Here is a 55,724-nt window from a genome sequence, read left to right as displayed (position 1 = left end):
GCCGCGACCTGAAAGCCGAGGTGACGAAGAAGGCCGAGGCCCAGCTGGCCCCCGGCGCCGTGTTCGGCTCCAACACCTCGACCCTGCCCATCACGGGTCTGGCCGAGGCCAGCGTCCGTCCCGAGGACTTCATCGGCATCCACTTCTTCTCGCCGGTCGACAAGATGATGCTGGTGGAGATCATTCTGGGCGAGAAAACGGGCAAGGCGGCCATCGCCAAGGCCCTCGACTATGTGATGAAGATCAAGAAGACCCCGATCGTCGTCAACGACGGGCGCGGCTTCTACACCTCGCGCTGCTTCGGCACCTATGTGGCCGAAGGTCTGGCTATGCTGGAGGAAGGCTATGCGCCGGCCATGATCGACAACATCGGTCGGGCCACCGGCATGCCGCGCGGCCCGCTGGAGATGCACGACGACGTGGCCCTGGACCTGTCGGTCAAGATCACCAAACAGACCAAGGCCGATCTGGGCGACAAGTTCACGCCGCAGCCCGGCATGGAGATCGTCGAGAAGATGGTCGAGGAGCTGGGACGCTACGGCCGCAAGAACGGCAAGGGCTTCTACGACTATGACAGCAAGCCCAAGACGCTGTGGAAGGGCCTGTCGGAACTGGCGCCGGTGACGATCGCCGAGTCCACGCCCGAGCTGGTCGAGGACCAGAAGCGTCGTCTGCTCTACCGCCAGGCGGTGGAGGTGGCGCGATGCTGGGAAGAGGGCGTCATCGACGACCCGCGCGAGGCCGACGTGGGCGCCATCCTGGCCTGGGGCTTCGCGCCCTGGACCGGCGGCCCGATCACCATGATCGACCAGATCGGTCTGAAGGCCTTTGTGGAACAGGCGGACAAATACGCCGAGAAGTACGGCGAACGCTTCGCCCCGCCGCAGTTGCTGCGCGACATGGCGGCGAAGGGTGAGACCTTCTACGGCAAGTTCGCGGGCAAGAAGGCGGCCTGACCGTCCCCTGACGACCGAATCGGCTGCACGGGCGCGTCGGGAGAACCCCGGCGCGCCCGATGCGTTAGGGGGCCATGGGGAAACAGCCACGCTCTCGCGCAACCACCACCACCAAGGCCGAGACGGCTGAACAACGGGCCGACGACGGTCGTCTGCTGCGTCAGACCCTGCTGATCGCCGCCGTCATCGTGGCGGCGCTGCTGATCTGGCAGCTCAGCCACATCCTGCTGCTGGTGTTCGGGGCCATTCTGGTGGCCATCGTCCTGCGCACGGTGGCCGAGCCCTTCGAGCGGTTCGCCCGCCTTCCGCCCCGGCTGGCGGTGCTGGCGGCCCTGGTCTCCCTGCTCATTCTGATGGCGCTGGGGGGCTGGGCGTTCGGGCGTGAAATCTCAAGCCAGACGTCGGACCTGACTGACCGCCTGCCCGATGCGTGGCAGGCGGCCCGGGGCCAGTTGGCGTCCCTGCCTTTCGGCGCCGAGGTCGTCGAACGGATCGACAGCCTGATCGATCAGGTCGGCCAGGAGGACGAGGCCGGGACGGCCCCGCCCCCCGCTGAAGACGGGGAGGGTTCGCCCGGCGTGGCGCCCGCGCCGCCCGCCGCCGAGGGCGGTCTTCTTTCCGGCGGCGTCTTCGCCAATGTGGGCGCCTTCGCCGGGCTGGTGGCCAGCGTCATCGCCGAGCTGATGCTGGTGATCTTCGCGGGTCTGTTCCTCGCCCTCAATCCGCAGAGCTACAAGGCGGGCTTCGTGCGCCTGTTCCAGAAGCGCAGCGCCAGCACCGCCGACACCGTGGGCAAGGCGTTCGATGTCTCGGGCACAGGTCTGCGCCGCTGGCTGCTGGGCCAGCTGGCGGCCATGGTCGCGGTGGGGGTGGTCACGGGCCTGGGGGCCTGGGCCATCGGCCTGCCCTCGCCGCTGGCCCTGGGCATGATCGCCGGGGTGCTGGAGTTCGTGCCCATCATCGGACCGATCGTGGCGACCATCCCGGCCCTGCTGCTGGCGGCCACCATGGGGCCGGAGATGATCCTGTGGACCCTGCTGCTGTATCTGGTGATCCAGCAGATCGAGGGCAATCTGATCATGCCGCTGGTGCAGAAGCGCATGGTGTCCCTGCCGCCGGTGATCGCCCTGTTCTCCATCCTCATCTTCGCCGCCCTGTTCGGGCCGCTGGGCGTGCTGCTGGCGACGCCGCTGGCGGTGGTGGTTTTCGTGCTGATCAAGGGGGTCTATCTGGACGAACCGATCAGCGAGAAGGATGCTGCATCCTCCAAATGACGAGGAGCGCCCCATGGACCGCCGCCTGATCGCCACCGACGGCCTGACCCAGTCCGTGCTGGAGGCGGGCGAGGGGCCGCTGGTTCTGCTGATCCACGGCTTTCCCGAGCTGGCCGTCAGCTGGCGCGCGCAGATCGAGGCCCTGGCCGAGGCGGGGTATCGTGTGGTGGCCCCGGACATGCGCGGCTACGGCGCAACCGACCGCCCCGGGAAGACCGAAGACCACACCATCCTGCATCTGGTGGGCGACATGGTCGATCTGGTCCGGGCGCTGGGCGAGCGATCGTGCGTGGCGATCGGCCATGACTGGGGGGCGTCCGTGGCCTGGCACTGCGCCTTGATGCGCCCCGATCTGTTCACCGCTGTGGCCGGCCTGTCGGTGCCGTTCCAGCCTCGCAGAGCCAAAGGTCCGCCCATCGCCGCCATGCGCGCCATCGCCGCGCGAGCCGGGACTGACGATCTCTACATCACGCGCTTTCAGGATGAGGAGGCCCACCTCTCCTTCGACGCCGATCCCGAAACGGCGCTGCAGAAGATGTTCTGGGCCTATGACGGCGCCACCCCGGCTGATCAGCGCCACACAGGCTTTCTGAAGCCGGGGCAGTCCATGGTTGACGGTGTCAGCGATGAAGCCGTCCGGCCACCGTGGATGAACGCGGACCATTTCGCCGAGTATGTGGGCGCGTTCCGCGCGAGCGGGTTCAAGGGGCCTCTGGACTGGTATCGCTGCATGGACCTGAACTGGTCCCTGACCGGCTGGCTTCAGGGCCGGACCGTAGACGTCCCGGCCCTGTTCATGATCGGGGAGCATGACCCCGTGCGCCACTACGCCGGGCGGCATGAGAAGGCGCAAGTCGAATGGCTCACCGATCTGCGCGGCATGATCGAGGTTCCCGGGGCCGGCCACTGGCTGCAGCAGGAGCGGCCGGAGGCGGTCAACGCAGCGCTGCTGGAGTTCCTGGGCGGCCGCCCGGGCGTGAACGCCGGGCAGGCTGAAGCGCCCGTCGGTGCGGGTTAGCGGGAAGGGAACGGGGCGCCGGGCCGACGCCCGGTGTAAGGATAGACAAATACCGTTTCGACGAAGGCTGACGCCCCGCGTGACCGTTCTGCCAGAGCCCCCGGTAGGCACGCGTCTTAGGCGCTAGCCGGTGTTTAGGCCCTGAACGGGCGGGCATGGACAGCGCTCCATGTCCCGGACCCGGCGAGTAATCCGCCCCGCCGCTATATCCCGCTCGATCACAGCCCGTCGCCGCAAGGTCGCCGGCCGAGCGCCCTTCCCGTGCGACGGGATGGGAAAAGCATACGGGCCGGGGGAACGCGGTCGGAAAACTGGACGAAGAATTTTCGCGACCCCTTGTCCGCCAATCCATTGGCTCGAAAAAATGCGGGTGCCGCGGCCGAGTTCGTCCCGCTTTTTCCTTCTCCCCTTGAAGGAGAAGGTGGCCCGCGAAGCGGGTCGGAGGAGGGGTGAAGCGCCATCCTTTCCTGATTGGCGCCCCTCGGAATGCGCGATCAACACGAGCGAATGCCGCCGACGTGCAGCGCGAGACCATCCGACCCCGGGATTCCACCCCTCATCCGTCATGCTCCGCATGACACCTTCTCCATCAAGGGAGAAGGGACGCGGTGTACTTGTGCGCGCCGGGCGGGACGCTTAACCGGGCCCGACCGTTCAGGGAGTCGCATCCATGTCTCATAATCCAGCACCTGATCCGCTGGGCGTTCAGCGCGCCGGGCGGCTGCGCCAGCTGGCATGGGTCGTCGGCGGGGTGATCGTGCTGGCCGTGTCGTCCCGCATCGCCATTCCCATGGTTCCCGTGCCCATCACGCTCCAGACCCTCGCCGTGACCCTGATCGGGGCGCTCTACGGCTGGCGGCTGGGCGGGCTGACCGTGGGGGTCTGGCTGGTCGCGGCGGCGGCAGGCCTGCACTTGTTGTCGGACGGCGCGAGCGGACTGGCGCCGTTCGCGGGGGCCACCGCCGGCTATCTATTCGCCTTCCCGCTGGCCGCCGCCCTTGTGGGCGTCCTGACGGCGCGGGGCTGGAACGGACGGCGGCCCGGACTCCTCCTGGCCGCCATGCTGATGGGCAACGGGCTGTGTCTGGCGCTGGGAGCGGCCTGGCTGGCGGCCCGGATCGGGGCGGCACCCGCGCTGGAGGCGGGGGTGCTGCCGTTCCTCCCGGGCGCGGTGGTCAAGTCCGCCGTGGGCGCAGGGGTGGTCGTCGCCCTGCACAGGATGACCATGCGCCGGGACTGACTGTCGACTATTCCCGGGCTTCGGTCTCGGCCACGCGAATGGCGTCTGCCGGCTCTGGCAGGGTGACCACCACCGTCTCCGGCGCCGCCGCCAGACGGGTCAGGTCGCCGCCAGCGCGCAGCACGTCCAGGGCCCGCTGGAGCTGATAATCCTCCTCCTCCGGGTGGTCCTCGCCCGGCGCCTCGCGGGGAATGTGGGCCCCGCGCCGCTCGGCGCCGATGGAGGAGTCCAGGGCGTTGGAATAGGCCGCCTCGCTGTAGATGAAGGACGAACGCGACACGATGCGCGCCTCGGCGGCGGTGCGGGCCACCTCAAGATCCGGCTCGATGCCGATCTTCTGGATCGACTGGCCCGAAGGCGTGTAGTAGCGCGCCGTGGTGATGGACAGGGCGCCGTCCCGGCCTTCCCGCAGGGGCAGAACGGTCTGGACCGAGCCCTTGCCGAAGCTGGTCAGGCCCACCAGCGTGGCCCGCTCGTGATCCTGCAGGGCGCCCGCTACGATCTCCGAGGCCGAGGCGGAGCCGTAGTTGATCAATACGGCGATGGGCAGGCCGTCGGCCAGGTCGCCGGGGCGGGCGGCATAGCGTTCGATCTGCTCGGGCGTGCGACCACGCTGGCTGACGATCTCGCCCCGCTCCAGGAAGGCGTCGGACACGGCGATGGCGGCAGTCAGCAGGCCCCCGCCATTGTTGCGCAGGTCCAGAACATAGCCGCGGATGTTCGGGTTCTCGGCCTTGAGGCTGGCCATGACAGTATTCAGTTCGCGGCCGGTGTTCTCGTTGAAGGTGGCCACGCGGATATAGGCGAACTCGCCTTCCATGCGGCCGGTGACGGAATCCACGCGGATCACCTCGCGGGTCAGCACCACCTCGCGCGGCTCCTCGCCGTCGCGCAGGAAGGTGACGGTGACATCGGTGCCGGCGGCGCCGCGCAGGCGCTCCGAGACCTGGCTGACCGTCAGGCCCGCTGCGCTCTGTCCCTCAATGGCCGAGATGACGTCGCCGGGGTTGACGCCGGCGCGGGCCGCCGGGCCGCCGTCCATAGGCGAGATGACCTTGACCATGCCGTTTTCAGACGTGATCTCGAGCCCGACGCCGGAATACGAGCCCTCGGTGCGCTCACGAAGGCTGTCGAAATCCTCCGGCGCCATATAGCTGGAATGGGGGTCCAGCGCCGTCATCATGCCCCGCAAGGCGGCCTGGATCAGGTCGGTGTTGTCCACCTCGACCACATAGGCCCGCTCCACGATGGCCAGGACGTCGCCGAACAACTCCAGCATGCGAAAGGTCTCGCTGCGGGGTGTCTGGCTGGCCACGGCCACGGCGCTGCCCCCCAGGGCGATGGCGGCGGCGCCGATCAGGAGCATTTTACGCATTCGGTCTCTCGGTATCGGGAAGGATAGCAGGGTCATATCAGTCACCCCCACAGCGACGAAATCATGGCGCGCCGCCATTCGCCTATAAAATCAGGCGGGAAGGCCGGCGTCGAGCACGGATCACTCAAGCCATGCGGACGGGTCGACCGGGCGGTTGTCCCGGCGGATTTCGAAATAGAGGTCTGCGTCAACGCCATCAGGCAGACGACCGATGATCTCGCCGTTCGCCACGCGGTCGCCTGTTCCCACCTGCAACGGGCCCAGCCCCGCGATGACGGCGCGCCAGCCCGGCGACAGGTCCAGGATCACCACCTCGCCCCAGCCGTCCAGCGGCCCGGCATGGGCCACCACGGCGTTCATGGGCGCGCGCACTTCGCCGCCTCCGTCCGCGCGCCAGGTCCAGCCCCGCGAGGCGCGGCTGTAGCGCGATGAAGGCGAGCCCTCGACCGGGGCGGTCAGGCGCCCCACGCCCGGCGATGCGGCCGTCGCGGTCCGCGCGGGACCGGAATCAAGGGGGGCGACGGCGCCGCCCAGCGCCTCGATCCTGGCCTGCAGGGCGCGGGCGGCCCGCTCGGCGCGCTGGGCGTCGGCGCGCAGGATGACGGCCAGATCCTGTCGACGCCGGCGCATGGACTCCATCTCGGCGCGGCGGTCCATCTGTTCGCTCTCCACCGTGAACAGGGCCTCGCTGGCGAGAGCTGCGCGGCGGCGCACGGCGGCCACTTCGGCCTGTCTGCCGACCAGGGCCTGGGCGCGGGCCTGCAGTTCGGGCGATATGGCCTGCATCAGGATCGCCGCGCGCACGGTGTCCACCGCCTGGTCGGCGGGAATCAGAAGAGGCGGGGGGGGCTTTCGGCTCATCATCTGCAGGGCGGACAGCAGGCGGCCCTGACGCGCGCGTTCGCCGGCCAGGGCGCTGACCAGCACGCCTTCCCGCTCGCCCAGCTCGGCCAGGCGGGCGCGCTGGGCGTTGATGGCCACGGTGTCTCCCGCATCCCGCATTTCCAGCCGTCGCAGATCCTGATCCAGCCGCGCGATCTCTTCGGCCGCTTCTTCAGCGTCCGCGCGCAGCCTGCGGGCGCGCAGCGCCTCTTCCCTGTGTTCGACCCGCAGACGCGCCAGTTCCTCGGCCGGCGCGTCCGCGCGCTGGCCGACGGCCGGGGGCGCGGACGCCAGAACGGCCAGAATCACGAGCAGGGGGCGGAGGAGCGACATCAGTCGCGATGATAGGGTGATCCGGCCATGATGGTCACGGCCCGGTAAACCTGTTCCGCCAGCATCGCCCGGGCCAGGGCGTGGGGCCAGGTCTGGGGCCCGAAGGCGAGGGTGGATCGCGCCGCGTCCAGCACCGAGCGGTCCAGCCCGTCGGCCCCGCCGATGGCGAACACCAGTCGCCGCTCGCCCTGATCCCGCAGGCCCGCGATGTGATCGGAGAAGGCGCGAGATCCGTATGTGCGCCCCCGCTCGTCGCAGGCGATCAGATGGGCGCCCTCGGCGGCGGCGAGGATCAGCTCGGCCTCGGGCCCCTTGCCGGGCTTTTTGGGGTCGAGGTCGATCAGTTCGACGGGGCCGAGGCCCAGGGCGCGGCCGGCCGCGGTGGCCCGGCGCACATAGTCGTCGGCCAGTTGGGCCTCCGGGCCGCGGCCCGCCTTTCCGATGGCGATGACGCCGATGCGCACCGGGTGCGGCGCGTCAGGCCGACTGGGTGCGGTGGGCCGAGTCCACCGACCAGATCTTCTCGATGTTGTAGAAGGTGCGCACTTCGGGGCGGAACAGGTGGACGATCACGTCGCCCGCATCAATCAGCACCCAGTCGCAGTGCGGCAGCCCCTCGACCTTGGCCTTGCCGAGGCCATGCTCCTTGAGCAGGCGCAGCAGGTGGTCGGCCAGGGCGCCCACGTGACGCTGGGACCGGCCAGAGGCCACGATCATGGTGTCGGCCATGGGGCTCTTGCCCTTCAGGTCGATGAGGACGATCTCCTGGGCCTTGTCGTCATCCAGGCGTGCGAGGATGGCCGCTTCCAAGGCGGCGGCGTCGATTTCGGGCGTCTGGGGGTCTTCGGCGCGGACGGGCGCGATCGGCTCCATTTCACGCGCGGTGTTCGAAACGGCCGGGGCTTGCGTCTTGGACGCGGGCGAGGGGGACAGCGAAGTGCTCCACATTGACTGACTTGAACCGCACCCTAGCACGGATCCGCGCAATGGTCACCCGGCGGCCCGGATCGCCGTGGAAGAGGCCCGGTTCAGCGGCGCGGTGAGATAGGTCCAGGCCGGGGCGGACATGTCGGGCAGCAAGCGGGCCTGCTCCTGGGGTACGCGGAAGGCGGCGTAGCGGCGGGCCGCCGGGGCGGTGCGGCTTTGCAGCTGCGAGCCCGGCCGGGCGATCACGGCCATGGGCATGGCGGCGGCGATGTCCGTCCAGCCGCGCCAGCGATGGAAGGTGGCCAGATTGTCCGATCCCATCAGCCAGACGAACTTCACCCCCGGATGCCGCGCGGTGATCGCGCGCAGGGTGTCCACGGTCCACCGGCAACCCACCCGGCTCTCGAAGTCGGACACCACCATGGCCGGCCCGCGCGCGAACGCCCGCGCCGAGGCCATGCGCTCGGCCAGCGGGGCGGTTTGACTGGCGTCCTTCAGGGGGTTCTGCGGTGAGACCAGCCAGATGACCCGGTTCAGACCCAGCCGCTGCATGGCGGTCTCGGCCACATGGGCGTGGCCCTCGTGCGCGGGATTGAACGAGCCGCCCAGAAGCCCGACCCTCAGACCGGGCTCCAGCCGCAGGCCGTCGCGCAGCAGCCCCGGTCGGGGACCGGCGGAGCGGGGCGCGGGGCCGGCGTGGAAAAAAGCCAAGGGCGGGGGCTCGGGAAGGCGCTGGAGCGACTTATGCTCACCCGCGCCCTAACACGACGAAATCCCGCTGTCCCGCCAAACCGGACGGCTGCGCGTGCTCAGCCGTCGTAATGGGCGCAGAAGCCACTCATGTGGGTGCGATATTCGGTGAGCGACCCAATGTCGACTTGTTCCCGCAGGGTCTCCACCTCTGCTTCGTCTTCAATAGGCCGGGGCGTCCAGACATTCCTTGAGGTGCATCGTCCCTGTGTTCCATAACGTTGGGGCCTGCCCCTGTTCACCGCCACCCGGTCGTGCAGATAGGCGTAGCTGGACGGTCGCGTTTCGCCCAGAGCGACCAGCGGCTCCAGCAAGGCGAGGACCTCGGTCTGGAAAGCAGGATCTCTATCGGCGTGCTGGACGATCAACCAGGCTGCACGGTCGGCATCCTCCCCATGCTCGGATATCCGGAACCAGCCATGCGCGTCTAACTCTCCTTTCAGCCAGACGGCGTTTTCCATGTCCTGGCGACAGCCCTCGGCCGCTATGGTGCGATTGATGCGCTGCATCACACCGGGCGACACGTCGCCAGCCCAGCCATCGGGCCCGTCCAGATATCCCCCACGCCAAGCCTGATCCCACGCCGACCGCCTGAACAGTTCGGCCAGCCGGGGCGTCCGGGCGTCCCGCGCCGCCTCGACCCAGTCCCGGGCGTTAGCCAGATCGTCCGCCTGCACCTCTTCACCGGAAAGGACCGTTCCGACCAGAGCACGCCAGCGTGCCAGGTGGTGTTCCGCCGCCGCACGGTCGGCGCGCCATGTGTCATGGGACTCCGCGGCGCTGGCGGTGGAGAGCCCGGCCAGGACCGCTTGTTCGGCGGGTGTGACGCAACGAGCCCCGGCCGTCCGCCGCTCCACCTCCTGCTGAACCGCGATATCGAGTTCTGAAAGGCGCTCGACGTCTCCCAACGACGAGTAATCAAAGGCGGCTGCCGCTTCGGCGTCTTCCAGCAGGTCGAGAAGAGGGCGCGGCGGCGTTGAGTCGAGCCCGACGAACAGGACAAGGGCGAGGATGCTTCCAATCATCGCCGCAGAGGATCACGACCTTTCGCGGCTGTCCATGAGGACGAGTTAAGGCCGAATCTGGCCCTTGCCGCGGATGACGTATTTGAAGCTGGTGAGTTGCTCGGCGCCTACGGGGCCGCGGGCGTGAAGGCGGTCGGTGGAGATGCCGATCTCGCCGCCGAAGCCGAACTCGCCGCCGTCGGCGAACTGGGTCGAGGCGTTGGCCAGCACGATGCCCGCGTCCACCTGGGCGAGGAAGCGTTCGACGGCCGCGTCGTCCGAGGCGACGATGCATTCGGTGTGGCCCGACCCGTAGGCGTCGATGTGCGCGATGGCCTCGTCGATGCCGTCCACCACCTTCACGGCGATGACGGCCTTGAGATATTCGGTGGCCCAGTCCTCGTCGGTGGCCGCCGTGGCGGCCGGGACCAGCGCTTGCGTGGCGGCGTCGCCGCGCAGCTCACAGCCCTTGTCGGCCAGGTCGGCGGCGATCCTGGGCAGCAGGTCAGTGGCCACGCTGCGATCGATGATCAGGGTCTCGGCGGCGCCGCAGACCGAGACGCGGCGCATCTTGGCGTTCACCGTCACGGCGCGGGCCGTGTCCGGATCGGCGCTTTCGTGGACATAGACGTGATTGACGCCTTCCAGATGGCCCAGCACGGCCACCCGGGCCTCGGTCTTGACCCGCTCCACCAGCGAACGGCCGCCGCGCGGGATCAGCAGATCGATGGAGCCGTCCAGCCCGCTCAGGATGTGGCCGACCGCCGCGCGGTCGCGGGTGGTGACCATCTGCACCGCGTCGGCCGGAAGCCCGGCGGCGGTCAGGCCCTCGATCAGGGCGCCGTGGATGGCGAGGTTGGAGCGCAGGCACTCGGAGCCCCCCCGCAGGATCACCGCATTGCCCGCACGCACAGCCAGGGCGGCGGCGTCGGCGGTCACATTGGGGCGGCTCTCATAGATGATGGCCAGCACGCCGATGGGGGTGCGGACCCGGGCGATGTCCAGGCCGTTCTCCGGCGTCCAGCGGGCGGTCTCGGCGCCGACGGGGTCGGGGATGGCGGCGATGGAGTCCAGCGCCCTGGCCACGCCTTCCAGCCGGTCTGCGTCCAGACCCAGGCGGTCCAGCATGGCGGCCTCCATGCCCTTGTCACGGGCGGCGTCCTGATCGGCGGCGTTGGCTTTCAGCACGTCCGCCGCGCGGGCGCGCAGGGCGTTGGCCATGGCGCTGATGGCCTTGGTCCGGACCTCGGGGGAGGCGAGGGCCAGCTGCCGCGCAGCGGCCCGGGCGCGCCGGCCCATGGCCAGCATCTCCTGTTCCAGATCGGCGGCGTCGACGGGCGGCGGGGCGGTCTTGGTCATGACAGTCATGCCCCTAACATCGCCTCAAACCCTGAAATTTCAAGGCCCGGTCAGCGTTTCGGCCGTTTCGGACGGACATTATGCGGGCCGCGCGTTTCCACCACCGTGTCCCTCAGCGCCAGGTCATCGGCGTGAATCACCACCGGTCCGCCCGCATAGCCCAGCGCCTCCTTGAGAGCCCCCGAGCGCATCCCCTTGATCGTTTCCACATCCCGGGCGTCATAGCGCACCAGCCCGCTGGCCAGTTCGGCGCCCGTCTCGTCCAGTAGCACCACGGTGTCGCCCTTGCCGAATGCGCCCCGGACGTCCTTGACGCCCACCGCCAGCAGCGACTTGCCCGAAATCAGGGCGCCCCTGCATCCGGCGTCCACCACCAGTTCGCCCCGCGTGGCGAGCGAGCCGCCGATCCACTGCTTGTAGGCGTCCTTGACGGTCGTGGAAGCGGCGATGACCGTGCAGCGACGGCCCTGCTCCAGATGCTGGGCGCCCCGCGTCTTGGCCCGGCCTGCAGCGATCAGCGTGATGCAGCCGGCCTCCGAGGCGATGCGCGCAGCCATGACCTTGGTGGCCATGCCGCCGGTGCCCACGCCCGCTTCGGCATTGGCCCCGGTGGCCATGGCCTCGATCTCGGGCGTCAGGGTCTCGATATAGGGAATGTGCTTCGCATCCGGATCGACGCGCGGATCGGCGGTGTAGATGCCGTCCACGTCGGACAGCAGGATCAGCAGGTCGGCGCTGATCATCTGGGCCACACGGGCGGCCAGACGGTCGTTGTCGCCATAGCGGATCTGCTCGGTGACGATAGTGTCGTTCTCGTTGATGATCGGCACCGCGCCCATTTCCAGCAGGGCGCCCACGGTGGCCCGCGCGTTCAGCCAGCGACGCCGTGTCTCGGTGTCGTCCCGGGTCAGCAGAATCTGGGCGGTGATGACGCCGTGCGGATCGAACGCCTGCTCCCATCCTGCCATCAGCAGCGACTGACCGGCGGCGGCCGACGCCTGTTTCTTCTCCAGGCCTGGCCCGCGCGCCTTCGGACCCAGCCGTCGGCGTCCAAGAGCGACTGCGCCGGAGGAGACGATCAGAACTTCCTTGCCCTGCGCCTTCCAGCCCGAAATGTCCGAGGCCAGTCCCTTCAGGCGAACATGATCCACCTGATTGGTCTTGCGGTCCACCAGCAGGGAAGAGCCGATCTTGACCACGATGCGCCGGGACTCCGAGATCACCCGGGCGGCGCGGGTCATGCGCCGGGGCTTGTCGGCGTGGTCGTCCATAGCGGCGGCGGTCTCGATCCTGGTCTCGTCGGTCATGGATGGAATGGGGCGGCCCCTCAAGGGGTCCAGCCGCCCTGCGTCTCCTCAGTGGTTTCCTGCTCGGTGGGGATCTCGCCCCGGCTCTTTCGCACCTCGGCCCAGGCGGCTCGCAGAAGTTCGGGCACTCCTTCGCCGGAGACCCCCGAAACCAGCATGGGCCGACGACCGGCCACGGCTTCAAGCTCGCCGGCTTTTTCCTCGCGCAGTTCAGGCGTCAGGGCGTCGATCTTGTTCAGGGCGAGGATCTCGGCCTTCTCGCCGAGGCCCTCGCCATAGGCTTCCAGCTCGGCGCGGATGGTGCGCCAGGCCCCGGCCACATCATCCTGGGTCCCGTCGACCAGATGAATCAAACTGGCGGTGCGCTCCACGTGGCCCAGGAAGCGTGTGCCCAGTCCCGCGCCCTCGCTGGCGCCCTCGATCAGGCCGGGGATGTCGGCGATGACGAAGCGCTCGGTGGAGCTCAGGTCCACCACGCCGAGGTTGGGTGTCAGGGTGGTGAAGGGATAGTCCGCGATCTTGGGCCTGGCTGCGCTGGCCGCCGCGAGGAAGGTGGACTTGCCCGCATTGGGCAGTCCCGCAAGACCCACGTCGGCGATCAGCTTAAGCCGCAGCCAGATCCACTTCTCCTGCCCTTCCTGGCCAGGATTGGCGTGGCGCGGGGCCTGATTGACCGGACCCTTGAAGTGGACGTTGCCCCAGCCGCCGTTGCCGCCGCTGAGCAGCTTCACCAGCTTGCCGGGCTCGTCCATGTCCAGCAGGACCGTTTCCTTGTCCTCGTCCAGCACCTGGGTGCCCACCGGCACCTTGAGCACCACGTCCTCTCCCTTGGCGCCGTGCATCTGGCGGCCCTGGCCGTGGTGGCCGGTCTGGGCCTTGAAGTGCTGCTGGTAACGGTAGTCGATCAGGGTGTTCAGCCCCTCGACCGCCTCGATCCACACATGGCCGCCCCGGCCGCCGTCGCCGCCGTCCGGCCCGCCGTTGGGAATGAATTTCTCGCGCCGGAACGAGACGGAGCCCGCCCCGCCGTTTCCGGAACGGATATAGATCTTGGCCTGGTCGAGAAACTTCATGACGGGGCTTATGCCGCAATGCGGCGCCGAACGGTAGGGCGCCCCTGCGCCATGATCATACCAGAAGGGCGCGCAGCACCCCGTCCAGCACCTGACGCCCCCGCGCCGTGGCGGCGATCCGGGTCCCGCGCGTCGCCAGCATCCCCTGATCCGACAGATCATCGGCCCGGGTCTTCAGCCCCATGGCGGCGATCAGTCCGGCGTCCACGCCGTCGGTGGTGCGCAGGCCCAGCAGCAGGCGTTCCTCGTCCGCCTCGGTCGGCGACAGGCGCTGCGCCTCGCTCCATGGCTGGCCGGCGCCGACGCCCGCCAGATAGTCCGCGATGCCGCGATGGGCCACGGTGGCGGTGCGCATCTGGTCCAGCGTCAGGCGCCCGTGGGCGCCCGGCCCGAGGCCCACATAATCCCCGCCGCGCCAGACATGCAGATTGTGCGCCGAGCGCGCCGTCTCGCCCCGGGCGTGGTTGGAGACCTCATAGGCGTCGAAGCCGCGCGCCTCCAGCACCGTCTGGGTGGCTTCGTAGAGATCGGCCGAGAGATCCTCGTCCGGGGGGACCAGCGTGCCGCGCGCGAAGGCCCGGCCGAAGGCGGTCACAGGCTCTATGGTCAACTGGTAGGGCGAGATGTGCTCGAACCCCAGATCCACGGCCCGGTTCAGCTCATCGGTCCAATGGGCCACAGTCTGGCCGGGGCGGGCGTAGATCAGATCGATGGACAGCCGCGCGAAGACCGCCCGCGCCAGTTCCAGCGCCCGCATGGCCTCGGCCGCCGAATGATTGCGCCCAAGGAATCTGAGGGCCTCGTCGTCCAGCGACTGCACCCCCAGCGACAGGCGATTGACGCCTGCCCGGGCGAGGGCGGCGAAGCGCGCGCCTTCCGCGTCGGTGGGATTGGCCTCAAGGGTGATCTCGATCTCACCGCCGCCCGGGAACAGGGTGCGCGCCCGCTCGATGACGCGGGCCACCTGATCGGGCGGCATCAAGGAGGGCGTACCGCCGCCGAAGAAGATGGAGGCCAGGCGGCGCGCGCCGAGCAAGGCGGCGTGGGCCTCCATGTCGGCGATGATGGCGTCGGCCAGAGCCGCCTGTTCCTCCGTTCGGCCCCGGTCACGCACCACGTTGAAATCGCAATAGGGGCAGATGCGGGCGCAGTACGGCCAGTGGACGTAGAGCGCGGCCGTGTCCGGCTCAGTCAAACAGGGCGGCCTTCAGCTTCTCGAAGGCGCGGGCGCGGTGGCTGATGGCGTCCTTTTCCGTCGGCTCCATCTCGCCGAAAGTCTGCTCGCCGCCGTCGGGCGTGAAGATGGGATCGTAGCCGAAGCCCCGGTCGCCCTTCGGCGGGAAGGTCAGACGGCCGTCCACCCGCCCTTCGACCACCAGACAGGGGCCGTGGGGCCAGGCCACGGCCAGGGCGGAGGTGAACCATGCACTGCGGTCGTCCGAGCCGATTTCCTCCAGCCGCTCCTCCACCTTCTTCATGGCGTGGGCGAAGTCCTTGTCCGGGCCGGCCCAGCGGGCCGAGAAAATGCCCGGCGCGCCGTCCAGGGCCGCGACCGACAGGCCGGAGTCATCTGCGATGGCGACGAGGCCGGAGGCGTCCGCCGCCGCCCGCGCTTTCAGCACAGCATTGCCCACGAAGGTGGATTCCGTCTCGTCGGGTTCCGGCAAATTCAGTGACTTGGCCGTAATGATCTCGAAACGACCCTCCAGAAGGGCGGCGATCTCCACCGCCTTGCCCGGGTTGTGGGTCGCCGCGACGATCTTCTGTCCCTTGTCCAGCTTGGCTTTCATGTTTGACCTTACCTGCGTTTAATGCATTGCAAAAGTTTAATATCGAAAAACGATAAATCCGCTTGCCCGTTTATCGGCTAATCCGTATTGATAATCACCAAGAACGGGCCGCAACGTTCTTGCAGGTGCGAAAGATTAAGCCCCTGTAATGATGCGGTGCAACATAGCCGACCCTCACTGAAAACCGAGGGCGGCGCCTCAGGAAAGACGGAGATAGACGATGCATACGATGAACGTTTCCATGTGGATGGAAAAGGTCGGCGTGACCCTGGTCAGCGGCCTGATGATGGCGGGCCTGCCTCTGGCCGTTGTGGCCATCATCGTCCAGTCCCTGTGATCGTGGTCACGCTGAAAGAGCTTTGACGACGACCATGAAGGACGCGAAAAGCAAGACCGCGTGCGGGCTCGCCGGGCCCCGCGCGGCGCCTTCGCCCCTTCGCCCGGCGTGACACGACCTGATCCGACAGGGAACCGCCCGTCATGCCGATAAGGATATCTCCCCCTGCGCTCAAGGCCCCCGGCCTCAAGGCCCTGGGACCGGGCTCCGTGTCCAGCCTCCTGAAGATCGCCCTGGACGTCGCCTATGTGCTCATGTGGGCGCTCACCGGCTTGCTTTTGCTGGTTCTGGTGGCCTCTTTCTTCATCCCGCTGGACAATCTGACCGTCACCGTCAGGACAGAGCGCCAGTTGCCCCTGACCCGCCCTCTTCTGGTGTTCGGGGTCGGCTCCGTGGCGGCGTATTTCGGGGGCTTCGTTCTGATCCTGCGCAATCTGCGAAAGATTTTCCGCACCCTGACCCTGGGCGATCCGTTCCAGCCGGAGAACGTACGCCGCCTGCGCCAGGTGGGCGTTATCCTTGCGGTGGTCACCGGCGGGGTGTTCGCGGCCCAGATGATGATGGCCCGTATCGCGCCCGGCGTGCTCTCCCCCCAAGGGATCAGCGAACTGCTCACCCCCGTGTTTTCCGTGCTAGTCGTGTTCGTGCTGGCCGAGGTGTTCCGCGAGGGCGCCCGTCTGCGCCGCGAATCCGAACTGACCATCTGATTATCGCCGAAAGCGTATCTGTTTCATGGCCATCCGCGTCCAGCTTGACCGTATCCTGCTCGATCGGCGCATGTCGTTGACGGAGCTGGCCGATCGCGTGGGCGTGACCCTTGCCAATCTGTCGATTCTGAAGACCGGCAAGGCGCGGGCCGTCCGCTTCTCGACTCTCGACGCCCTGTGCCGTGAACTGGACTGCCAGCCGGGCGACCTTCTGGCCTGGGAGCCGGGCCCGGCCGAGACGCCCGACGAGGCCGACACCGACGACGGCGCCTGAGGCCATGGGGCGCAAGCTCACACCCGAAGATCGCGACATCTGGAACAAGGTGGCCCGCACCGTCTCGCCCGCCAGGCCGCGCAAGGCGGAGCGCATCGCGGTGACGGCCGCGTCGGTCCAGTCGGCGCTGAAGGCCCCGCCGAAATTCGTCAAGCCGCCGTCCATGATCCCCGCCGCGGCCCCGTCGTCACGACAGGGGGTCGCCCGCACCGCACAGGGCGCGCCCGACGCCCTGGAGCCGCGCCGTCATCGCCGCATCGCCCGCGAGCGCGATCCCATTGAGGCGACGCTGGACCTGCACGGCTTCGGCCGATTCGAGGCCCAGGACCAGGTCACCGCCTTTCTGACCTCATGTCAGTCGCGAGGCCTGCGCGCCGTGCTGCTCATCACAGGTCAGGGACGGCGCGGAGGCGGCGTCATCCGCGCCTCGATCCATGAGTGGCTGCAGGGTCCCGGCCTGCGCGGGGTGGTGTCCGGTTTCGCCGCCGCACACAGGCGTCACGGCGGCGACGGGGCGATCTATGTGACCCTGAAGCGCAAGGGTTGAGCTTCAGCTGGCGACGGGCGGCTCCGCCGGAACCGGCGCTCCGCTGCCCGGCAAGCCGATATGCACCAGAACCCAGCGATAGGCGCCGGTGCGCTCAAAGGTGAAGATCGTTTCCGATCCGCTTGCGTCCGCTACCGCCATGCGGGCCCGGTTCACGCCCCAGTAGCGCGGCCGGGGCCAGGGCGCGTCGGCCTCTTCCGGTGGCGAGACGGCGCCGACGCGGGAGCGCTCAGCCGCAGATCGTCCCTCGCCCCGCGTCAGGGCGGCCAGGGCGGCGGGGGTCAGCCAGGCGTCCGCGTCCGGCGCGGGGCGGGACGCATCCTCAAACTGGCGCCGCACCGCTCCTATGGGGTCTTGCAGAAAAGCGGGCGGGGGAACCTGCGCCCCGGGACTTTCGTCCAGCTGCTGGCGTAGCGACCGTCGCACCGCGCCGAAATCCACCAGCGTCTGGAGCCCGTTCACATCCCCTGACTGAGCCGCGGACCGCAGCGCGAAGAAGGCCACGCCGGGCGCCCCGAAAAAGCCGAGCACCGCGACGACGACCGCCGTCACGAACAGATTCAGCAGAATTCGTCTCATGAGCGCACCATGCCCCATACCGGCATCCCGGCAAAGAAAAGGCCCGCCGGACGCGAATCCGGCGGGCCCCTATCGATCGGACGACGGGTGTTACGCCATCGCCTTTGTCAGGTTCTCGGCCACCTTGTCGAGGAAGCCTTCGGTGGTGAGCCAGCTCTGGTGGTCGCCGACCAGCAGGGCCAGGTCCTTGGTCATGGAGCCGCTTTCGACCGTGTCGACGACGACCTTTTCGAGCGTCTCGGCGAAGTCGATCAGGGCCTGATTGCCGTCCAGCTTGCCGCGGTGCTTGAAGCCGCGGGTCCAGGCGAAGATCGAGGCGATGGAGTTGGTGGAGGTGGCCTCGCCCTTCTGGTGCTGGCGGTAGTGGCGGGTGACGGTGCCGTGGGCGGCCTCGGCCTCCAGGGTCTTGCCGTCGGGGGTCATGAGGACGGACGTCATCAGGCCCAGCGAGCCGAAGCCCTGCGCCACCACGTCGGACTGGACGTCGCCGTCGTAGTTCTTGCAGGCCCAGACGAAGCCGCCGGACCATTTGATGGCCGCGGCCACCATGTCGTCGATCAGGCGGTGTTCATAGGTCAGGCCGCGGGCGTCGAACTCAGCCTTGAACTCCTCGTCGAAGACCTTCTGGAAGATGTCCTTGAAGCGGCCGTCATAGGCCTTGAGGATGGTGTTCTTGGTGGACAGGTAGACCGGGTAGTTGCGCGCCAGGCCGTAGGCCAGGCTGGCCCGGGCGAACTCGGTGATGGAGTCGTCCAGGTTGTACATGCCCATGGCCACGCCGGCCGAGGGGGCCTTGAACACCTCGTGCTCGATGACCGCGCCGTCGTCGCCGACGAACTTGATCGACAGGGTGCCCTTGCCAGGGAACAGGAAGTCGGTGGCCTTGTACTGGTCGCCGAAGGCGTGGCGGCCGACGATGATCGGCTGGGTCCAGCCGGGCACCAGACGGGGCACGTTGGAGCAGATGATGGGCTCGCGGAAGACCACGCCGCCGAGGATGTTGCGGATGGTGCCGTTGGGCGAGCGCCACATCTTCTTGAGGCCGAACTCCGCGACCCGCGCCTCGTCCGGGGTGATGGTGGCGCATTTGACGCCGACGCCGTGCTTCTTGATGGCCTCGGCGGCGTCGATGGTCACCTGATCGTCGGTGGCGTCCCGGTGCTCCATGCCCAGGTCGTAGTAGTCCAGCTCAAGATCCAGATGCGGAAAGACCAGCTTGTCCTTGATCATCTGCCAGATGATCCGGGTCATCTCGTCGCCGTCGATGTCCACGATGGGGTTGTCGACCTTGATCTTGGCCATGCTTCTTTGCCTTCCAGTTCGGGGAGAAAAGTGTCGGGCGGGGTATAGCGAGCGCGGCCGCCGGTGCAAAGCCCGGCCCGGGGGCGGGCCATTCGCCCGTTGCGCCGTGGCGGGGGCGCTGATAGCGCTGGGTGGTCTTCGTTCGGAGCATCCGGCCCATGCCGCGCCGTCCCCTTTCGCCCGCCCGGGCGCCCGTCGTCCGTCCGTCGCTGGAGGCGTTCCGCAAGGCGTCGCCGGGGGAGATCCTGACCGATCTGCTGACCTTCGACCGGCTGCTGACCGGGCCGGTGATCCATCTGATCTACTGGGCCGGGCTGGCGCTGATCGTGCTGGGCGGGTTCGTGGTGGTGGGCGGGGCCGTGGGTCTGGCCCTGAACGAGCCGGGCTGGCTGGCCTGGGTGCTGGCCATACCGACGGTGGTGGTCGGCCTGCTGGTGCTGTTCATCGTCGCCATGCTGTGGCGCTCGTTCTGCGAGCTGTATGTGGCCCTGTTCCAGATCGCGGCGGACCTGAAGGTCATGCGCGCCTATGTGGAGCAGGATCATGCACCGGCCCACCCCGCCGCGGACAGCCGGACTTCCGGCCCGCGCGTGGAGCCGTGAAGGCGGTCGACGTCCTGATCATCGGCGCAGGTCCGGCGGGGCTGACGGCGGCCACCTATCTGGCGCGGTTCCGGCGTTCGGTGCTGGTGGCGGACGGCGGCGAGCCGCGCGCGGCCTGGATCCCGCTCAGCCACAACATGCCGGGCTTTCCCGAGGGCATCGGCGGCGACGCCATCCTGACCCGCATGCGGCTTCAGGCCGAGGAATACGGGGCGCAGATCCGGCCGGTCTTCGTGGAGGCGCTGGCGCGCGAGGGCGACGGCTTCACCGCGCATATAGGAGATGACCGCATCACCGCCCGCGCCGTGCTGCTGGCCACCGGCGTTGTGGATCATCATCCGGACCTGCCGGGGGTGGAGGACGCCATCGCCCGCGCGCTGGTGCGCATCTGCCCCATCTGCGACGGCTATGAAGCCATCGACAAGTCCATCGCGGTGATCGGCGACAGCGACCTGGGGGCCCGGGAAGCCGCCTTTGTGCGCACCTATTCGGACCGGGTCTGCCTGATCCATGTGGGGCCGCCCGAGGCCCTGACCCGGCGCGACGACCTGAAGCGGCTGGGCGTGCCGGTGATGGAAACGACCATCGAGCAGGTGCATATCGAGGGCGACCGCCTGACGGCCCTGTCGTGGGGCGGCCGGCCGACAAGCTTCGACGCGGTCTATTCGGCCCTGGGCACCACGCCCCACTGCGGTCTGGCCGTGGATCTGGGCGCGGCCCTGGGCGAGGACGGCCGTCTGGTGGTCGATGATCACCAGCAGACCACCGTGCCGGGCCTCTATGCGGCGGGCGACGTGGTGCGCGGCCTCAATCAGCTGGCCGTGGCCTCGGCCGAGGCGGCGGTGGCCGCCACCGCCATCCACAACCGCTTCAGACGGGCGGAAGGGATGACGGCGGACTGAGCGGCTGCGGTCAGGCGCGCCGGGCGGCGATCCAGTCGTCCACCACACGCTCGAGCACGGTCAGCGGCACGCCCCCGGCGTTGAGGGCAGTGTCATGGAAGCTGCGGATGTCGAAGCGGTCGCCCAGCTGGGTCATGGCGCGGGTGCGCAGGTTCTCCCACACGGTCTGGCCCACCTTGTAGCTGGCGGCCTGCCCCGGCCAGACGCAGTAGCGCTCCACCTCGGTGGTGACCGTGCTTTCGGCGTCGCCCAGGGTCTCGACCATGTAGCGGATGGCCTGTTCGCGGCTCCAGCGCTCGGAGTGCAGGCCGGAATCCACCACAAGGCGGACGGCGCGGAACATGAACGACTGCAGATAGCCCAGCCGGCCCCAAGGGTCGTTGTCGTAGACGCCCATCTCGTCGGCCAGCTGTTCGGCGTACAGGCCCCAGCCCTCCGAATAGGCCGAGAAGCCCAGCAGCTTCATCAGCATGGGGGCGTCGTCGTTCTCCATCTGCAGGGCGATCTGGTGGTGATGGCCCGGCGACGCCTCGTGATAGGTCAGGGTCGGCAGGGTGAATTTCGGCCATTCGGCCGTGTCGCGCAGGTTGATGTAATAGGCGCCCGGGCGAGACCCATCCAGGGCCGGCGGCTGGTAATAGCCGCCCGGCGCGCCCGCCTCGGTGGTGACCGGCACGCGGCGCACCTCCACCGGCGAGACGGGGATGCGGCCGAAATATTCGGGCAGACGACCCTGCATGTCGGCCATCTGGGCGTTGAGCGAGGCCAGCAGCTCCTCGCGGCCCGCATCGGTGTTGGCGTAAAGCTGGGCCGGGTCGCGGGCCAGGGCCGAGATGCGCTCACCCACCGTGCCCTCGGTGCGGCCCTCGGCGCGCAGGATCTGGTCCGCGCGGGCGGTCAGTTCAGCCACCTGCTCCAGCCCCATGGCGTGGACCTCGGCGCCGGTCATCTCGGTGGTGGTGAAGTAGCGCAGGCCGAAGCGGTAATACTCCTCGCCGCGCGGCAGCCGCCACACCCCCGCATCATGGACGGCGTTCGCGCGCTGGCTGCGCAGGGCCTCGGCCTGACGCTCCACCGCGGGATAGATGCTGCCCTCGACGATGCGACGGGCGCGCTCGCCCCATTCGCCGGGCAGACCCGCTTCCGTCGCGCGCCGCTCGATCGAGGCGGTCATGACCGACTCGGCCGCCGGCGTGCCGGTCAGGTTGCCCAGCAGGCCCACGGTGCGCTCGATGACGAAGTCCGGCGGCACGGCGCCCGCCGCGAAATCGGCGTGCATGCGCTCGGTTTCCTGGTCCAGGGCTGTTGGGAAGGCTTCCAGGCGCGCGAGATAGGCCTCGGCGTCCTCGGCGGTCTCGATGCGGTGCTGGGCGTCCAGGAAGTCGGGGATGCTGTTGTAGGAACCGCCCAGCTGGTTGACCGTATAGGGCGACGGGAAGCCCTGGCCGTAAGGGAAGTCGTAGCTGGAGGCGACCGTGTCGCCGAAATATTTGACCGTGTCGAAATGGATCTGGCTGCGCGCGGGCAGGGCCGCGCGGTCGATGGCCTCGATCTCGGTCATGAAGCCCTGGAACACCACCTTGTCCGCCTCGATCTTGGCGGCGGAGCGGTCATCCAGGCGTGATTTCAGGGCGGCCATCGGGCCGGTGTCCAGACCCAGCATGGTCACCGTCTCGGGCGACGTCATGACCATCTGCTGGACAATGCGCTCCATCAGGCCGTCCAGAGCGGCCTCGGCGGTCTCCTGACGGGCGAAAGCCAGAACCTGGCCGGAGGCGGCCAGACCGGCCCCCGCGGCGGCGGTGAACAGAAGGCGGCGGCGGTCGATCATGGCGAAACTCCCCGTTTTCAGACTGAAAGGGGTATCACCCCTCTACAGGAGAGCAAGTCCGCTGCGCCTTACAACTCTTTCATCCTGGCGTGCGGTCAGGCCCGCATGACATCTTCCAGAACCGCCAGCGGCATGGAACCGTTCTCCAGTAGCCGGTCATGGAACGCGCGCAGGTCGAAGCCCGGCCGCGCCTCAGCTTCCTCCCGCAGGCGCGCGATCACCGTGTGGCCGACCTTGTAGGCGCAGGCCTGGCCCGGCATCACGCAGTAGCGATCGATCTCGCTCTGGGCGGCGTTGGGCGGCTTCACGCCCTGGGCGACCATGTAGTCGATAGCCTGCTGGCGGCTCCACCGCTTGTCGTGAAGGCCGGTGTCCACCACCAGGCGCGTGGCCCGGAACAGATAGGACAGAAGATAGCCGATGCGGCCCACCGGATCGTCCGCATAGACATCCAGATCGTCGCCCGCCACGCTTTCCGCATAGAGGGCCCAGCCCTCGTTGTAGGCCGAGAAGCCGCCCGCGCGGCGCCAGTCGGGCAGGTGCGCGGACTCGCGCTGCAGCGCCACCTGCAGGTGATGGCCCGGCGACGCCTCGTGATAGGTCAGGGTGGGCAGGGCGAACTTTGGCCAGTTCGCCGTGTCGCGCAGGTTGATGTAGTAGGCGCCGGGCCGCGATCCATCCAGCGGCGGGCCCTGGTAATAGCCGCCCGGCGCCCCGGTCTGGATCTCCACCGGCACGCGCCGGATCTCCACCGATGAGCGCGGCAGGCGCCCGAACATGGCGGGCAGCAGGGGCTCCAGCGCCTCAACCTGGGCATTCAGGGAGGCCAGCAGTTCGGCCCGGCCCTCGTCGGTGTTGGGATAGAGGTATTGCGGGTCGTTGTTCAGGGCCGTCACCCGCTCGCCCACCGTGCCCTGGGTCATGCCCAGCGGCCGCATGATGGCGTCGATCTCGGCGGAGATTTCGGCCACCTGCTCCAGGCCCATCTGGTGGATTTCGTCGGCGCCGAGCGTGGTTGTGGTGTTGGCGCGCAGGCCCTGGGCATAGAAAGCTTCGCCGTCCGGCAGACGCCATACGCCCACGTCCTCGCCAGCCGTCCCGCGCTGGGCCTCCAGCACCGCCACCTGCCGCTCCAGAGCGGGCTTGATCCGCTGATCCACGAGGGCGGCGGCGCGGGCGTCGTAGCCGGCGAGGCCCAGGGCCTCGGTCTTGCGGGCCAGGGCGGCGACCAGGGTGGTCCGGTCCGTGGGCGTGTCGCGCAGGGCCGAAACCTGGCTGATGGTCTTGTCCAGGATCACGCTCGTCAGGGCCACGCCCTGGGCCGCGTCGGATTCGATCCGTGTGGTCTCATGGCCCAGGGTGTCGGCGAAGGCCTCCAGCCGCGAGAGATAGGCTTCAGCGCCCGTCGCGTCCTCGATGTGGTGCTGGTTGGCCAGGAAGTCGGGCGTGTTGAAGTAGGAGCCCGCCAACTGGTTGATCACATAGGGGCCCGGGCGCCCGATGCCGGAGCCGTAGGTGAAGCGCGTCCCCAGGGCTGTGGTCTCGGCGCTGAAGGCGGCCACGGCATGATTGATGCGCCCAGCCTCGCTGAGCCCTGTCGTGTCGAGGGCCTGAAGCTCTTCCCACTCCCGTCTGGCGCGGACACGGTTCGCCTCAACGGCTTCAGGGCTGGCGTCGGTGAGGCGTGACGCGAGATGCGCCTTGTCGCCCCGGTCAAGACCCAGACTGGTGGCGCGTTCAGGCGACCGCTCCAGACTTTCCTCGAAGCGTTGCGCCATCAGGGCGTCGAGGCGGGCGTCGGCGTCCCGCGACGCCCGAGCCAGGGCCGGAGCGGCGCAAAGGGCTCCGCCGGCGGCGGCGGTCAGCAGAAGGCGGCGACGGTCGATCATGGCAGGGCTCCTGTGGACTGACGTGAAGGCGTAGACAGTCCGGCAGCCGGAGGCAAACCTGGCCCGGCTTCAGCGCCGGGCCTTCCACGTCGCGCGGTCCTGGCCCCAGATGTCGACGGGGTGGTCCTCGTAAGGCGCGGGCATCCGGCCCGCTCCGCGATTGGTCGAGCCCAGCCGTTCGGCCACCTTCTGCGAGGGGCGGTTGTCTGGATCGATGCAGTGGATGACGTCGTCCCAACCCAGCACGTCGAAAGCATAGTCGATGGCCGCCGACGCGCCCTCCACTGCATAGCCCTTGCCCCAGGCGTCCCGGTGCAGGCCCCAGCCCACCTCCGTCCCTGGCCAGTCCAGCGGCGTCCATGGGCCCAGGCGACCGACCCACAGACCGCTGGACTTCTCGACCACCGAGAACATGGACACACCGGTGAGATGCCACGCGCCCGCCATGCTCATGAATCCGCGCCACGCGGCTGCGGGCTTCTGGCCGCCGCCCAGGAACCTTGCGCTCTCCTCGTCAGCCATGAACTCCGCCCAGCGGGGGAAGTCCGCCATTTCGACAGGCCGCAGGATCAGCCGCTCGGTCTCGATCCTCACATCGGTCAAAACAAATACTCCCGCTCAAGGGTGTAGTGGGATCCCGCGCCGGTCAGGACGCTGGCGTAGAGCCCGAACCGGTCAACCCGGAACGGCGGGGATTTCAGCAGGTTGTGGCCGGTCATCCAGGCGCCCACCCGGTCGTCCTGGGCTCCCCTCAAATAGGCGAGGGTGACGTGCGGCCGATAGTCACGGGATTCCAGGGCCACGCCCGCCCTCAGCGCCGCCGCCCGGCACCGGCCCGCCAGGATGTCCAGGGGCTCCGAGGCTGCAACTCCGGCCCAGAGGGCGCGGCTCCGGTGGTCCTCACCGAAGGCTCCGACGCCTTCAAGCGTCAGCTCGAACGGATCAACGCGCGCCCTTGTCAGTTCGGCCGTCAGGTCATCGGCGCATGGTCCAGTGACATCGCCATAGAACGCCAGGGTGATGTGCAGCGCCTCGGCGGGCCGCCAGCGCGCCCCGGGCAGGCCCCGCTGGCGGCGCGAAAGCCCTTCAGCGATGTCGAAAGGAATCGGAACAGCGGTGAACAGTCGGACCATGTTGCATCCCTAACGCGGCGCCGCGCACCGCGACAGACCGGTTTTGCTTGCAAGGGCGGGCGCGGATTCCGATATTCGGGGAGAGGTCCGGGTCCTGACCCGGCCATTTGGAGATAGAGAGACGCGATGAACGACTTCAACCGAGGTTATCCGGCCCAGGCTCCGGCCCGCGCGGACATGGCGGTGGACGCCGGCCTGCGCGCCTTCATGCTGGGCGTCTACAACAAGCTGGCCCTGGGCCTGATTGTGGCCGGCGCCCTGGCCTACGTGACCGGCAATGTGCCGGCTGTGGGCCAGTATCTGTTCGCCGAAACCGCCCAGGGCGGCGTCGGCTACACCCCGCTGGGCATGATCGTGGCCTTCGCGCCCCTGGCCATGCTGTTCGGCTCCATGTTCTTCATGAAGAACCCGACGGCGGGTGGAGTGAACCTGCTCTACTGGGCCGTGGTCGCCACCATCGGCGCCGGGCTGGGCGTCGTGTTCCTGGTCTATACGGGCACGTCCATCGCTTCGACCTTCTTCGTGACGGCCGCCGCCTTTGGCGCGCTCAGCCTGTGGGGCTACACCACCAAGAAGGACATGTCCGGCTGGGGCACCTTCCTGGTCATGGGCGTGATCGGCCTAGTGATCGCCATGGTCGTCAACATGTTCCTGCAGAACCCGATGATGTACTTCGTCATCAACGCCCTGGGCGTGCTGATCTTCTCCGGCCTGATCGCCTTTGATACGCAGCGGTTGAAGATGACCTATTACGCGCTGGGCGGCGACAAGGCCGCCATGGGCGTTGCGACCGGTTTCGGCGCCCTGGCCCTGTTCATCAATTTCGTGAACCTGTTCCAGTTCCTGCTGGCCTTCATGGGCGGCCGGGAATAGCCACCACTCTTCGCCCGACGGCCCCTTGGCGCCGTCGGGCGGATCTTCCCCCTCCGCATCGTCTGATCAGGGTCGGCCCTCGGCGATTGACGCGCGACCCGGCGCCGCGGACAAGGGATCCATGAAATCGCCCCTCTCCCTCACCGGCTCGGCCGTGTCCAGAAACGCCCTGGTCATTCTGGCCGTGGTGGCGGCGGGGGCGGCCATCTACTGGCTAAGGGACATACTGACGCCCCTGGCCATGGCGATCTTCCTGCTGATCATGATCGACGGGGTGCGCCGGGTCATCGAAAACCGCACGGGCTTGGCTAATGGGCTATCCATGGCCGCTGCCGTGACCCTTGTACTGCTGGCCTTCATCGCTTCCATCTGGATCATCGTCGACGGGGCGGCGGGCTTCATCGCCCAGGCCACGACGGTTGTGGAGCGGCTGGACGCCATTATCGCCGACATCGCGGGACTGATCGGCGTCGAGGTCGCCCCCACAGCACGGGAACTGATTGGCGAGATAGACCTGCGCGGGCTCCTCGCCGAGGTTGCCGTGGATGTGCAGAATATCGCCACTGGCGCCTTCTTTGTTCTGGTCTATCTCGGCTTCCTTCTCGCGTCCCAGGTGGGCTTCAGAAAGAAGATCGTGAACATGTTTCCCCGCCGCCATGATCGGCAGGAGGCCATGGCGGTGTTCGAGCGGGTGCGGGGCGGAGTCGAGGGCTACCTGTGGGTCCAGACCGTGACCGGCGCCATGATCTGCGCGGTGGCCTATGTGCTGATGCGGGCGGTGGGGCTGGAGAATGCCGGCTTCTGGACCTTCGTCATTTTCATCGTGGGCTATATTCCGATCCTGGGCGGCGCCATCGCCGGACTGGCTCCGCCGCTGTTCGCCCTGGTGCAGTTCGAGACCTACTGGCAGGCGGTGGTGCTGCTGACGGGGCTGCAGGCGCTGCTGTTCATCATGGGCAATGTGATTCAGCCGCGCATGCAGGGGGATAATCAGAACATCGATCCGGTGGTGGTTCTGCTGTCGCTGGCCTTCTGGGGCCAGATCTGGGGCGTGGTGGGGATGTTCCTGTCCACGCCGCTGGCTGTGGCGGCCATGGCCATTCTGGCGGAGTTCAAGGGCTCGCGCTGGATCGCGATCCTGCTGTCCGGCGACGGCGAGCCCTATGCCGAGGACCCGCGGGAGCCTGTCCCGAAGCCCGCCAGGCGATCGCTTCTGGACAGACTGCGGCGGAAAGACGCGGGCGCCGGCACGGCCACTTGATCGCCGCTTTCGCCCGCCTATCTGGCTATCAGCAGCCCGGCCTTCTCCCTCCCCCTCCCGATGGCCGGGTCAGCGGCCGATCCTCTCCCCCTCCCTGGATCGGCCTAGAGACCGCCGGGCGCCTCGCGCCCGGCGGTTCTCAATTGGGCCATCATTGAAATAGCAGGACTTTTTCTGCATCCAACACGCCCGGAGCGCGTATTAGGCTGCCTGGGAGGGGCGCCCACGGTCGGCGATCGCCTTCGCGCGAAGGCCGATCCGCAACGAAGGATCAGTCTCTCATGAAAACCCTGATGATGATCGGCGCCTCCGCCGCCGCACTCACCCTGTCCGCCGGGCTCACTCACGCCCAGAACGCGCCCCGGGACTGGAGCGGCCCCTATGTGGGCGGCTCGTTCGACTATTCGGTCAATGACCATGATCAGAACGAAACCCTGACGTTCGACACCGACCTGGACGGTGAATACGGCGACCGGGTGCCCACGGCCACGGGAGGCAACGCCTTCGCCCCGGGCTACTGCGTCAACGCCGGCAACGGCCCCACGCCGGCTGACGGCTGCAGCAGGGACCACGACGGCGCCGGTTTCGGCGTTCGGGGCGGTTATGACTGGCAGTTCGGCAACTGGGTCGTGGGCGTGGTGGGCGAAGCCAGCCGCGTCGACGTGGAGGACAGCGTCACAGGCTTCAGCACGACACCCACGCTGTACACCCTGACCCGCACTCTCGACTGGACGGCCGCCGCACGCCTGAGGGCCGGCTACGCCATGGGCGACACGCTACCCTATGTGACCGGCGGCGCTGCCTATGGCCGGATCACGAACAGCTTCTTCACCGGCAACGGCGCCAACAGCTTCACCGTGCAGGAAGACGATGAGGACGCCAAGGGCTGGCAACTGGGCGGGGGCGTGGAGCACCGGGTGACGGACAACCTCAGCGTCGGCGCGGAATACCTCTACACGTCGCTGGACGCGGGCGATCATGTGATCCGCGCCGGCGGGCCCGCCCCGGAGGGCAATCCGTTCCTGATCACCAATCCGGGCGGGACGGACATGACCCGCACCAGCGACGAATTCAACACGCACACCTTCCGCCTGACGGCGGCCTACCGGTTCTAGAGCGAAAGACCCGTAACGGGCCGGGCGTCGTGCGACGTCCGGCCCTTCTCTTTGCCCCTTTCGCGGAACACGCGGCTGAACTAGCTAGGGCGAAATGGTTGATCGGGCGCACAACCCGGCTAGGGTCAGCCTAAAGATCAGAACTAAAGCGGCTCACGGCCGCGGCTCGGACGGAAACATCATGCGCGGCGAAAACCGGACCCCGGCGAAGGAATCCAGCGCGGGCGCCGACAATGCCCCTGACCTGGAGGCGCTGGGCAAGCGCTTCCTCAAAGCCCTGGGCCAGAAGGGCAAGCCCGACGCCCTGCAGACGGAGTTTCTGCGTCAGGCCCAGGAAGACTACGCCGCCGACGAGACCCCCGAGGTGGGGCCTGATGATCTGGCCTGTGTCCTGGCCGCGTTCTGGCTTCTGGGCGACAAGCGCAAGACCGGCGATGACCCGCTGATCGACATTGCGGCGATCTCGGATTGTGAGGGGCGGGCGCTGGGCTACGACGCCATCCAGGTGATCCAGGACGACGCCCCGTTCCTGGTGGACAGCGTCATGGGCGACCTGGCCGCCGCCGGCGTCTCCGTGCGGGCCATGTTCCACCCCCTGCTCAGGGTCGGGCGTGACGCGGCGGGCGCGCGTGTCGAGGCGGAGTCGCGCGAATCCATGATCCTGGTCATCGTCGACACCTTGCCGCCGGAGCGGCGCAAGGCGGTGACCACAGGTCTGACCGCGACCCTGGCGGACGTACGCTCAGCCGTCACGGACCATGGTCGCATGACCGCGCTGATGCAGCGTTGTGTCGACGACCTGATCAGCCAGGGGCCACCCATCGATCCGGAGGCCCTTGAAGAGAATCTGGCGTTTCTGAAGTGGCTGAACGACGATCATTTCGTTTTTCTGGGCGCGCGCGAGTACGAATTTCCCCGCACGAAGGACGGAGCCTATGAGGCCGAGGCGCCCCTGTCGCAGTCGGGGGACGGACTGGGCGTTTTGCGCGACCCGGAACGCCGGGTATTGCGCAGGGCCAGCGAACCGGCGGTCCTGACACGGCAGATGAAGCGTCAGCTGAACCTCGGCGAACCCGTCAGCGTGGCCAAGGCCAATCTGCGCAGTCGGGTCCATCGCCGGGGTTATATGGATTATGTGGGGGTCAAGCGTTACGGCGCTGACGGCAAGGCGGCGGGCGAGACCCGGTTTGTGGGCCTGTTCACCGCCGAGGCCTATGACCGTGCGGCCTCCGAAGTTCCGCTGATCCGGCGCAAGGTGAGGAATGCGCTGGAGCGGGCAGGCAAGGCGCCCGGCAGCCACAACCACAAGCGCCTTCGCAACATCCTCGAGAACTACCCCCGCGATGAACTCTTCCAGATGACGGAAGATGAGTTGCTGGAGATCGCCGGCGGGGTTCTGCACCTGCTGGATCGGCCCCGGGTCAAGATTTTCACCCGCAAGGACCCGTTCGACCGGTTTATCTCGGTGCTGGCGTATGTGCCACGGGAACGGTTCGACGCCAGCGTCCGGGAGCGCATCGGCCGCCTTCTGGCGGCCGCCTGGGGCGGTCGCCTGTCAGCCTGGTATCCGCAGCTGACCGACGCCCCCCTGGTGCGCATCCACTACATCATCGGGGTGGAGCCTGGAGAACATCTGGATCCGGACCTGGATGAACTCGAGGCCATGGTCATGGAGACCAGCCGCACCTGGGCGGATCGTTTTGAGCATGCGGCGCGCCGCGCGGGTGTGGCCGAGGCCCAGATCGGCGCCCTGATCTCCAAATGGTCCGAGGCTTTCGGGGCGGGATACCGTGACCGCTATGACGCGGTGGAAGCGGTCACGGATCTGTTCGAGTTCGACGTCCTCGGAGAGGAGGCTGGCGGCTCGTCCGTGGCGGTGCGCGCCTTCCGGCTGCCTGAAGACTCCAGCCTTCAGTTCCGGTTCAAGCTGTATCGCCGCGGCGACCCGGCCCCCCTGTCCGATGTCCTGCCGATCCTGGCGGACATGGGGCTGAAGACCATCGAGGAGTATGGCCACTCGCTGAAGCCCGCCGGCGGCATAGCGGTGCATGTGCACGAATTCCTGATGGAGGACCCGAGGGGCGAGGGCCTCAGTTTTGGCGACATCAAGAAACCGTTCGAGGAGGCCTTCGCCGCAGTCTGGACCGGCCGCACCGAAAGCGACGGCTTCAACCGGCTGGTGATCGAACTGGGCGTGGACTGGCGCCAGGCGGCCCTGATCCGGACCCTGGCGCGCTATCGCCAGCAGACCGGCATGGACCCCAGCCAGGCCGTGCAGGAAGAAGCCCTGCGCGAACATCGCGTGGTGGCCCGCGCCCTCCTGGATCTGTTCCATGCCAGGTTCGACCCGTCCTACGAGCATGCCCAGGGGCGTGAAAAGGCCGTCAAGGCGCTGGTCGCCGATATCGACAGGGCCCTGCAGGACGTGGCCAGCCTGGATCATGATCGGGCCCTGCGCCGGTTGTCGCTGCTGATCCAGGCCGTCAAGCGTACGAACTTCTATCAGATCGCCGAGGACGGCGGTCCCAAGTCCTACATTTCCATCAAGATCGCCTCGCGCGAACTTGCCGACCTGCCGGCGCCCAAGCCCCATCGAGAAATCTTCGTCTGGGCGCCCCATGTAGAGGGCGCGCATCTGCGCTTCGGGCCCGTGGCGCGAGGGGGCTTGCGCTGGTCGGACCGGCGGGATGATTTCCGCACCGAGGTGCTGGGTCTGGTCAAGGCGCAGCAGGTCAAGAACGCCGTGATCGTGCCGGTCGGCTCCAAGGGCGGATTCTATCCCAAGTGCCTGCCGCGCGGCGGGAGTCGGGATGTGGTGCAGGCCGAAGCGATCAGGGCCTACAAGACCTTCCTGTGCGGATTGCTGGACCTGACGGACAACATTGTGGCCTCCGGCGAGGTGGTGCGTCCTCCCTCGGTGGTCGCGTGGGAAGACGACGACCCCTATCTGGTGGTGGCGGCAGACAAGGGCACCGCCACCTTCTCGGACATCGCCAACGGTGTTTCGGCGGATTACGGTTTCTGGCTGGGGGACGCCTTCGCGTCGGGCGGCTCGGCCGGCTACGACCACAAGGAAATGGGCATTACCGCCCGCGGCGCCTGGGAGGCCGTCAAGCGCCACTTCCGCGAGATGGGCAAGGATATACAGTCCGAACCCTTCACGGTGGTGGGCGTGGGCGACATGTCCGGCGACGTGTTCGGCAACGGCATGCTGCTGTCGAAGCAGATTCGTCTGGTCGCGGCGTTCGATCACCGGGACATCTTCATCGATCCCGATCCTGATCCCGCGACCTCCTTCAAGGAGCGCAAGCGCCTGTTCGAGCTGCCGCGTTCCTCCTGGCAGGACTACGACGCGTCGAAGATATCCAGGGGCGGGGGCGTGTTTCCGCGTTCGGCCAAGTCCATCAGGCTGACGCCCGAAATCCGGGCGGCGCTGGAGATCGATGCGGAGGAAGTTGATCCCTTCACCCTGATGAAAGCGATCATCACCGCCCCGGCGGAGCTGCTCTACTTCGGCGGCATCGGCACCTATGTGAAGGCGGCGCACGAAACCGACCTGCAGGTGGGCGACAAGGCCAATGACGCCATTCGCGTCAACGGCGTTGATCTGAGAGCCAGGGTCGTGGGCGAGGGCGCCAATCTGGGTCTGACCCAGGAGGGCCGGATAGGCTTCGCGCGCAACGGCGGACGGATCAACACGGACGCCATCGACAACTCGGCCGGCGTGGATTCCTCCGATCATGAGGTCAACATCAAGATTCTGACCGGTTCGGCCATCGCGGCGGGCAAGCTGAAGGAGAAGGCCCGCAACGCCCTTCTGGCCTCGATGACCGAGGACGTGGCCCGCAAGGTGCTGGTCCACAATTACGATCAGACCCTCGCCATCAGTCTGCAGGAGCGCAATGCGGTGGCGGAGCTGGAGGCCCAGACACGCTTCATGCACCGTCTGGAGACACAGGGGAAACTGGATCGCGTTGTGGAGGGCTTGCCGGGCGATGCGCGGCTGTCCGAGATGCGCGCCGCCGAGGCGGGCCTGACAAGACCCGAACTGGCGGTCCTGACCGCCTATTCCAAGCTGGAGCTAGCCGAAGACATCGTGGCGTCGAAAGCGCCTGAGGATCCCTTCTTCGAAGGGGTTCTGGAGGGCTATTTCCCCGAAGCGCTGGGCAAGTTCGACAAGGCCATGAACAGCCACCGGCTACGTCGCGAGATCGTGGCGACGGTATTGTGCAACGACATCGTGAACATGTGCGGCCCCACATTCCCGGAGCGCCTTCGCATCAGCGCGGAATGCGACACCACCGCCCTGACCATCGGGTTCGAGGCCGCCCGGCGCATCTTCCGCCTGGACGAGGCCTGGGCCGCGGTTTCTGCCCTTGACGGCAAGATCCAGGCCGAGGCGCAGTTGCGATTGTATGAAGAAATCGCCGTCGTTCTGCGTCGCCAGACCTTCTGGCTGGCGCGCCGTGTAGCGCGTCAGAACATGGGCGGCGTGGGCGATCTGATAAAGGCCTATCGCAAGGCGGCGGATGAACTGCGTGAGGCTGGCGCGTCTGTCCTGTCCCGGTTCGAGCAGGCGCGGCTCAAGTCGCGCAAGGAAAGCTTTGTCGAGGCGGGCGCGCCGCGCGAACTGGCCGCCATCATCGCCCTGATGCGTCCCATGGTGGCGGCCAGCGACATCGCTGATCTGTCTCGTGAGGCGAAATGGTCGCCGCCCGCCATGGCGAGGCTTTACCATCAGGTCGGCGCGGCATTCGATCTGGACCGCCTGCGCGCGGCCGCCGGTTCCCTGGCCTCCGCCGACCATTATGAGCGGCTGGCTGTGCGCCGCATGGTCGAGGACTTCATGGCGGAGCAGGTTGTCATCACCCGCGCCGTGGCCCGGGGCTGCAAGGAGGCCGTGGGGGAGAGCGAGAAGACCGCCGAAGCCGCCGTCGATGGCTGGGTGGGCGATCGACAGGGCATCGCCGAGGGCGTGCGACGGGCGGTGGACGAGATCGAACAGTCCGGCCACGGCTGGAGCTTCGCCAAGCTGACCATCGCCAATGTTGCGGTGCGCGACTTCGCCGCCGCGGCCGCGCAGTCCATGGCTGCGACCAAACGGTTCGGCTGAAACCAGACGGGGGGCTGACCATGCCGCGTAAATTCCTGGTGGTGGTGGACGACACCCCCGAGTTTGATTCGGCGTTGCGCTTCGCCGCGCGCAGGGCCCGCTCCACCGGAGGGCGCGTGGTGCTGTTGCGCGCCATTCCGCCTTCGGCCTTTGAGCATTGGTCCGGGGTTCGGGAGGAGATCGAGCGGCAGCAGCGGGAGGAGGCCGAGGCGCTGCTGAACCGGATCGGCGAAAAGGCGGCGGCGCTGTCGGGCGCCGCGCCGGTGTTTCTGGTGGAGGAAGCTGAAACGCGCGAGGCCATTATCCGGGCGGTGGACGCCGACCCGGAGATCAAGATCCTCGTGCTGGCCGCAGCCGTGGGCGGGCGCGGCCCGGGGCCTTTGGTGGCGGCCATGGCCAAGGAGGGCGCGGGTGTGGGCGGCCGCCGTCTGCCCATCACCGTGGTGCCGGGGGATCTGGACGACCAGGAGGTCGAGGATCTGGCCTGACCTTGCGAAACGGCCTCAGGGCGCGCATCTCAGGACCATGTTCATCCAGACCGAAGCCACTCCGAATCCCAACGTCGTCAAATTCCTGCCCGGCCGGGACGTCTCGCCCGAGCGAGCGCTGGAGTTCCGGACCATCGATGAGGCCGGGGTTTCACCGCTTGCGGAAGGCCTGTTCCAGCTGGAAGGGGTCGAAGGGGTGTTCTTCGGGGCTGACTACGTGGCCGTGACGCGCTCCGCCGCCGGCCCGGACTGGAGCGCCCTCAAGGCCCCGGTGCTGACCGCCCTGATGGACCACTTCACCTCCGGGGCGCCCCTGACGCGCGGCGAGGCGGCGGAGGCTGACGGTCACGCGGGCGGGGAGGGTGACAGCGACGTGGTGCGCGAGATCAAGGCCTTGCTGGACACGCGTATCCGCCCTGCGGTGGCCCAGGACGGCGGGGATATCCTGTTCGATCGCTTCGATGAGGCCGACGGGGTGCTGTGGCTGCGCATGCGCGGGGCCTGCGCCGGTTGTCCGTCATCATCCGCCACTCTGAAGGCCGGCGTCGAGAACATGATGCGTCATTACGTGCCCGAGGTTGAGCGGGTCGAACAGACGCTCTGAAACCAAATGGTCGCTCGCCAGTGAGTGCAAGGCGGTTCATGCTGTTTGCATGACGCGTTTCCGCGATGACCCGCAGGCCAATGTGCTCGGCCAGGCCCTGGCCGCCCTGCGCAAGGCGCGCGGCCTGAGCCAGGCCGAGGCCGGCGCGCGCATGGGCGTGACGAGTCAGGCCTGGGGCCTGTACGAGGCAGGCCGTCGTCCCGGCATGTTTCGACCGGATGTTCAACGCCGCCTCACCGCCGCGCTTGACCTGACCCCGGAGGATCTGGCGCTGGAGACGGCGCGTCAACCCGCCTCGCCCATACCGGCCGCGGAACGATTTGAGGAAGGCGGAAGGGCCTTTTCCGTAAAGGGTTACCGTGAGCCGGTCAGACGGACCTTGCAACTCCGAGATGATGATCTGGCGCCCTGGGCCGTATCAGGCGTGGTTCTGGTCTATGACCTCTCTGTCTGGCCCCGGCGGGATCAGGGCTGCGTGGTCGAGACGGACGACGGGCCTGTAATCGGTCTTTATCATCGGGGCGACCGCGACACCGTGATTCTTCGCAGTCCGGGCGGCGACAAGCGCGTGCTGGAGCGCGGCCATATCGGGCCCGTAGGGGCGGTGGTGGCGCGCCTGGAGGGCGTGGACTGGCCGCAATGAAACAATATGGTTGTATTTTGCGCTCGAAAATGAAACCTTCAGGCGTCGCCGTCCCTGGAGGTTTCCATGCCCCGCCGCTCGCCCCACCCTTCGCCCGAGGCGGATTTGCTGGACCGCGATCTGGGTGACGCCATCCGACGATTTCGTACTGACCTTGGCCTTTCCCAGCACGCCCTGGCCGCGCGCCTGTCCCTGAGCGGCCAGCAACTTCAGAAGTACGAAAGCGGGGCCAACCGGGTGTCGGCCTCGACTCTCTACCGGCTCGCCCGCGAACTGGACCAGCCGGTGTCGGCCTTTTTCCCTGCGCAGGGCGGGCGGGATGGACTGGAGGCGCTGCTGGACACGCCGGAAGGGCGCGCCTTGTCACGGGACTTCGCCCGCATTCATGACATGGGACAGCGCCGGGCGGTGGGCGTGATCGTGGAGGGACTGGCGCGGCCGGCCTGAGGGGCCTATTGCGGCGGCCTGATGAAGACCCTGATCATCGACACGGCGCTGGGCGCCTGCACCGCCGTCGCGGCTGACCATTCGCTCGTGGTTGCGGCCGCAACCGAAGGCATGACGCGGGGCCATCAGGAGCGTCTTGGCGGCATGGTCAGGACGGTCATGGCGGCGGCGCGCTGGAGCTACGATGATCTGGCCCGCATCGCCGTAACCACCGGACCAGGCTCGTTCACCGGTCTGCGGGTCGGGCTGGCGTTTGCCCAGGGGCTGGGACTGGCGCTTGATCGGCCCGTTTCGGGCCTGTCCACTCTGGGGGCTTTCGCGCACGACGTGGAGTCCCGGGGGGTGGTGTGGGCCCTGATCGATGCGCGGCGGGGGCAAGTCTACGGACAGCCGTTTCAGGACGGCGCCCCGCTGGATGATCCCGCCGCCCTCAACCTTGAGGCCGCGGCCGCGCGGATGGCCGGGACGCAGGCGCGCATCGCTGTGGGATCGGGCGCCGCCCTGACGTCTGCGCCCGGCGTCGAGACGATCGTTCTCGCTGCGCCTTCGCCCAGGGCGCTGGCGCGTGTGGCCGCAGAGCAGCCACAGGGCGAGGCGAGGCCGCTCTATCTGAGGGCGCCGGACGCCAAACTCCCGGGCGGGCGCGCTCCGGAATGAAGGACCCGGCGCATCTGGCGGCCATCCACGCCTCGGCTTTCGACACGCCCTGGGACGCTGCGGCGATCACGGCGTTGCTGGACATGCCGGGGGCGGAACTGGAGGTCGCGCAGAACGGATTCCTGCTGTGGCGGCGCGCGGCGGACGAGGCTGAGATCGTCACCCTGGCCGTGCATCCCGAAGCCCGGCGACAAGGAACGGGCGGCGCCTTGCTGGATCAGGCCGTGAAAAACGCCCGGGATCTGGGCGTGGTTCGTCTGGTCCTCGAGGTGGCCCATGACAATACTGCGGCGCTGACCCTGTACGCTTCCCGGGGGTTTGAGCTGGCCGGGAAGCGCCCTGCATATTACGCCCGACCGGACGGGGCGCGGGCCGACGCGCTGATACTGGCTCTCAACTTGGCGTGAACGCTTTCCTCTTGGCCGGGGGATGACTATTCTGGAGTCATGGACCGGATCGAGAAACTCTGCGCCGAGCGCGGCATGCGCATGACCGAGCAACGTCGCGTCATCGCGCGCGTGCTGTCGGAAGCTGAAGACCACCCCGATGTGGAGGAGCTGTACCGCCGCGCCTCGGCCATCGATCCGCACATCTCCATCGCCACGGTGTACCGCACCGTGCGTCTGTTCGAAGAGGCGGGCGTGGTCGAGAAGCACGACTTCGGCGACGGCCGCAGCCGCTATGAAGAAGCGGGCGACGACCATCATGACCACCTCATCGACACCAAGTCCGGCGAGGTCATCGAATTTTATGACGCCGAGATCGAACGGCTGAAGACCGAGATCGCCGAGAGGCTGGGTTTCAAGCTGATAGGGCACAAGCTGGAACTGTACGGCACGGCCATCGAGGGCGCTTCGCCCACCAGCCGCGAGGGCCTGATCTTCACCCGGCACAACCGTCGCACCGAGGACGCCTGATTCGGCGCTGGCGCTTGTGGGGGCGGTCCTAAATCCCCATAACCGCGCGATGATCGACGCCCAAGACAAGCCGACGTCCGAACGGGCCGAAAAGCGCCTGTTCATCAAGACCTACGGCTGCCAGATGAACGTCTATGACTCCGAGCGCATGGCCGACGTGCTGCGCCCGCTGGGCTATGCGCCGACCGACACGCCCGAGGACGCCGACTTCGTCATCCTGAACACCTGCCACATCCGCGAGAAGGCGGCCGAGAAGGTCTATTCCGAGCTGGGCAAGCTGAGGATGCTCAAGGACGAGAAGGCCTCGAACGGCCGGGGTGCCATGACCATCGCTGTGGCCGGCTGCGTGGCCCAGGCCGAGGGCGAGGAGATCATGCGCCGTCAGCCCGCCGTGGATCTGGTGGTGGGGCCGCAGGCCTATCACCAGCTGCCCGAGCTGCTGACCCGCACGGCGCGGGCGCGGGGCGAGCGCATCGGCGCCGACTTCGCCCCCAACGCCAAGTTCGACGCCTTGACCAATGAGAAAATCGGCGCGCGGGGCGTCAAGGGTCCGACGGCGTTCCTGACCGTGCAGGAGGGCTGCGACAAGTTCTGCACCTTCTGCGTGGTGCCCTACACCCGCGGCGCCGAATGGTCGCGCCCGGCCGCCGACATCCTGAGCGAGGCGCGCCAACTGGCGGCGCGCGGCGTGCGCGAGGTGACCCTGCTGGGCCAGAACGTCAACGCCTATGACGGCGTGGGCCCGACCGGCGAGATCTGGACCCTGGCCCGGCTGGCCTGCGCTCTGGCGGAGATCGAGGGGCTGGACCGCATTCGCTACACGACCAGCCATCCCAACGACATGGGAGACGACCTGATTGCGGCGCACGGCGAGCTGGACGCCCTGATGCCCTATCTGCACCTGCCGGTGCAGTCAGGGTCGGACCGGCTGCTGCGGCTGATGAACCGCAAGCACGGGCGTCAGAAGTACTTCGATCTGATCGACCGCATCCGCGCCAGCCGGCCGGACATAGCCCTGTCGGGCGATTTCATCGTCGGCTTCCCCGGCGAGACCGACCGGGACTTCGAGGACACCATGGACCTGGTGCGGCGGGTGAATTACGCCTCTGCCTTCTCGTTCATCTATTCGCCGCGCCCGGGCACCCCGGCGGCGACCATGGGCGCGCAGGTGGAGCCCCATGTGGCGTCCGAACGCCTTCAGGCGTTGCAGGCCCTGCTGTTTGAACAGCAGGTCGCCTTCAATCAGTCCCAGGCGGGCAAGGTCCTGCCGGTGCTGTTCGAGCGCAAGGGCCGTCATGGGCGTCAGGCCATCGGCCGCTCGCCCTATCTGCAGTCCGTATACGTGGAGCACGCCGACCACCTGATGGGCCAGATCGTCCCGGTCCGCATCGAACGCGGCCAGCAGAACAGTCTGACCGGCGCGCTGGTTGATGAGCCGCAGAGTTCCTTCACGTCACAGGCGACCGACAGCATGACCTCCCTCCGCCCTCAAGCTGCGAGCGACCGCGTCGCGAGCGTCAGGGCCCAGTAATGTCCAGAGAGTCCGAGTTCCTCGCCCTGTCCGATGTCGCCCTCAGGTCCGTGATCGGGCCGGGCAGCCGCCACGTGGCCCTCATCGAGGACGCCTTCAAGGTTCTGGTGGAATCGCCGGGCGGCGGGGTGTCCATCAACGGCTCGACCAGGGACCGGGCGGCGGCCAAGCGTGTGGTCGAGGTGCTGGCCAAGCGGGCTGATCTGGGGGCCGAGATCACCGAGGCGGACGTGCGCACGGCGCTGGGCGCCCAGCGCTCCGGCGGCAAGACGCCCGAGGGCGTGGCGCTGCCCGTGGGCCGTCGCGGCGCCATCGCCCCCAAGACGCCGGCCCAGGCGCGCTATCTGGAGGCCCTGGCCCGGTGCGAGCTGACCTTCGGCGTTGGCCCGGCGGGCACGGGCAAGACCTTCCTTGCGGCCGCTTACGGCGCGTCCCTGCTGCGGCGTGGACAGGTGGACCGTCTGGTCATCACCCGGCCGGCGGTGGAGGCGGGCGAAAAGCTGGGCTTTCTGCCGGGTGACCTGAATGAGAAGGTCGACCCCTATCTGGCGCCCATCTGGGAGGCGCTGAACGAAATCCTGGGCGCCGACGATGTGCGCCGCCGACGGGACAAGGGCGAGATCGAGGCCGCGCCCATCGCCTTCATGCGCGGCCGGACCCTGTCCCACGCCTTCATCATCGCGGACGAGGCCCAGAACCTCACCCGGCTGCAGATGAAGATGGTGCTGACCCGGCTTGGCGAGGGCGCGCGCATGGTCGTGACCGGCGACCCCAGCCAGGTGGATCTGGTCAACACGCGGGACTCCGGCCTGCCGCACGCCCTACGCATTCTGGAGAACGTGAAGGGCGTCGGCGTGCTGCGCTTCGAGGCCGCGGACGTGGTGCGCCACGCCATGGTGGAGCGGATCGTGCGGGCCTATGACGCCGACGCGGCCGCCGCGCGGGGCGGCGACGCGACCGCGCCATGATCGATATCGAGGTCGAGGACGAGACCTGGTCCGTCGACGTCCCGGATGTTCGGGGCGTTGTTGTCCGGGCGGCTGAACAGGCTGCGCCGCCGGGCGACGTGGTGATCCTGCTGACCGACGACGACACCGTGCGCGACCTGAACGCCCGGTTCCGCGGCAAGGACAAGCCCACCAATGTGCTGTCCTTTCCAGCGCCGGCGAGCGCCCGGCCCCATCTGGGCGACATCGTCCTGGCCCATGGAGTCTGCGCGGCGGAAGCCCGGCAGCAGGGCAAGCCCTTTGCCGACCACCTGAGTCATCTGGTCATCCACGGAGTGCTGCACCTGACCGGGCATGATCACGAAGCGCATGACGAGGCCGAGGCGATGGAGGCGCTGGAGCGCACGCATCTTGCGGCGCTGGGGATCCCTGATCCGTATCTGTCTCGAAATGACACCTGAAACCGACCCTGCCGCGCCTGTCTACGCCGAGCCTGAAACGGTGGGTGCGGCTCCGCGCCGACGGGTCCGTGGCGCATGGCTCCGGATGGGCGCGGGTCTGACAGCGCTGATCCTTGGGGCGGCGGCGGCGGCGGCGCACCCGCCTTTCGGTTTCCTTTTCGGGATTCTCGCCTATCCGGCCCTCATGCTGCTGGCCGAGCGGACCCTGACCACACGCGGAGCGTTCGGGCTCGGCTGGCTGGCGGGTTTCGCCTATTTCTTCATCAGCTGCTGGTGGGTGGCGGAGGCTTTTCTGGTCAACGCCGAGGCCCACGCCTGGATGGCGCCGTTCGCCGCCTCGCTGCTGCCGGCGGGGCTGGCGCTGTTCTGGGGCGGGGCCGTGGCGATCTATCGCCGTTTCCATGTGGCCGGCCACCCGCTCCGGCCGTTGCTGTTCGCGGCGGCTTTCTGCGGCTTGGAGTGGCTGCGAGGCACGATCCTGACCGGCTTTCCCTGGAATCCGGCGGGCGCCGCCTGGGGCGCGGGCTCTGCGGCGTCGCAGTTCGCGGCGCTGGCGGGAATCTATGGGCTCAGTCTCGTCACGGTGGCGGGGGCGTCCCTGATCGGGCCCCTGTTCAGCGCGGGACGACTGAAGACTCGTGTCGGAGCGGCGGTGCTGGGCATGCTGATGATCGGCGCCATTATGGTCAGCGGCGCCCATCGCCTCAGCGTGGCGCGGCCAGAAGCGTCCGACACGACCGTGCGTATCGTCCAGGCCGACGTGCAGCAACAGGCCAAGTGGGACGCGGAGAATTTCGAGGCCATAGTCCAGCGCTATGTGAATCTCACGGCCCGGCCGGGAGCGCAGGTTCCGGACGTGATCGTCTGGCCCGAGGGCGCCTTGCCCATCACGGCCAATGAAGCGTTCGCCCAGGGCTCGCCCGTGGCCGCCGCAATGGCGCGGGCGGTTCAGCCGGGTCAGACACTTCTGGCGGGCTTCAGTCGCGCAGAGCCGACTCCCAAAGGCGAGTGGCGTTATTTCAACAGCCTCTTCGCCCTGTCAGACGCCGGCGACGCGGGCCTGAGGGTGGAGGCCGTCTATGACAAGCACCGGCTGGTGCCGTTCGGCGAGTACCTTCCGGTCGGCGACCTGATGAGCTGGACCGGTCTGCGCAGTCTGGTGCATGTGCCGGCCGACTTCAGCGCCGGCCCGGCGCCGGCGCCGCTGGCTTTGCCCGGTTTGCCCGACGTGCAGCCGCTGATCTGTTACGAGAGCCTCTATCCCGGCTTTACCCCGGGGGGGGCTGCGCGGCCCGCATGGATCGCCAATGTGTCCAACGACGCCTGGTTCGGCCGCACCTCGGGTCCTGTCCAGCACCTGAATCTGGCCAGCTACCGGGCGATCGAGACGGGCCTGCCCATGGCCCGGGCCACCCCGACGGGGGTTTCAGCGCTGATCGACCCCTGGGGCCGGGTTGTTCCAGGCAAGCGCCTGGAGCCGGGCGAAAGCGGCGTCATCGACGCGCGCCTGCCCCGGGCGCTGGCGCCGACCCTGTACAGCAGGATCGGCGACACCGGTTTCGGCCTGATGTTGATTCTTGCCCTGGGGGCGGGACTCTGGCCGATGCGTTCATGGATTTCGCGCCGCAGGAGTCTCTCCGGGAATTAAGATGACATCCTGTAGATTGAGGCTCATTCAGGCTAAAATGCCGAGCGGAAATTGCTTCTGGAGGCGGCGATCATGGCGCGTACAAAGAGCGACGACGGACCCCATCTGGTGGACCGCCATGTCGGCAAGCGGGTCGAGGCGCGGCGCAAGACGCTAGGCTACAGCCAGAGCCAGCTGGGGGCTGCGCTGGGCCTGACGTTCCAGCAGGTTCAGAAGTACGAGAAGGGGGCCAACCGCATCTCCTCGTCCAAGCTCTGGGAGATTGCGCAGTTCTTCAAGGTCGAGCCGAGCTACTTCTTTGAAGGATTGACCGCCGCCGCTCCCGGCATGGCCGAAAGCGACACGGTCGTCTTCGGCCACGACTTTCCCGTGACGCGCCAGAGTCAGGAGATTGTCCGTCTGGCGCCCCAGCTGTCCCTGCGCCAGCAGAAGATCGCCCTGGAGATGATCCGGGAGATGCTGGGCGACAAGGCCGGCCCCGAACAGGACTGACTCAGCCGCCGCCCCGCTGCGCCTCGCGCGCCTTTTGCTCTTCCCAGTAGGCGGCTCCGTTGTCCGGCTTGAACATGGTGCGCGGCGTGCCATCCGAGGTCGCCACAATGAAGGTGTTGCTGGACGCCTGATAATAGAGCGTGTCGCCATTGGCGCGGCGCAAGGTTTCCGTGCCCGCCGGCGGTCGGGTGATAAAGGCGTGAGCCTTGTCTACATACTCGTCCGCCGAGCGGGCGTCGAAGGCCGCGCCGTTACGCTCATAAAGGCGCTGGATGTTCTCGTTGGCGGTGCTGCGCCGGTTCGAGGTCCAGCGTGCCTTCTCAACCGGCGCCGCTCGAGGCGCCGCGGTTTCGACGGGGCCGACCGGCGCCTCGACAGCCACATCGGCGCGGTCCCGTGTTTCGACCGCGCTTTGCCCGTTATCGCATCCGGCGAGCACCAGGCTGGCCGCCAGCCCCATTGCAAGCGTCCCGCGCATTCGCGTGATCATGTAAAGCCTCCCTGAAATCCCGCGAACCCACGTTATGCACAAAGTTAATGTTCCTGCAATGTTCTTTTTGGTGTGGCCAGAGCCCTCGACGGCGGCGGCGGCGGCCGTTAAGGCGAAGGCATGACCCGGACGGCCCCGAAAATCCTCCTGATCGTCGGCGGCGGCATCGCCGCCTACAAGGCGCTGGAGCTGGTGCGCCTGATGAAGAAGGCGGGCATGACGGTGCGCGCCGTGCTGACCAAGGCGGGCGCAGAGTTCGTGACGCCGCTGTCGCTTGCGTCTCTGACGGGCCATCCAGTGCATCAGGCCCTGTTCTCGCCGGAAGACGAGACGGCCATGGGCCATATCGAGCTGTCCCGCTGGGCCGATCTGGTCGTGGTCGCGCCCGCCACCGCCGGGCTGATGGCCAAGGCGGCCAATGGGCTGGCCGATGATCTGGCCTCCACCGCCCTGCTGGCCACCGACAAACGGGTGCTGCTGGCCCCGGCCATGAATGTGCGCATGTGGGAGCATCCGGCGGTGATGGCCAATGTGGCGCGGCTGACCGGCTTTGACGGCCTGCACGGCATGGCGGTGGTCGGCCCCGACGACGGCGAGATGGCCTGCGGCGAGTACGGGCCGGGCCGCATGGCCGAGCCCGCCGCGATCCTCGAAGCGGTGCAGGGGCTGCTGGCCGGCGCCGCCGGACGCCCCCTGAAGGGCAAGCGGGCGCTGGTGACGGCGGGCCCGACCTTCGAGCCCATCGACCCGGTGCGGGGACTGACCAATCGCTCCAGCGGCAAGCAGGGTTACGCCATCGCCGCGGCCCTGGCCGATCTGGGGGCCGAGGTGACGCTGGTGTCGGGCCCCACGGCCCTGAGCGCGCCTCCGGGGGTGACGCGGGTGGATGTGGAGACGGCGGCCGAGATGCACGCGGCGTCCATGGCGGCCCTGCCCGTGGATGTGGCGGTGATGACGGCGGCGGTGGCCGACTGGCGTGTGGACGACGTGGCCAGCGGCAAGATCAAGAAGGCCCCGGGCGGGCCGCCCATGCTGAGCCTGATCGAGAACCCCGACATTCTGGCGGCGGTGTCGTCGGCCAAGAGCATGCGTCCCCGGCTGGTGGTCGGCTTCGCCGCCGAGACCAGCGATCTGGAGACCCAGGCCCGCGCCAAGCTGTCGCGCAAGGGCTGTGACTGGATCGTTGGCAATGACGTGTCCGACGAGGTGTTCGGCTCGGACGGCAACGCCGTGACCCTGATCACCAAAAGCGGCGCCGAGACCTGGCCGCGCCAGTCCAAGGCCGCCGTGGCCCGCGCCCTGGCCGCCCGCATCGCGGAGACCTTGGTCGGGGTATGAGTGAATTTCGCGCCGTTCGGAACCAGATCGCCGATGCGCTCAAGGGGCACGGCATGACCTGCGACGCCGGAAAGTACGACCCCGAGCATTTCGGAAATTGGATCATACAGTTCCGTCGAGGCGGCCCGCCCTGGACTTGGCATGGCCGCATCGTCAGTGACCGAGGACAGGTACTGGTGAATCTGTTCCCTAACGCCCCAGCCGAAGTTGCGACGCTCCTCCCAGACTTCTCTGCAGACCTTGAAGAATTCATCCAAGCCGTAGGTTCGAAGTATCCCTGATGACTGTGACCGCCCGTATCCTGCGCCTGCCCCACGCCGAGGACCTGCTGCTGCCCGCCTATGAGACCGAGGGCTCGGCGGGCATGGACCTGCGGGCGGCGGTGCCCGATGACCAGCCCATGACCCTGGCGGCGGGCGCCCGGGCGCTGGTCCCCACGGGGCTCAAGATCGCGCTGGAGCCGGGCTTCGAGGCGCAGGTGCGGCCCCGCTCGGGTCTGGCGCTGAAGCACGGGATCACCTGCCTGAACAGCCCGGGCACCATCGACAGCGACTATCGCGGCGAGGTGGGGGTGATCCTCGCCAATCTGGGATCCGAACCCTTCGTGATCCGGCGCGGCGAGCGCATCGCCCAGATGGTCATCGCCCGTCATGAGCGGGTGCAATGGTCCGAGGTGAAGAGCCTCGACGAGACCGCGCGGGGCGAGGGCGGTTTCGGCTCCACAGGGCAGTAGGCGCTAAAGTTTCAGCGGCCCGCCGCGTGCAGGGCCGGACCGTGGTCGCGCAGCCATTTGCGGAACGGGCGGTGATCGCCCACCAGCCCGTGGACCACGGACCAGTAGGCCGGGCTGTGGTCCGCATGGACCAGATGGGCGACCTCGTGGGCGGCCAGATAGTCCAGCACCGCGGGCGGGGCCATGACCACCCGCCAGGAATAGCGGATAGAGCGGTTGTGCGGGCTGCACGAGCCCCAGCGCGAGGCGGGGTCGCCGATGCTGACACGCACCGGCTTGAGGCCCAGACGGTCCAGGTGGACGTGGGTGCGGGCCGTGAGGGCCGCCTTTGCCTCGGCGCGCAGCAGGCGCTCGACCCGGCGGTGGAAGGCGTCGTCCCCGCCGCCGGAGATGATGGCCGGGCCGTCGGGGTGATCGGGGACCAGCCGCGCGGCGGCGGCGTTGCCCGACGCGATCAGACGGACCGGGCGGCCGCCGAACAGGATCTCGGCGCCCGGCGCGAAGGGCGCGCTGTCCGGGCGTTTCGCGAGGTGTTCGGCGATCCAGTCGCGGCGGCTGAGGGCGAAGTCGATGGCCTGGGGCATGGCCCGCTCGCTGGGGGCGGTGACCACCGCCTCGCCGGCGCGGGCGTCGATGCGGACACTGACCCGCCGCGCCCGCCGGTTGACCGACAGGCGCAGCGGCAGGCCGTCAATCTCCAGCTTTTCGCCGTGCCCTGGGCGCGGTTTTGCGAACAACGCGATCCTCGTTGGCGGCGATGAAGTCGCGGGCGCGGGTGTAGATCTCGTCCCGGAACCGGCGGCCGTTGAAGACCCCGTAGTGCCCCACCTGCGGCTGGACGTAAAGCAGGCGCTGGTCGTCCGGGATGTTGGGGCACAGGCCGTGGGCGGCCTGGGTCTGGCCGACGCCCGAGATGTCGTCGTTCTCGCCCTCCACCGTCATCAGGCCGATGTCGGTGATGGCCTCCGGCCGCACCAGCCGCTCGCCGTGCTTGAGCAGGCCCCGCGGCAACAGGTGGCTCTGGAACACGATGTCGATGGTCTGGAGATAGAACTCCTCGCTCAGGTCCAGCACCGACAGATACTCGTCGTAGAATTCCTGGTGTTTCTGGATGCTGTCGCCGTCGCCGTCGACCAGATGCTCGAAATAGCGGCGATGGGCGTCCATGTGCCGTTCCTCGTTCATGGACATGAAGGAGTACAGCTGCACGAAGCCCGGATAGACCCGCCGCCCCACGCCCGGATAGGGCAAGGGCGTGGTGTGGATCATGTTGGAGCGGAACCAGGCGAAGGGCTTTTCCTCGGCCAGCTGGTTGGTGACCGTGGGGGACAGGCGCGCGTCGATGGGCGAGCCCATGTGGATCATGGAGGCCGGGCGGGCCGGATCCTCGTCCTCGGCCATCAGGGCGGCGGCGGCCAGCACAGGCGGGCCGGGCTGGCACACGGCCACCACGTGAGCGCGCGGGCCGATCTGGCCCAGCATGGCCCGCACGTGGTCCATGTAGTCGAAGAAGTCGAAACGGCCCTCCAGCACCGGCACCTGACGGGCGTTGGTCCAGTCGGTGACGTGGACGTCGAAATCCTGCAGGAAGGTCTCCACCGTGCCGCGCAGCAGGGTGGCGTAGTGGCCCGACAGGGGCGCCACGATCATCACGGCGGGCGCCTTGATGGCCTTGCCGGCGCGCTTGAGGTCGGCCTCGTTGCGGGTGAAGCGGATCAGCCGGCACCAGGGCGAGGACCAGACCACTTCCTGCACCGTGCGCACGGGGTGGCCGTCCACATTGACCACGTCCAGGTTCCAGTCCGGCTTGCCGTAGCGGCGGGTCACGCTCTCGAACAGCTCGGCCGAGGCGTAGGCGGTGCGGCCCATGGCCGTCTGGGACGCCGGATTGAACGGCGAGGACCAGAACTCCCGCATCATCTGGGCCCCCAGTCGCATGGGGGCGGCGGACTGATAGGCGAGTTCGTGAAGCGTATAGAGCATGGGCCCGGACGGATGACGGCCCTCGCGGGCCAGACGGATCAGCGGAGCATTAAACGCGCTGCACTGCAAAAAGATTATCAACGATCATGAATCATCGCCGCCCCCCGCCACGGAGGGCGACCGGGTCGGTCGGCGATTTCGGACCCGGGACGGAAAAACACTGTCCGAATTGTCCGAATTGTCCGAAATCGACGGCTCACCGAGGTCGAGATCCATCATAGATCCGAGGGAACCGGGGGGGCGGAAAAAGGGTGTAACCGCGACGTTTCCGTTCTGTGGCAAGGGATCAGCGTCGCGAATTGGGAGGTGTTGCGGCCTAGGCCTGGCGGAATCCCAGCACGTCCTGCATGTCATAGAGGCCGGGACTGCGGGACTTGACCCAGACGGCGGCGGCCACGGCGCCCTTGGCGAACAGGGAGCGGTCGATGGCCGAATGGCTGAGGGTCAGGATCTCGTCGTCCGAGGCGAACAGGACGGTGTGGTCGCCCACGACGCCGCCGGCGCGCAGGGCCGCGAAGCCTATGCCCCCGGCCGGACGCTCGCCGGTGATGCCCTCGCGGGCCGGGATGCGCAGGTCGGCCAAGTCGGCGTGGCGGCCCTGGGCGGCGGCCTCGCCCAGCATCAGGGCGGTGCCCGAGGGGGCGTCCACCTTCTTGCGGTGATGGCTTTCCAGCACCTCGATGTCCCAGTCGGCGGCGTCCAGGCGGGCGGCGGCGCGCTCCACCAGACCCACCAGAATGTTGACGCCGAGAGAGAAATTGCCGCTGCGCACGATGGCGACCTTTTCAGCCGCCCTGGTGATCTCCGCTTCCTGTTCGTCGGTCAGCCCCGTGGAGCCGATCACCAGCGCGGGGCCGCCGCGCCCGGCCACATGGCGGGCCAGCTCGACAGAGGCTTCAGGGGTGGAGAAGTCGATGACCACGTCGCACAGGGACAGGTCGGGGGTCTCGCCCCGGTCGAAGCGGGCCGCGACCACCAGATCCTCGCGCGCGTCCAGCACCTGGCCGACGGCGCGGCCCATGCGGCCCCGGGCGCCCGAGACGCCCACATGGATCACACCGCTCAAGCCGCGCTTTCCTTGCGGGGCGCGTCATCATTGCCGGTGATCTCGCTCCAGAATCGCTTGGCCTTGGAGGCGAAGCCGGAGTTGCGGGGGTTCTGGGCCTCGCCGCAGCATTCGGCCAGCTCCTTCAGAAGCTCCTTCTGGCGGGCGGTCAGGTTCTGGGGCGTCTCCACGAACAGCTCCACCACCAGGTCGCCGCGGCCGCGGCCGTCCAGCCGGGGCATGCCCTTGCCCTTGATGCGCACGGTCTTTCCGGTCTCGGCGCCCTCCGGCACCTTCACATTGGCGCGGCACTGGCCGTCGCAGGCTTCGGATACCAGGCACGGCGCCTCGATCTCGCCGCCCAGCGCCGCCACGGTCATGGGCACGGGCACAGTGACCAGCAGGTCCAGATTGTCCCGCTCGAACAGTTCGTGTGGCTTCACCGACAGGAAGACATAGAGGTCGCCGCGCGGGCCGCCGCCCATGCCCACGTCGCCCTCGCCGGCCAGACGGATGCGCGAGCCGTCATCCACGCCCGCCGGAATCTTGAGGGACAGGGTGCGGTTCTTGCGCACCTGGCCGTGGCCATGACACGAGCCGCAGCGGTCCTTGATGACCTTGCCCTGGCCGCCGCAGTGGGGGCAGGTGCGTTCCACGGCGAAGAAGCCATTGGCCTGACGCACCCGGCCCTGTCCGGCGCAGGTGGCGCAGGTGGTCGGCTGGCTGCCCGCCTTGGCGCCGGAGCCGTTGCAGGTCTCGCAGGTCGCCGTGGTGGGGACCGTGATCTCCGCCTCAAGGCCCCGATAGGCCTGCTCCAGGGTGATCTCCAGATCGTGCCGCAGGTCCGAGCCCCGCCGCGGTCCGCCGCGCGAGGAGCGGGCCCCGCCGAACACGTCGCCGAACGCCTCGCCGAACACTTCGGAGAAGATGTCGTTGATGTCGTGGAAGCCCTGGCCGCCGCCGCGTCCGAAGCCGCCGCCCGCTCCGCCGTTCACCCCGGCATGGCCGAAGCGGTCGTAGGCCGCGCGCTTCTGGTCGTCCGACAGGACGCCGTAGGCCTCGCTGATTTCCTTGAACTTGCTGGCCGAGTCCTCGCACCCGCCGTTGCGGTCCGGATGGTGCGCCATGGCCAGCTTGCGATAGGCGGCCTTGAGGCCGGCCGCGTCGATGGTGCGTTCGACGCCCAGGATTTCGTAGTAGTCACGCGCCATAAGGCGTACCCGATTCCTTGTTTCGCCCCGTCGCGCCGAAGGGCTCCGGCGCTGTCGTCATGCCTCAGATGGTGTCCGCCCCGACGGATGCAATGTCCGCATGGGGGTCAGGGGTATCGCCATCCGCGATCAGAAAAAAGCCCCGCTCGCCTCTATGGGGAGACGAACGGGGCCGTGGTCGGTCAGACCGCCGCTCAGGCGCTCTTCTTGTCGTCGGAGTCCGAGACTTCCTCGAACTCGGCGTCCACCACGCCGTCGTCGGCGGGTTGCTCGGCCTGGGCGCCGTCAGCGCCTTCGCCGGAGCCCTGCTGGGCCGCGTACATGGCCTCGCCCAGCTTCATGGACGCCTGCACCAGGGTCTGGGTCTTCGTCTTGATGTCTTCGGCGTTGTCGCCCTCGCGGGCGGCCTTGAGGTCGGCCAGGGCCGTCTCGATGGCGGTCTTGTCGTCACCGGAAACCTTGTCGCCGTGCTCGGCCATGGCCTTCTCGGTGGAGTGGATCAGGCTGTCGGCGCCGTTCTGGGCCTCGACCAGCTCCTTGCGGGCCTTGTCGGCGGCGGCGTTGGCTTCCGCCTCCTTGACCATCTTCTCGATGTCGTCGTCCGACAGGCCGCCGTTGGCCTGGATGCGGATCGACTGTTCCTTGTTGGTGGCCTTGTCCTTGGCGCCGACGTTGACGATGCCGTTGGCGTCGATGTCGAAGGTCACCTCGATCTGGGGCATGCCGCGCGGCGCCGGGGGAATGCCCATCAGGTCGAACTGGCCCAGCATCTTGTTGTCCGCCGCCATGGGGCGCTCGCCCTGGAACACCCGGATGGTCACGGCCGACTGGTTGTCGTCGGCGGTGGAGAACACCTGGCTCTTCTTGGTGGGGATGGTGGTGTTGCGCTCGATCAGCGGAGTGAACACGCCGCCCAGGGTCTCAATGCCCAGGGTCAGGGGGGTCACGTCCAGCAGCAGCACGTCCTTGACGTCGCCTTGCAGCACGCCGGCCTGAACGGCGGCGCCGAGGGCGACGACTTCATCGGGGTTCACGCCCTTGTGCGGCTCCTTGCCGAAGAAGGCCTTCACGGCCTCCTGCACCTTGGGCATGCGGGTCATGCCGCCGACCAGAATCACCTCGTCGATGTCCGAGGCCTTGAGGCCGGCGTCCTTGAGGGCCTTCTGGCACGGCTCGATGCTGCGCTGGATCAGGTCGTCGACGAGTGCTTCGAGCTTGGCGCGCGACAGCTTGATGTTCAGGTGCAGCGGGCCCGAGGCGTTCATGGTGATGAAGGGCAGGTTGACCTCGTACTGGGTGACCGAGGACAGCTCCTTCTTGGCCTTTTCGGCCTCTTCCTTCAGGCGTTGCAGCGCCAGCTTGTCGGAGCGCAGGTCGACGCCCTGCTCCTTCTTGAACTCGTCGGCCAGGTAGTCGACCAGACGCAGGTCGAAGTCCTCGCCGCCCAGGAAGGTGTCGCCGTTGGTGGCCTTCACCTCGAACACGCCGTCGCCGATCTCGAGGATCGAGACGTCGAAGGTGCCGCCGCCAAGGTCATAGACGGCGATCTTCTGGCCGTCGTTCTTGTCCAGACCATAGGCCAGCGCGGCCGCGGTGGGCTCGTTGATGATGCGCAGCACTTCCAGCCCGGCGATCTTGCCGGCGTCCTTGGTGGCCTGACGCTGGGCGTCGTTGAAATAGGCCGGGACGGTGATGACCGCCTTCTCGACCTTCTCGCCCAGATAGGCCTCGGCGGCCTCCTTCATCTTCTGAAGGGTGAAGGCGGAGACCTGCTGGGGGGAATAGTCCTTGCCGTGGGCGCGCACCCAGGCGTCGCCGTTGGGGCCCTTGACGATCTCGTAGGGGACCATCTTCTTGTCCTTCGCCACGACGGGATCGTCATAGCTGCGGCCGATCAGGCGCTTGATGGCGAAGAAGGTGTTCTCGGGGTTGGTGACCGCCTGGCGCTTGGCCGGCTGGCCCACCAGGGACTGGCCGTCATCCTGGATCGCCACCACCGAAGGGGTGGTGCGGTTGCCCTCGGCGTTCTCGATGACCTTGGGGTTCTTGCCGTCCATGACCGCGACACACGAGTTGGTGGTGCCAAGGTCGATGCCGATGATCTTGCTCATGGGCGTTGTATTTCACTCCGTATCGGCGGGCGGTGCGGCGGCCTTTGGATCAAGCGCCGCGCGTGACCGCCCCCTGTGGGTTGGTAGGCTTGCCGGGCGAACCGGCGGTGGGGCTCCTTAAGCGAACAATTCCCTCAAAGGAATAGGGTCTTGTCCACGTTCCGGTCGGATATGGGAAAGGCCGCAAGGGGTGCAAGGGCTTGGCGCGAGATCGCATGGGGCCGATATGAGCTTGATGACCCGCCCCGCGCCCCTGATGACGGACGACGCCCTCGACGGATTCCGCCTCTGGCCGGGACGGCTTGCGGCGCCGGATCAGGCGCGGCTTCGGGATCAGGTGCTCGCGGCGCTTCGGGCCGCGCCGCTGTATCGGCCCGTGACGCCGGGCGGACGGCCGTTTTCGGTGCGGATGAGCAATCTGGGACCACTGGGATGGGTTTCGGACCGGGCGGGCTATCGCTATCAGGCGACACACCCGGAGACGGGCGCGCCATGGCCGCCCATTCCGGACGTGCTGCTGAGCCTGTGGCATGAATTGACCGGCTGGCCGCAGCCGCCGGACGCCTGTCTGGTCAATCTGTATGATGCGGACGCCCGCATGGGATTGCATCAGGACCGGGATGAGAAGGATCTGGAGGCCCCTGTGCTGTCGGTCTCGCTGGGGGACACGGCCGTGTTCCGGATCGGGGCGGCGGGGGGCGGGCGAACGCGGTCGGTGCGTCTGGCCTCGGGCGACGTGTGCATGCTGTCGGGACAGGCAAGGCTGGCCCGGCATGGAATCGACCGGATTCTGGGGGGATCGTCCAGTCTTCTGCCGGACGGCGGACGGATGAACCTGACCCTGCGCCGGGCGACCTGACCCGCTCGTGATTCGACCCGCAGCGCGGCGCGGGGCAAGGTCGCGTTTTCCGCGCCGGCCCGGAGATCCGTCATGAGCGTGAACCTGATCCGTCCTGAAGGCCCCAGGCCCGGAGACTTCAAGATCAGCCGACGCCTGCTGGGCGGGCTGTTGTTCGCGGGATACGCCAGCGCGGCCGTATCGCAATCCGCCGAACCGGTCGTCACCGGTGACGCTGGGCTGGTGACGGAGGTGGTGACCCTGCCCGCCCCGGACGGCTTCGACCTGCCCGCCTATGTGTCCCGGCCAGAGGGGGACGGGCCCTTCCCCGTCGTGGTGGTGGTGTCCGAGATCTTTGGCGTGCACGCCTACATCCAGGATGTTTGTCGACGTCTGGCCAATGAGGGTTATGCGGCGATCGCTCCGGCTTTCTTCGTGAGGGCGGAGGACCCCGCGCCGCTGACCGACATGACGCGAATTCAGGAAATCGTGGCCGCCGCCGGCTACGAGCAGGTCATGGGCGACGTCTCCGCCGCGCTGGAATGGGCGGACCAGCAGATATGGGCGAACAGCGCGCGCGTGGGAATCACCGGCTTTTGCTGGGGCGGCAAGGTCGTCTGGCAGGCGGCCGCCCGGTTCGCCGTCATCAAGGCGGGAGTCGCCTGGTATGGTCGTCTGGCCCCGGCGGAGGGCGGGGATCCGGGACAGGGCGCGCCCTGGCCCGTGGATCTTGCGGGCGACCTCAAGGCGCCGGTTCTCGGCCTGTACGCCGAGGATGACCGCGGCATCCCTCTGTCCTCGGTCGAGCAGATGCGCGCGGCCCTGGTGCGAGAGGGCCGCGTGGACAGCGAAATCATTGTCTATCCCGGCGTCCAGCACGGTTTCCATGCCGATTACCGGCCCAGCTATGACGCAGAGGCGGCCCGGGAGGCGTGGAGCAGGCTGCTGGTTCACCTGGGCCAGCGCCTGGCCGGGTGACACGGGGTGTTGTTGCGGGAAGGGGCGGATCAGTCAGGAGGGCGCAAGACGTGAGGAGATGCCTGTGAGGGGTGAAAACGGCGGAAGGCGTCTTCTCGCTTGCCTGGCGGCCCTTGTTCTGGCGGTTCCGATGGCCGCCTGCGGCGGCGGGGGCGGAGGAGGCGGAATCGTCGCGCCGCCTCCCCCGCCTCCCCCGCCTCCTCCACCTCCACCACCACCCCCGCCGACACCGCCGCCCCCTCCTCCGTCTGCGCCCCCCGACCCGAACAGCGCCGAATACCAGCGGAACTACGGGCTCGGCGCGATCGGGGCGATAGAGGCGTTCAACGCGGGCGCGACGGGGCGGGGCATAACGGTCGGCGTCGTCGATACCGGGATTGATTTCAACAATGACGACCTGAGGGACAATATCTCTCCGCTCTCGACCGATGTGATCATCGGCCGTAACGCGCCGCAGGGGACCGACAACCACGGCACCCTGGTTTCCGGCGTGATCGGCGCCGCCTTCAACGGGTTCGGCACCATCGGGGTGGCTTATGAATCCACCATTCTGTCGATCCGCGCCGACATTTCCGACTGCAACGATCCCGACGACACCGCCTGCTTTCGCTCCAGCGACCTCGTACGCGCCCTGGATTTTGCTGTGGCCAACGGCGCGCGCGTCATCAACCTGTCACTCGGCGGGGAGGGGCCTCTCGGAGGCGCCTTCGAAGCGGCCATGCAACGCGCGGTCAACGCGGGTGTGGTTCTGGCCATTGCGGCCGGGAACGACGGCGGCTCCTCGCCGCAATGGCCGGGCAGATACGCCACGGACCCGCGCTTCGCCGGCAGCGTCATCGTGGTGGGCGCCACCAATTCCGCCAACGTGATCTCCGGGTTTTCCAACCGAGCCGGTGTGTCGGCCAGTCGCTATGTGGTGGCGCCCGGCGAACAGGTGATCACCGGTTGCGACGGAACCGGCTGCTGGCGTGTTAACGGGACATCCTTTGCGGCGCCCCATGTGGCGGGGGCGCTGGCCCTGCTGCTGCAGGCCTTTCCCAATCTGAGCGGCGCCGACGCCATCGCTATCATTCTCGAAACCGCCCGTGATCTGGGCGCCGCTGGCGTGGACCAGACCTACGGGCGCGGCCTGCTGGATCTGGCGCGCGCGTTCCAGCCCGTCGGCACGACGAGCATGCCTTCGGCTGCCGGGGACCACGTCGAGATCGGGATGGAGCCGGGGGCCCACATCGGCGGCGCCTTCGGCGACGCCCTGACGGATGCGCCCGGACTGGCCACCATCGCCTATGACAGCTACCAGCGGCTGTTCCGCGTGAACATGGGGGCGGCCTGGCCGACGGCGCCGCGCCGCACGTTCCAGCCGTCAAGCCCGTCCCCGGCCCGCACAACACGTCTGACCATGGACGCTCCTGGAGGCGTGACGCTCAATTTCGCCGCCTCCGCCGATATGCCTGAACGGGAACCCGCAAGCCGGCGCTTCACACCGTCCGAAGGCCCCTGGATGGGCCATGAAGACCGTCAGGAAATTCTGTTCGGGGTGCAGGCGGGCCGACTTTCGCTCGACGCCTGGAGCGGCATGGGCGGCGCCCGCGCGCCTTTCCGGACGGGGGCGGGCGACGGTTTCGCGGCGCTGGTCCAGGCCGACCAGGCCGTGCGCGGCGCCATGGCCTTCGGGCGATTTTCATTCTCCGCCGAGACGGGATCGGGCGATCGGCGCATGATGTTCCGTCCGGTGGAGGAGGACGCCGCCAGCTACGCCCGGGTCGGGGCGGGCTGGACCGGGGAGCAACTGCGGCTGACGGTCTCAGGCGGCGCGCTGGACGAACGGCTGGCGCCGCTGGGGGGATTCATGCCGGCCTCGTCGCCCTACGCCCTGCCGTCACGCACGCAGTTCATGTCGCTCGGATGGGGCTGGCGGACGGGCTACGGTCTGGACCTTTGGGGCGAAGGCGGGATGGGCCGCACCGTCATGGAGGGACGAATGCTTCAGCTGGAGGGGAACGCGCTCAGTTCGACCTGGCGGGTGGGCGCCACATCCCGCTGTTTCCGGGTCGGATTCGGGTGCCGCAGCCTGGCGCTGGAGCTCTCCCAGCCGCTACGGATCGAGACCGGCGCCTTCAGCACGATCCTCGCCGATGTCCCGGATGACTATTTCGATCCGGTCACCTTTTCCCGCCGCACGTTTTCCGCCAGCCCGAGCGGCCGTCAGACGGATCTGGCCCTGCGCAGCGTGCACGCCGTTCCCGATGGTTCGGCCGTGCAGCTCGAAGCGGTGATCATCCGGCAAGAACTGCATCGCCGGAACGCGCCGCTGGGCTATGGCTTCATGGCGCGATGGGGACAACAGTTCTGAGGCGGGGTCAGGCCCTGGCGTCGAGCCTTGCGCCGGGCTCCTGCGAGCCGCCGCCC

General features: G+C 68.1%; 55 protein-coding genes (2 of these 55 only partly in view). 31 read left to right on the top strand and 24 right to left on the bottom strand.

The genetic code is table 11. The annotated features are described in order from the left end of the window. The 4 genes from ACK4FB_RS06675 to ACK4FB_RS06660 form a co-directional block, all read left to right on the top strand. Positions 1–956, top strand: the 3' end of a protein-coding gene (locus ACK4FB_RS06675) for a 3-hydroxyacyl-CoA dehydrogenase NAD-binding domain-containing protein (protein ID WP_409749502.1). The gene continues 1,216 nt to the left of window position 1, outside the view; the window shows 956 of its 2,172 coding nt (coding positions 1,217–2,172); its start codon lies off the left edge, out of view; it ends in the stop codon at positions 954–956. Positions 957–1,030: 74 nt separating this feature from the next. Continuing rightward, the gene (locus ACK4FB_RS06670; protein WP_409749499.1) at positions 1,031–2,230 is read left to right on the top strand and encodes an AI-2E family transporter; all 1,200 of its coding nucleotides are present in this window, start codon (positions 1,031–1,033) and stop codon (positions 2,228–2,230) included. 13 nt (positions 2,231–2,243) lie between these two features. Beyond that, positions 2,244–3,248 carry an alpha/beta fold hydrolase gene (locus ACK4FB_RS06665; protein WP_409749496.1) on the top strand — a complete coding sequence of 335 codons (1,005 nt, stop codon included), beginning with the start codon at positions 2,244–2,246 and terminating at the stop codon, positions 3,246–3,248. Between the two features lie 670 nt (positions 3,249–3,918). Next, positions 3,919–4,488, top strand: a complete 570-nt coding sequence (locus tag ACK4FB_RS06660) for a biotin transporter BioY (RefSeq protein ID WP_409749493.1) — start codon at positions 3,919–3,921, stop codon at positions 4,486–4,488. 7 nt (positions 4,489–4,495) lie between these two features. Here ACK4FB_RS06660 and ACK4FB_RS06655 read toward each other — a convergent pair whose 3' ends face one another. The 11 genes from ACK4FB_RS06655 to rdgB form a co-directional block, all read right to left on the bottom strand. Further along, complete coding sequence (locus ACK4FB_RS06655) at positions 4,496–5,863, bottom strand: S41 family peptidase (protein WP_409749491.1); 1,368 nt, start codon at positions 5,861–5,863, stop codon at positions 4,496–4,498. A 120-nt stretch (positions 5,864–5,983) separates the two neighbouring features. Continuing rightward, on the bottom strand, positions 5,984–7,078 hold the full coding sequence (locus tag ACK4FB_RS06650; RefSeq protein WP_409749488.1) for a murein hydrolase activator EnvC family protein: 1,095 nt from the start codon (positions 7,076–7,078) through the stop codon (positions 5,984–5,986). Further along, positions 7,078–7,542 carry a 23S rRNA (pseudouridine(1915)-N(3))-methyltransferase RlmH gene (gene rlmH, locus ACK4FB_RS06645; RefSeq protein ID WP_409749485.1) on the bottom strand — a complete coding sequence of 155 codons (465 nt, stop codon included), beginning with the start codon at positions 7,540–7,542 and terminating at the stop codon, positions 7,078–7,080. Before rlmH ends, ACK4FB_RS06650 begins: the two co-directional genes overlap by 1 nt. 13 nt (positions 7,543–7,555) lie before the next feature. Next, a complete protein-coding gene (gene rsfS, locus ACK4FB_RS06640; RefSeq protein ID WP_409749482.1) occupies positions 7,556–7,951 on the bottom strand; it encodes a ribosome silencing factor in 396 nt (131 codons plus the stop codon). Positions 7,952–8,068: 117 nt separating this feature from the next. Further along, the gene (locus ACK4FB_RS06635) at positions 8,069–8,716 is read right to left on the bottom strand and encodes a nicotinate-nucleotide adenylyltransferase (RefSeq protein WP_409749479.1); all 648 of its coding nucleotides are present in this window, start codon (positions 8,714–8,716) and stop codon (positions 8,069–8,071) included. A gap of 98 nt (positions 8,717–8,814) precedes the next feature. Next, on the bottom strand, positions 8,815–9,780 hold the full coding sequence (locus tag ACK4FB_RS06630; protein ID WP_409749476.1) for a DUF6624 domain-containing protein: 966 nt from the start codon (positions 9,778–9,780) through the stop codon (positions 8,815–8,817). A 45-nt stretch (positions 9,781–9,825) separates the two neighbouring features. Beyond that, positions 9,826–11,118, bottom strand: coding sequence for a glutamate-5-semialdehyde dehydrogenase (locus tag ACK4FB_RS06625; protein ID WP_409749474.1), 1,293 nt, complete (start codon positions 11,116–11,118; stop codon positions 9,826–9,828). A 50-nt stretch (positions 11,119–11,168) separates the two neighbouring features. After that, the gene (proB, locus tag ACK4FB_RS06620) at positions 11,169–12,359 is read right to left on the bottom strand and encodes a glutamate 5-kinase (RefSeq protein WP_409749539.1); all 1,191 of its coding nucleotides are present in this window, start codon (positions 12,357–12,359) and stop codon (positions 11,169–11,171) included. Positions 12,360–12,445: 86 nt separating this feature from the next. Further along, positions 12,446–13,498, bottom strand: coding sequence for a GTPase ObgE (obgE, locus tag ACK4FB_RS06615; RefSeq protein ID WP_409749471.1), 1,053 nt, complete (start codon positions 13,496–13,498; stop codon positions 12,446–12,448). A gap of 55 nt (positions 13,499–13,553) precedes the next feature. Further along, positions 13,554–14,693, bottom strand: a complete 1,140-nt coding sequence (hemW, locus tag ACK4FB_RS06610; RefSeq protein ID WP_409749468.1) for a radical SAM family heme chaperone HemW — start codon at positions 14,691–14,693, stop codon at positions 13,554–13,556. Further along, on the bottom strand, positions 14,686–15,288 hold the full coding sequence (rdgB, locus tag ACK4FB_RS06605; protein WP_409749465.1) for an RdgB/HAM1 family non-canonical purine NTP pyrophosphatase: 603 nt from the start codon (positions 15,286–15,288) through the stop codon (positions 14,686–14,688). Before rdgB ends, hemW begins: the two co-directional genes overlap by 8 nt. Positions 15,289–15,834: 546 nt before the next feature. Between rdgB and ACK4FB_RS06600 the strand changes: the two genes are divergently transcribed. From ACK4FB_RS06600 to ACK4FB_RS06590, 3 genes are read left to right on the top strand one after another with little or no spacing between them, the layout of a single operon-like run. Further along, a complete protein-coding gene (locus tag ACK4FB_RS06600; protein WP_409749462.1) occupies positions 15,835–16,332 on the top strand; it encodes a DUF2975 domain-containing protein in 498 nt (165 codons plus the stop codon). Between the two features lie 25 nt (positions 16,333–16,357). Beyond that, complete coding sequence (locus tag ACK4FB_RS06595) at positions 16,358–16,606, top strand: helix-turn-helix domain-containing protein (RefSeq protein WP_409749459.1); 249 nt, start codon at positions 16,358–16,360, stop codon at positions 16,604–16,606. A gap of 4 nt (positions 16,607–16,610) precedes the next feature. Beyond that, complete coding sequence (locus tag ACK4FB_RS06590; protein WP_409749456.1) at positions 16,611–17,153, top strand: Smr/MutS family protein; 543 nt, start codon at positions 16,611–16,613, stop codon at positions 17,151–17,153. Between the two features lie 3 nt (positions 17,154–17,156). On the opposite strand, the gene ACK4FB_RS06585 is transcribed toward ACK4FB_RS06590, so the two are convergent. Further along, positions 17,157–17,732, bottom strand: coding sequence for a DUF2939 domain-containing protein (locus ACK4FB_RS06585; protein ID WP_409749453.1), 576 nt, complete (start codon positions 17,730–17,732; stop codon positions 17,157–17,159). 90 nt (positions 17,733–17,822) lie between these two features. Next, on the bottom strand, positions 17,823–19,034 hold the full coding sequence (locus ACK4FB_RS06580; RefSeq protein ID WP_409749450.1) for an NADP-dependent isocitrate dehydrogenase: 1,212 nt from the start codon (positions 19,032–19,034) through the stop codon (positions 17,823–17,825). A 158-nt stretch (positions 19,035–19,192) separates the two neighbouring features. On the opposite strand from ACK4FB_RS06580, the gene ACK4FB_RS06575 reads away from it, so the two are divergent. Then, a complete protein-coding gene (locus ACK4FB_RS06575) occupies positions 19,193–19,636 on the top strand; it encodes a DUF4282 domain-containing protein (RefSeq protein WP_409749447.1) in 444 nt (147 codons plus the stop codon). Beyond that, on the top strand, positions 19,633–20,538 hold the full coding sequence (locus tag ACK4FB_RS06570; RefSeq protein ID WP_409749444.1) for an NAD(P)/FAD-dependent oxidoreductase: 906 nt from the start codon (positions 19,633–19,635) through the stop codon (positions 20,536–20,538). The genes ACK4FB_RS06575 and ACK4FB_RS06570 overlap by 4 nt, the downstream gene beginning before the upstream one ends. A 10-nt stretch (positions 20,539–20,548) precedes the next feature. Here ACK4FB_RS06570 and ACK4FB_RS06565 read toward each other — a convergent pair whose 3' ends face one another. The 4 genes from ACK4FB_RS06565 to thpR all read right to left on the bottom strand — a co-directional run bounded on the left by ACK4FB_RS06565 (position 20,549) and on the right by thpR (position 25,391). Continuing rightward, positions 20,549–22,369, bottom strand: a complete 1,821-nt coding sequence (locus ACK4FB_RS06565) for a DUF885 domain-containing protein (RefSeq protein WP_409749441.1) — start codon at positions 22,367–22,369, stop codon at positions 20,549–20,551. Between the two features lie 95 nt (positions 22,370–22,464). After that, the gene (locus ACK4FB_RS06560; RefSeq protein ID WP_409749438.1) at positions 22,465–24,258 is read right to left on the bottom strand and encodes a DUF885 domain-containing protein; all 1,794 of its coding nucleotides are present in this window, start codon (positions 24,256–24,258) and stop codon (positions 22,465–22,467) included. Positions 24,259–24,327: 69 nt separating this feature from the next. Then, positions 24,328–24,861 carry a GNAT family N-acetyltransferase gene (locus ACK4FB_RS06555; RefSeq protein ID WP_409749435.1) on the bottom strand — a complete coding sequence of 178 codons (534 nt, stop codon included), beginning with the start codon at positions 24,859–24,861 and terminating at the stop codon, positions 24,328–24,330. After that, the gene (gene thpR, locus ACK4FB_RS06550) at positions 24,858–25,391 is read right to left on the bottom strand and encodes an RNA 2',3'-cyclic phosphodiesterase (protein ID WP_409749433.1); all 534 of its coding nucleotides are present in this window, start codon (positions 25,389–25,391) and stop codon (positions 24,858–24,860) included. Before thpR ends, ACK4FB_RS06555 begins: the two co-directional genes overlap by 4 nt. A 126-nt stretch (positions 25,392–25,517) precedes the next feature. Here thpR and ACK4FB_RS06545 point away from each other — a divergent pair, with 126 nt between their 5' ends. The 16 genes from ACK4FB_RS06545 (at position 25,518) to ACK4FB_RS06470 (ending at position 42,588) form a co-directional block, all read left to right on the top strand. Then, complete coding sequence (locus ACK4FB_RS06545; RefSeq protein ID WP_409749430.1) at positions 25,518–26,264, top strand: Bax inhibitor-1/YccA family protein; 747 nt, start codon at positions 25,518–25,520, stop codon at positions 26,262–26,264. Positions 26,265–26,385: 121 nt separating this feature from the next. Next, entirely contained in the window at positions 26,386–27,525 is a 1,140-nt protein-coding gene (locus ACK4FB_RS06540; protein WP_409749427.1) for an AI-2E family transporter, read from the top strand. A 281-nt stretch (positions 27,526–27,806) separates the two neighbouring features. Next, complete coding sequence (locus tag ACK4FB_RS06535; RefSeq protein WP_409749424.1) at positions 27,807–28,640, top strand: outer membrane protein; 834 nt, start codon at positions 27,807–27,809, stop codon at positions 28,638–28,640. 181 nt (positions 28,641–28,821) lie between these two features. Continuing rightward, a complete protein-coding gene (locus ACK4FB_RS06530) occupies positions 28,822–33,753 on the top strand; it encodes an NAD-glutamate dehydrogenase (protein WP_409749421.1) in 4,932 nt (1,643 codons plus the stop codon). Between the two features lie 20 nt (positions 33,754–33,773). Next, a complete protein-coding gene (locus tag ACK4FB_RS06525) occupies positions 33,774–34,241 on the top strand; it encodes a universal stress protein (protein WP_409749418.1) in 468 nt (155 codons plus the stop codon). A gap of 37 nt (positions 34,242–34,278) precedes the next feature. Next, on the top strand, positions 34,279–34,845 hold the full coding sequence (locus ACK4FB_RS06520) for a NifU family protein (protein ID WP_409749415.1): 567 nt from the start codon (positions 34,279–34,281) through the stop codon (positions 34,843–34,845). A 49-nt stretch (positions 34,846–34,894) separates the two neighbouring features. Further along, positions 34,895–35,488, top strand: a complete 594-nt coding sequence (locus ACK4FB_RS06515; RefSeq protein WP_409749412.1) for a helix-turn-helix domain-containing protein — start codon at positions 34,895–34,897, stop codon at positions 35,486–35,488. Between the two features lie 66 nt (positions 35,489–35,554). Then, the gene (locus ACK4FB_RS06510) at positions 35,555–35,935 is read left to right on the top strand and encodes a helix-turn-helix domain-containing protein (protein ID WP_409749409.1); all 381 of its coding nucleotides are present in this window, start codon (positions 35,555–35,557) and stop codon (positions 35,933–35,935) included. A 21-nt stretch (positions 35,936–35,956) separates the two neighbouring features. After that, positions 35,957–36,592 (top strand): tRNA (adenosine(37)-N6)-threonylcarbamoyltransferase complex dimerization subunit type 1 TsaB, encoded by a 636-nt coding sequence (gene tsaB, locus ACK4FB_RS06505; protein ID WP_409749406.1) that lies wholly within the window; start codon positions 35,957–35,959, stop codon positions 36,590–36,592. Beyond that, on the top strand, positions 36,589–36,999 hold the full coding sequence (locus ACK4FB_RS06500) for a GNAT family N-acetyltransferase (RefSeq protein ID WP_409749403.1): 411 nt from the start codon (positions 36,589–36,591) through the stop codon (positions 36,997–36,999). Before tsaB ends, ACK4FB_RS06500 begins: the two co-directional genes overlap by 4 nt. A 39-nt stretch (positions 37,000–37,038) precedes the next feature. Next, positions 37,039–37,509 (top strand): Fur family transcriptional regulator, encoded by a 471-nt coding sequence (locus ACK4FB_RS06495; protein ID WP_409749400.1) that lies wholly within the window; start codon positions 37,039–37,041, stop codon positions 37,507–37,509. A gap of 49 nt (positions 37,510–37,558) precedes the next feature. Continuing rightward, positions 37,559–39,040: a tRNA (N6-isopentenyl adenosine(37)-C2)-methylthiotransferase MiaB gene (gene miaB / locus ACK4FB_RS06490; RefSeq protein WP_409749397.1), complete on the top strand. Its 1,482-nt coding sequence runs from the start codon at positions 37,559–37,561 to the stop codon at positions 39,038–39,040. Further along, the gene (locus ACK4FB_RS06485) at positions 39,040–40,008 is read left to right on the top strand and encodes a PhoH family protein (protein WP_409749394.1); all 969 of its coding nucleotides are present in this window, start codon (positions 39,040–39,042) and stop codon (positions 40,006–40,008) included. The genes miaB and ACK4FB_RS06485 overlap by 1 nt, the downstream gene beginning before the upstream one ends. Then, positions 40,005–40,448, top strand: a complete 444-nt coding sequence (ybeY, locus tag ACK4FB_RS06480) for an rRNA maturation RNase YbeY (RefSeq protein WP_409749392.1) — start codon at positions 40,005–40,007, stop codon at positions 40,446–40,448. The genes ACK4FB_RS06485 and ybeY overlap by 4 nt, the downstream gene beginning before the upstream one ends. A gap of 85 nt (positions 40,449–40,533) precedes the next feature. Next, positions 40,534–42,096 (top strand): apolipoprotein N-acyltransferase, encoded by a 1,563-nt coding sequence (lnt, locus tag ACK4FB_RS06475; protein ID WP_409749389.1) that lies wholly within the window; start codon positions 40,534–40,536, stop codon positions 42,094–42,096. Positions 42,097–42,168: 72 nt separating this feature from the next. After that, positions 42,169–42,588: a helix-turn-helix domain-containing protein gene (locus ACK4FB_RS06470; RefSeq protein WP_409749386.1), complete on the top strand. Its 420-nt coding sequence runs from the start codon at positions 42,169–42,171 to the stop codon at positions 42,586–42,588. 1 nt (position 42,589) lies between these two features. Here ACK4FB_RS06470 and ACK4FB_RS06465 read toward each other — a convergent pair whose 3' ends face one another. Next, entirely contained in the window at positions 42,590–43,048 is a 459-nt protein-coding gene (locus ACK4FB_RS06465; protein ID WP_409749383.1) for an S-type pyocin family protein, read from the bottom strand. A gap of 150 nt (positions 43,049–43,198) precedes the next feature. Here ACK4FB_RS06465 and coaBC point away from each other — a divergent pair, with 150 nt between their 5' ends. From coaBC to dut, 3 genes are read left to right on the top strand one after another with little or no spacing between them, the layout of a single operon-like run. After that, positions 43,199–44,416, top strand: coding sequence for a bifunctional phosphopantothenoylcysteine decarboxylase/phosphopantothenate--cysteine ligase CoaBC (gene coaBC, locus ACK4FB_RS06460; RefSeq protein ID WP_409749380.1), 1,218 nt, complete (start codon positions 43,199–43,201; stop codon positions 44,414–44,416). Further along, positions 44,413–44,697 carry a hypothetical protein gene (locus ACK4FB_RS06455; RefSeq protein ID WP_409749378.1) on the top strand — a complete coding sequence of 95 codons (285 nt, stop codon included), beginning with the start codon at positions 44,413–44,415 and terminating at the stop codon, positions 44,695–44,697. The genes coaBC and ACK4FB_RS06455 overlap by 4 nt, the downstream gene beginning before the upstream one ends. Continuing rightward, the gene (gene dut, locus ACK4FB_RS06450; RefSeq protein ID WP_409749375.1) at positions 44,697–45,149 is read left to right on the top strand and encodes a dUTP diphosphatase; all 453 of its coding nucleotides are present in this window, start codon (positions 44,697–44,699) and stop codon (positions 45,147–45,149) included. Before ACK4FB_RS06455 ends, dut begins: the two co-directional genes overlap by 1 nt. Before the next feature lie 11 nt (positions 45,150–45,160). Here the strand turns inward: dut and ACK4FB_RS06445 are convergent, their stop codons facing one another. The 5 genes from ACK4FB_RS06445 to dnaK all read right to left on the bottom strand — a co-directional run bounded on the left by ACK4FB_RS06445 (position 45,161) and on the right by dnaK (position 51,499). After that, positions 45,161–45,886 carry a M48 family metallopeptidase gene (locus tag ACK4FB_RS06445; RefSeq protein WP_409749372.1) on the bottom strand — a complete coding sequence of 242 codons (726 nt, stop codon included), beginning with the start codon at positions 45,884–45,886 and terminating at the stop codon, positions 45,161–45,163. Beyond that, the gene (locus ACK4FB_RS06440) at positions 45,840–47,132 is read right to left on the bottom strand and encodes a polyhydroxyalkanoate depolymerase (RefSeq protein WP_409749537.1); all 1,293 of its coding nucleotides are present in this window, start codon (positions 47,130–47,132) and stop codon (positions 45,840–45,842) included. The genes ACK4FB_RS06445 and ACK4FB_RS06440 overlap by 47 nt, the downstream gene beginning before the upstream one ends. Before the next feature lie 316 nt (positions 47,133–47,448). Continuing rightward, a complete protein-coding gene (gene dapB / locus ACK4FB_RS06435; RefSeq protein WP_409749369.1) occupies positions 47,449–48,198 on the bottom strand; it encodes a 4-hydroxy-tetrahydrodipicolinate reductase in 750 nt (249 codons plus the stop codon). Further along, positions 48,195–49,388 (bottom strand): molecular chaperone DnaJ, encoded by a 1,194-nt coding sequence (dnaJ, locus tag ACK4FB_RS06430; RefSeq protein WP_409749366.1) that lies wholly within the window; start codon positions 49,386–49,388, stop codon positions 48,195–48,197. Before dnaJ ends, dapB begins: the two co-directional genes overlap by 4 nt. Before the next feature lie 194 nt (positions 49,389–49,582). Then, on the bottom strand, positions 49,583–51,499 hold the full coding sequence (dnaK, locus tag ACK4FB_RS06425; RefSeq protein WP_409749363.1) for a molecular chaperone DnaK: 1,917 nt from the start codon (positions 51,497–51,499) through the stop codon (positions 49,583–49,585). A gap of 226 nt (positions 51,500–51,725) precedes the next feature. Here dnaK and ACK4FB_RS06420 point away from each other — a divergent pair, with 226 nt between their 5' ends. The 3 genes from ACK4FB_RS06420 to ACK4FB_RS06410 all read left to right on the top strand — a co-directional run bounded on the left by ACK4FB_RS06420 (position 51,726) and on the right by ACK4FB_RS06410 (position 55,668). Beyond that, positions 51,726–52,358 carry an alpha-ketoglutarate-dependent dioxygenase AlkB family protein gene (locus tag ACK4FB_RS06420; RefSeq protein ID WP_409749360.1) on the top strand — a complete coding sequence of 211 codons (633 nt, stop codon included), beginning with the start codon at positions 51,726–51,728 and terminating at the stop codon, positions 52,356–52,358. A gap of 72 nt (positions 52,359–52,430) precedes the next feature. After that, a complete protein-coding gene (locus tag ACK4FB_RS06415; RefSeq protein WP_409749357.1) occupies positions 52,431–53,315 on the top strand; it encodes a dienelactone hydrolase family protein in 885 nt (294 codons plus the stop codon). A 304-nt stretch (positions 53,316–53,619) separates the two neighbouring features. Further along, the gene (locus ACK4FB_RS06410) at positions 53,620–55,668 is read left to right on the top strand and encodes a S8 family peptidase (protein WP_409749534.1); all 2,049 of its coding nucleotides are present in this window, start codon (positions 53,620–53,622) and stop codon (positions 55,666–55,668) included. A 7-nt stretch (positions 55,669–55,675) separates the two neighbouring features. Here the strand turns inward: ACK4FB_RS06410 and grpE are convergent, their stop codons facing one another. Next, on the bottom strand, positions 55,676–55,724 hold the final stretch of the coding sequence (gene grpE, locus ACK4FB_RS06405; RefSeq protein ID WP_409749354.1) for a nucleotide exchange factor GrpE. It continues 581 nt past the right edge of the window; only the last 49 of its 630 coding nucleotides appear in the window; its start codon lies beyond the right edge, outside the window; its stop codon occupies positions 55,676–55,678.

It is taken from the genome of Brevundimonas sp. (genome assembly GCF_046299535.1).
GTDB lineage: Bacteria > Pseudomonadota > Alphaproteobacteria > Caulobacterales > Caulobacteraceae > Brevundimonas.
This window is presented reverse-complemented; position numbering and strand designations above follow the sequence as displayed.

Bases quoted from the DNA above. Each gene is read 5' to 3' on its own strand.
- ACK4FB_RS06585 (WP_409749453.1), bottom strand. From the start codon at position 17,732: ATGAGACGAATTCTGCTGAATCTGTTCGTGACGGCGGTCGTCGTCGCG.
- ACK4FB_RS06580 (WP_409749450.1), bottom strand. From the start codon at position 19,034: ATGGCCAAGATCAAGGTCGACAACCCCATCGTGGACATCGACGGCGAC.
- obgE (WP_409749471.1), bottom strand. From the start codon at position 13,498: ATGAAGTTTCTCGACCAGGCCAAGATCTATATCCGTTCCGGAAACGGC.
- rsfS (WP_409749482.1), bottom strand. From the start codon at position 7,951: ATGGAGCCGATCGCGCCCGTCCGCGCCGAAGACCCCCAGACGCCCGAA.
- ACK4FB_RS06470 (WP_409749386.1), top strand. From the start codon at position 42,169: ATGGCGCGTACAAAGAGCGACGACGGACCCCATCTGGTGGACCGCCAT.
- ACK4FB_RS06670 (WP_409749499.1), top strand. From the start codon at position 1,031: ATGGGGAAACAGCCACGCTCTCGCGCAACCACCACCACCAAGGCCGAG.
- dut (WP_409749375.1), top strand. From the start codon at position 44,697: ATGACTGTGACCGCCCGTATCCTGCGCCTGCCCCACGCCGAGGACCTG.
- ACK4FB_RS06465 (WP_409749383.1), bottom strand. From the start codon at position 43,048: ATGGGGCTGGCGGCCAGCCTGGTGCTCGCCGGATGCGATAACGGGCAA.
- thpR (WP_409749433.1), bottom strand. From the start codon at position 25,391: ATGGTCCGACTGTTCACCGCTGTTCCGATTCCTTTCGACATCGCTGAA.
- ACK4FB_RS06525 (WP_409749418.1), top strand. From the start codon at position 33,774: ATGCCGCGTAAATTCCTGGTGGTGGTGGACGACACCCCCGAGTTTGAT.
- ACK4FB_RS06420 (WP_409749360.1), top strand. From the start codon at position 51,726: ATGAGCTTGATGACCCGCCCCGCGCCCCTGATGACGGACGACGCCCTC.
- ACK4FB_RS06540 (WP_409749427.1), top strand. From the start codon at position 26,386: ATGAAATCGCCCCTCTCCCTCACCGGCTCGGCCGTGTCCAGAAACGCC.
- dnaJ (WP_409749366.1), bottom strand. From the start codon at position 49,388: ATGGCGCGTGACTACTACGAAATCCTGGGCGTCGAACGCACCATCGAC.
- rdgB (WP_409749465.1), bottom strand. From the start codon at position 15,288: ATGAAAGCCAAGCTGGACAAGGGACAGAAGATCGTCGCGGCGACCCAC.
- ACK4FB_RS06510 (WP_409749409.1), top strand. From the start codon at position 35,555: ATGCCCCGCCGCTCGCCCCACCCTTCGCCCGAGGCGGATTTGCTGGAC.
- ACK4FB_RS06660 (WP_409749493.1), top strand. From the start codon at position 3,919: ATGTCTCATAATCCAGCACCTGATCCGCTGGGCGTTCAGCGCGCCGGG.
- ACK4FB_RS06655 (WP_409749491.1), bottom strand. From the start codon at position 5,863: ATGCGTAAAATGCTCCTGATCGGCGCCGCCGCCATCGCCCTGGGGGGC.
- ACK4FB_RS06575 (WP_409749447.1), top strand. From the start codon at position 19,193: ATGCCGCGCCGTCCCCTTTCGCCCGCCCGGGCGCCCGTCGTCCGTCCG.
- ACK4FB_RS06650 (WP_409749488.1), bottom strand. From the start codon at position 7,078: ATGTCGCTCCTCCGCCCCCTGCTCGTGATTCTGGCCGTTCTGGCGTCC.
- ACK4FB_RS06515 (WP_409749412.1), top strand. From the start codon at position 34,895: ATGACGCGTTTCCGCGATGACCCGCAGGCCAATGTGCTCGGCCAGGCC.
- miaB (WP_409749397.1), top strand. From the start codon at position 37,559: ATGATCGACGCCCAAGACAAGCCGACGTCCGAACGGGCCGAAAAGCGC.
- ACK4FB_RS06535 (WP_409749424.1), top strand. From the start codon at position 27,807: ATGAAAACCCTGATGATGATCGGCGCCTCCGCCGCCGCACTCACCCTG.
- ACK4FB_RS06565 (WP_409749441.1), bottom strand. From the start codon at position 22,369: ATGATCGACCGCCGCCGCCTTCTGTTCACCGCCGCCGCGGGGGCCGGT.
- ACK4FB_RS06630 (WP_409749476.1), bottom strand. From the start codon at position 9,780: ATGATTGGAAGCATCCTCGCCCTTGTCCTGTTCGTCGGGCTCGACTCA.
- ACK4FB_RS06530 (WP_409749421.1), top strand. From the start codon at position 28,822: ATGCGCGGCGAAAACCGGACCCCGGCGAAGGAATCCAGCGCGGGCGCC.
- ACK4FB_RS06455 (WP_409749378.1), top strand. From the start codon at position 44,413: ATGAGTGAATTTCGCGCCGTTCGGAACCAGATCGCCGATGCGCTCAAG.
- ybeY (WP_409749392.1), top strand. From the start codon at position 40,005: ATGATCGATATCGAGGTCGAGGACGAGACCTGGTCCGTCGACGTCCCG.
- ACK4FB_RS06495 (WP_409749400.1), top strand. From the start codon at position 37,039: ATGGACCGGATCGAGAAACTCTGCGCCGAGCGCGGCATGCGCATGACC.
- ACK4FB_RS06595 (WP_409749459.1), top strand. From the start codon at position 16,358: ATGGCCATCCGCGTCCAGCTTGACCGTATCCTGCTCGATCGGCGCATG.
- ACK4FB_RS06440 (WP_409749537.1), bottom strand. From the start codon at position 47,132: ATGCTCTATACGCTTCACGAACTCGCCTATCAGTCCGCCGCCCCCATG.
- ACK4FB_RS06500 (WP_409749403.1), top strand. From the start codon at position 36,589: ATGAAGGACCCGGCGCATCTGGCGGCCATCCACGCCTCGGCTTTCGAC.
- ACK4FB_RS06560 (WP_409749438.1), bottom strand. From the start codon at position 24,258: ATGATCGACCGTCGCCGCCTTCTGCTGACCGCCGCCGCCGGCGGAGCC.
- coaBC (WP_409749380.1), top strand. From the start codon at position 43,199: ATGACCCGGACGGCCCCGAAAATCCTCCTGATCGTCGGCGGCGGCATC.
- ACK4FB_RS06625 (WP_409749474.1), bottom strand. From the start codon at position 11,118: ATGACCAAGACCGCCCCGCCGCCCGTCGACGCCGCCGATCTGGAACAG.
- tsaB (WP_409749406.1), top strand. From the start codon at position 35,957: ATGAAGACCCTGATCATCGACACGGCGCTGGGCGCCTGCACCGCCGTC.
- lnt (WP_409749389.1), top strand. From the start codon at position 40,534: ATGGGCGCGGGTCTGACAGCGCTGATCCTTGGGGCGGCGGCGGCGGCG.
- ACK4FB_RS06590 (WP_409749456.1), top strand. From the start codon at position 16,611: ATGGGGCGCAAGCTCACACCCGAAGATCGCGACATCTGGAACAAGGTG.
- proB (WP_409749539.1), bottom strand. From the start codon at position 12,359: ATGACCCGCGCCGCCCGGGTGATCTCGGAGTCCCGGCGCATCGTGGTC.
- dnaK (WP_409749363.1), bottom strand. From the start codon at position 51,499: ATGAGCAAGATCATCGGCATCGACCTTGGCACCACCAACTCGTGTGTC.
- ACK4FB_RS06665 (WP_409749496.1), top strand. From the start codon at position 2,244: ATGGACCGCCGCCTGATCGCCACCGACGGCCTGACCCAGTCCGTGCTG.
- ACK4FB_RS06520 (WP_409749415.1), top strand. From the start codon at position 34,279: ATGTTCATCCAGACCGAAGCCACTCCGAATCCCAACGTCGTCAAATTC.
- ACK4FB_RS06545 (WP_409749430.1), top strand. From the start codon at position 25,518: ATGAACGACTTCAACCGAGGTTATCCGGCCCAGGCTCCGGCCCGCGCG.
- ACK4FB_RS06485 (WP_409749394.1), top strand. From the start codon at position 39,040: ATGTCCAGAGAGTCCGAGTTCCTCGCCCTGTCCGATGTCGCCCTCAGG.
- ACK4FB_RS06415 (WP_409749357.1), top strand. From the start codon at position 52,431: ATGAGCGTGAACCTGATCCGTCCTGAAGGCCCCAGGCCCGGAGACTTC.